This window comes from Streptomyces sp. CB01201, from assembly GCF_002803085.1.
Taxonomy (GTDB): Bacteria; Actinomycetota; Actinomycetes; order Streptomycetales; family Streptomycetaceae; genus Streptomyces; species Streptomyces hundungensis.
This window is the reverse complement of the sequence record NZ_NNBJ01000005.1, coordinates 293,369-351,039: the sequence shown is the minus strand read 5'-3', so window position 1 is coordinate 351,039 and position 57,671 is coordinate 293,369. Positions and strand designations below refer to the sequence as shown.

The 57,671-nt window shown below is 72.0% G+C and carries 48 protein-coding genes (2 of these 48 running past the window's edge); 20 read left to right on the top strand and 28 right to left on the bottom strand.

From position 1 onward, the window contains the following. On the bottom strand, nucleotides 1–522 hold the beginning of the coding sequence (locus tag CG740_RS13695; RefSeq protein WP_442802824.1) for a WD40/YVTN/BNR-like repeat-containing protein. Its footprint begins 609 nt before the window's first position; the window shows 522 of its 1,131 coding nt (coding positions 1–522); it begins with the start codon at nucleotides 520–522; the stop codon falls past the left edge of the window. Between the two features lie 414 nt (nucleotides 523–936). Here CG740_RS13695 and CG740_RS13690 point away from each other — a divergent pair, with 414 nt between their 5' ends. From CG740_RS13690 to CG740_RS13680, 3 genes are all read left to right on the top strand, one after another. Then, nucleotides 937–1,353, top strand: coding sequence for an SsgA family sporulation/cell division regulator (locus tag CG740_RS13690; RefSeq protein WP_100575347.1), 417 nt, complete (start codon nucleotides 937–939; stop codon nucleotides 1,351–1,353). A 471-nt stretch (nucleotides 1,354–1,824) separates the two neighbouring features. Then, nucleotides 1,825–3,465 carry an ABC-F family ATP-binding cassette domain-containing protein gene (locus CG740_RS13685; protein WP_199846430.1) on the top strand — a complete coding sequence of 547 codons (1,641 nt, stop codon included), beginning with the start codon at nucleotides 1,825–1,827 and terminating at the stop codon, nucleotides 3,463–3,465. A gap of 256 nt (nucleotides 3,466–3,721) precedes the next feature. After that, a complete protein-coding gene (locus CG740_RS13680) occupies nucleotides 3,722–4,690 on the top strand; it encodes an acyl-ACP desaturase (protein ID WP_100575346.1) in 969 nt (322 codons plus the stop codon). 55 nt (nucleotides 4,691–4,745) lie between these two features. On the opposite strand, the gene CG740_RS13675 is transcribed toward CG740_RS13680, so the two are convergent. The 3 genes from CG740_RS13675 to CG740_RS13665 form a co-directional block, all read right to left on the bottom strand. Further along, nucleotides 4,746–6,350 carry a GMC family oxidoreductase gene (locus tag CG740_RS13675; RefSeq protein WP_234376237.1) on the bottom strand — a complete coding sequence of 535 codons (1,605 nt, stop codon included), beginning with the start codon at nucleotides 6,348–6,350 and terminating at the stop codon, nucleotides 4,746–4,748. Between the two features lie 184 nt (nucleotides 6,351–6,534). Continuing rightward, a complete protein-coding gene (locus CG740_RS13670) occupies nucleotides 6,535–6,786 on the bottom strand; it encodes a WhiB family transcriptional regulator (protein WP_100575449.1) in 252 nt (83 codons plus the stop codon). 198 nt (nucleotides 6,787–6,984) lie between these two features. Beyond that, nucleotides 6,985–7,752: a GntR family transcriptional regulator gene (locus CG740_RS13665; protein WP_100575344.1), complete on the bottom strand. Its 768-nt coding sequence runs from the start codon at nucleotides 7,750–7,752 to the stop codon at nucleotides 6,985–6,987. A 242-nt stretch (nucleotides 7,753–7,994) separates the two neighbouring features. Between CG740_RS13665 and CG740_RS13660 the strand changes: the two genes are divergently transcribed. Both CG740_RS13660 and CG740_RS13655 read left to right on the top strand, forming a co-directional pair. Continuing rightward, nucleotides 7,995–9,338, top strand: a complete 1,344-nt coding sequence (locus tag CG740_RS13660) for a PTS transporter subunit EIIC (RefSeq protein WP_100575343.1) — start codon at nucleotides 7,995–7,997, stop codon at nucleotides 9,336–9,338. 73 nt (nucleotides 9,339–9,411) lie between these two features. Next, nucleotides 9,412–10,464, top strand: a complete 1,053-nt coding sequence (locus CG740_RS13655) for an SIS domain-containing protein (protein ID WP_100575342.1) — start codon at nucleotides 9,412–9,414, stop codon at nucleotides 10,462–10,464. 12 nt (nucleotides 10,465–10,476) lie between these two features. Here the strand turns inward: CG740_RS13655 and ligD are convergent, their stop codons facing one another. Continuing rightward, nucleotides 10,477–11,520 carry a non-homologous end-joining DNA ligase gene (ligD, locus tag CG740_RS13650; protein ID WP_100575341.1) on the bottom strand — a complete coding sequence of 348 codons (1,044 nt, stop codon included), beginning with the start codon at nucleotides 11,518–11,520 and terminating at the stop codon, nucleotides 10,477–10,479. 55 nt (nucleotides 11,521–11,575) lie between these two features. On the opposite strand from ligD, the gene CG740_RS13645 reads away from it, so the two are divergent. After that, the gene (locus CG740_RS13645; protein WP_100575340.1) at nucleotides 11,576–12,652 is read left to right on the top strand and encodes an ATP-dependent DNA ligase; all 1,077 of its coding nucleotides are present in this window, start codon (nucleotides 11,576–11,578) and stop codon (nucleotides 12,650–12,652) included. Between the two features lie 19 nt (nucleotides 12,653–12,671). Here the strand turns inward: CG740_RS13645 and CG740_RS13640 are convergent, their stop codons facing one another. The 14 genes from CG740_RS13640 to CG740_RS13575 all read right to left on the bottom strand — a co-directional run bounded on the left by CG740_RS13640 (nucleotide 12,672) and on the right by CG740_RS13575 (nucleotide 26,480). Beyond that, on the bottom strand, nucleotides 12,672–13,883 hold the full coding sequence (locus CG740_RS13640) for a lytic transglycosylase domain-containing protein (protein ID WP_107488365.1): 1,212 nt from the start codon (nucleotides 13,881–13,883) through the stop codon (nucleotides 12,672–12,674). A gap of 17 nt (nucleotides 13,884–13,900) precedes the next feature. Continuing rightward, complete coding sequence (locus CG740_RS13635; protein ID WP_100575339.1) at nucleotides 13,901–14,653, bottom strand: hypothetical protein; 753 nt, start codon at nucleotides 14,651–14,653, stop codon at nucleotides 13,901–13,903. 31 nt (nucleotides 14,654–14,684) lie between these two features. Beyond that, on the bottom strand, nucleotides 14,685–15,212 hold the full coding sequence (locus CG740_RS13630) for a hypothetical protein (RefSeq protein WP_100575338.1): 528 nt from the start codon (nucleotides 15,210–15,212) through the stop codon (nucleotides 14,685–14,687). Nucleotides 15,213–15,256: 44 nt separating this feature from the next. Next, a complete protein-coding gene (locus CG740_RS13625; RefSeq protein ID WP_234376236.1) occupies nucleotides 15,257–16,156 on the bottom strand; it encodes a hypothetical protein in 900 nt (299 codons plus the stop codon). A gap of 90 nt (nucleotides 16,157–16,246) precedes the next feature. Next, complete coding sequence (locus CG740_RS13620) at nucleotides 16,247–16,726, bottom strand: hypothetical protein (RefSeq protein ID WP_100575447.1); 480 nt, start codon at nucleotides 16,724–16,726, stop codon at nucleotides 16,247–16,249. A 29-nt stretch (nucleotides 16,727–16,755) separates the two neighbouring features. Beyond that, nucleotides 16,756–18,063 carry an MCE family protein gene (locus CG740_RS13615; protein WP_100575337.1) on the bottom strand — a complete coding sequence of 436 codons (1,308 nt, stop codon included), beginning with the start codon at nucleotides 18,061–18,063 and terminating at the stop codon, nucleotides 16,756–16,758. Next, nucleotides 18,063–19,301, bottom strand: a complete 1,239-nt coding sequence (locus tag CG740_RS13610) for an MlaD family protein (protein WP_100575336.1) — start codon at nucleotides 19,299–19,301, stop codon at nucleotides 18,063–18,065. Before CG740_RS13610 ends, CG740_RS13615 begins: the two co-directional genes overlap by 1 nt. Then, nucleotides 19,301–20,458 (bottom strand): MCE family protein, encoded by a 1,158-nt coding sequence (locus CG740_RS13605; protein WP_100575335.1) that lies wholly within the window; start codon nucleotides 20,456–20,458, stop codon nucleotides 19,301–19,303. The genes CG740_RS13610 and CG740_RS13605 overlap by 1 nt, the downstream gene beginning before the upstream one ends. Further along, a complete protein-coding gene (locus CG740_RS13600) occupies nucleotides 20,455–21,459 on the bottom strand; it encodes an MCE family protein (RefSeq protein WP_234376251.1) in 1,005 nt (334 codons plus the stop codon). The genes CG740_RS13605 and CG740_RS13600 overlap by 4 nt, the downstream gene beginning before the upstream one ends. Nucleotides 21,460–21,575: 116 nt before the next feature. After that, nucleotides 21,576–22,607, bottom strand: a complete 1,032-nt coding sequence (locus CG740_RS13595) for an MCE family protein (RefSeq protein ID WP_100575333.1) — start codon at nucleotides 22,605–22,607, stop codon at nucleotides 21,576–21,578. Beyond that, nucleotides 22,604–23,857, bottom strand: a complete 1,254-nt coding sequence (locus CG740_RS13590) for an MCE family protein (protein ID WP_100575332.1) — start codon at nucleotides 23,855–23,857, stop codon at nucleotides 22,604–22,606. The genes CG740_RS13595 and CG740_RS13590 overlap by 4 nt, the downstream gene beginning before the upstream one ends. After that, nucleotides 23,854–24,657: an MlaE family ABC transporter permease gene (locus tag CG740_RS13585; protein WP_100575331.1), complete on the bottom strand. Its 804-nt coding sequence runs from the start codon at nucleotides 24,655–24,657 to the stop codon at nucleotides 23,854–23,856. Before CG740_RS13585 ends, CG740_RS13590 begins: the two co-directional genes overlap by 4 nt. A 3-nt stretch (nucleotides 24,658–24,660) precedes the next feature. Beyond that, nucleotides 24,661–25,491 carry an MlaE family ABC transporter permease gene (locus tag CG740_RS13580; RefSeq protein WP_234376250.1) on the bottom strand — a complete coding sequence of 277 codons (831 nt, stop codon included), beginning with the start codon at nucleotides 25,489–25,491 and terminating at the stop codon, nucleotides 24,661–24,663. Between the two features lie 2 nt (nucleotides 25,492–25,493). Next, nucleotides 25,494–26,480: an ABC transporter ATP-binding protein gene (locus CG740_RS13575; RefSeq protein WP_100575330.1), complete on the bottom strand. Its 987-nt coding sequence runs from the start codon at nucleotides 26,478–26,480 to the stop codon at nucleotides 25,494–25,496. Between the two features lie 811 nt (nucleotides 26,481–27,291). On the opposite strand from CG740_RS13575, the gene CG740_RS13570 reads away from it, so the two are divergent. The 8 genes from CG740_RS13570 (at nucleotide 27,292) to CG740_RS13535 (ending at nucleotide 40,966) form a co-directional block, all read left to right on the top strand. Continuing rightward, on the top strand, nucleotides 27,292–27,894 hold the full coding sequence (locus tag CG740_RS13570; protein ID WP_324901097.1) for a hypothetical protein: 603 nt from the start codon (nucleotides 27,292–27,294) through the stop codon (nucleotides 27,892–27,894). Nucleotides 27,895–28,024: 130 nt separating this feature from the next. Next, a complete protein-coding gene (locus tag CG740_RS13565) occupies nucleotides 28,025–29,560 on the top strand; it encodes a DUF6801 domain-containing protein (RefSeq protein WP_199846429.1) in 1,536 nt (511 codons plus the stop codon). 148 nt (nucleotides 29,561–29,708) lie between these two features. Beyond that, nucleotides 29,709–30,656 carry a hypothetical protein gene (locus tag CG740_RS13560; protein WP_100575328.1) on the top strand — a complete coding sequence of 316 codons (948 nt, stop codon included), beginning with the start codon at nucleotides 29,709–29,711 and terminating at the stop codon, nucleotides 30,654–30,656. A gap of 224 nt (nucleotides 30,657–30,880) precedes the next feature. Next, nucleotides 30,881–32,089, top strand: coding sequence for a helix-turn-helix domain-containing protein (locus CG740_RS13555; protein WP_100575327.1), 1,209 nt, complete (start codon nucleotides 30,881–30,883; stop codon nucleotides 32,087–32,089). Between the two features lie 165 nt (nucleotides 32,090–32,254). Next, nucleotides 32,255–36,202, top strand: a complete 3,948-nt coding sequence (locus CG740_RS13550; RefSeq protein WP_100575326.1) for a Pls/PosA family non-ribosomal peptide synthetase — start codon at nucleotides 32,255–32,257, stop codon at nucleotides 36,200–36,202. Next, nucleotides 36,199–37,617, top strand: coding sequence for a M1 family metallopeptidase (locus CG740_RS13545; protein WP_100575325.1), 1,419 nt, complete (start codon nucleotides 36,199–36,201; stop codon nucleotides 37,615–37,617). Before CG740_RS13550 ends, CG740_RS13545 begins: the two co-directional genes overlap by 4 nt. A gap of 174 nt (nucleotides 37,618–37,791) precedes the next feature. After that, nucleotides 37,792–38,799 carry an urea transporter gene (locus CG740_RS13540; RefSeq protein ID WP_234376235.1) on the top strand — a complete coding sequence of 336 codons (1,008 nt, stop codon included), beginning with the start codon at nucleotides 37,792–37,794 and terminating at the stop codon, nucleotides 38,797–38,799. Nucleotides 38,800–38,893: 94 nt separating this feature from the next. Further along, complete coding sequence (locus CG740_RS13535; RefSeq protein ID WP_199846428.1) at nucleotides 38,894–40,966, top strand: MDR family MFS transporter; 2,073 nt, start codon at nucleotides 38,894–38,896, stop codon at nucleotides 40,964–40,966. On the opposite strand, the gene CG740_RS13530 is transcribed toward CG740_RS13535, so the two are convergent. Continuing rightward, nucleotides 40,956–41,375 carry a YchJ family protein gene (locus CG740_RS13530; RefSeq protein ID WP_100575323.1) on the bottom strand — a complete coding sequence of 140 codons (420 nt, stop codon included), beginning with the start codon at nucleotides 41,373–41,375 and terminating at the stop codon, nucleotides 40,956–40,958. The genes CG740_RS13535 and CG740_RS13530 overlap by 11 nt on opposite strands. Nucleotides 41,376–41,715: 340 nt before the next feature. Between CG740_RS13530 and CG740_RS13525 the strand changes: the two genes are divergently transcribed. The 3 genes from CG740_RS13525 to CG740_RS13515 all read left to right on the top strand — a co-directional run bounded on the left by CG740_RS13525 (nucleotide 41,716) and on the right by CG740_RS13515 (nucleotide 45,033). Next, nucleotides 41,716–42,327 (top strand): GOLPH3/VPS74 family protein, encoded by a 612-nt coding sequence (locus tag CG740_RS13525; protein ID WP_100575322.1) that lies wholly within the window; start codon nucleotides 41,716–41,718, stop codon nucleotides 42,325–42,327. 152 nt (nucleotides 42,328–42,479) lie between these two features. Continuing rightward, entirely contained in the window at nucleotides 42,480–43,139 is a 660-nt protein-coding gene (locus tag CG740_RS13520; RefSeq protein ID WP_100575321.1) for a hypothetical protein, read from the top strand. Nucleotides 43,140–43,239: 100 nt separating this feature from the next. Beyond that, nucleotides 43,240–45,033 (top strand): hydroxysqualene dehydroxylase, encoded by a 1,794-nt coding sequence (locus tag CG740_RS13515; protein ID WP_100575320.1) that lies wholly within the window; start codon nucleotides 43,240–43,242, stop codon nucleotides 45,031–45,033. A gap of 104 nt (nucleotides 45,034–45,137) precedes the next feature. On the opposite strand, the gene CG740_RS13510 is transcribed toward CG740_RS13515, so the two are convergent. The 3 genes from CG740_RS13510 to CG740_RS13500 form a co-directional block, all read right to left on the bottom strand. Then, nucleotides 45,138–45,944 (bottom strand): SAM-dependent methyltransferase, encoded by an 807-nt coding sequence (locus CG740_RS13510; protein ID WP_100575319.1) that lies wholly within the window; start codon nucleotides 45,942–45,944, stop codon nucleotides 45,138–45,140. Between the two features lie 135 nt (nucleotides 45,945–46,079). After that, the gene (locus CG740_RS13505) at nucleotides 46,080–46,346 is read right to left on the bottom strand and encodes a DUF397 domain-containing protein (RefSeq protein WP_100575318.1); all 267 of its coding nucleotides are present in this window, start codon (nucleotides 46,344–46,346) and stop codon (nucleotides 46,080–46,082) included. Next, complete coding sequence (locus CG740_RS13500) at nucleotides 46,347–47,207, bottom strand: helix-turn-helix domain-containing protein (protein ID WP_100575317.1); 861 nt, start codon at nucleotides 47,205–47,207, stop codon at nucleotides 46,347–46,349. Between the two features lie 206 nt (nucleotides 47,208–47,413). Here CG740_RS13500 and CG740_RS13495 point away from each other — a divergent pair, with 206 nt between their 5' ends. Further along, nucleotides 47,414–47,887 (top strand): ATP-binding protein, encoded by a 474-nt coding sequence (locus tag CG740_RS13495; protein WP_100575316.1) that lies wholly within the window; start codon nucleotides 47,414–47,416, stop codon nucleotides 47,885–47,887. A gap of 152 nt (nucleotides 47,888–48,039) precedes the next feature. Next, a complete protein-coding gene (locus CG740_RS13490; RefSeq protein WP_234376249.1) occupies nucleotides 48,040–48,363 on the top strand; it encodes a hypothetical protein in 324 nt (107 codons plus the stop codon). A gap of 37 nt (nucleotides 48,364–48,400) precedes the next feature. Here CG740_RS13490 and CG740_RS13485 read toward each other — a convergent pair whose 3' ends face one another. From CG740_RS13485 to tdh, 3 genes are all read right to left on the bottom strand, one after another. Beyond that, entirely contained in the window at nucleotides 48,401–49,315 is a 915-nt protein-coding gene (locus CG740_RS13485; protein WP_100575443.1) for a LysR family transcriptional regulator, read from the bottom strand. A 91-nt stretch (nucleotides 49,316–49,406) separates the two neighbouring features. After that, nucleotides 49,407–50,588 carry a glycine C-acetyltransferase gene (locus CG740_RS13480; RefSeq protein WP_100575315.1) on the bottom strand — a complete coding sequence of 394 codons (1,182 nt, stop codon included), beginning with the start codon at nucleotides 50,586–50,588 and terminating at the stop codon, nucleotides 49,407–49,409. Nucleotides 50,589–50,763: 175 nt separating this feature from the next. Further along, entirely contained in the window at nucleotides 50,764–51,792 is a 1,029-nt protein-coding gene (gene tdh, locus CG740_RS13475) for an L-threonine 3-dehydrogenase (protein WP_100575314.1), read from the bottom strand. 1,136 nt (nucleotides 51,793–52,928) lie between these two features. Here tdh and CG740_RS13465 point away from each other — a divergent pair. Then, a complete protein-coding gene (locus CG740_RS13465; RefSeq protein ID WP_234376234.1) occupies nucleotides 52,929–54,503 on the top strand; it encodes a hypothetical protein in 1,575 nt (524 codons plus the stop codon). A 136-nt stretch (nucleotides 54,504–54,639) separates the two neighbouring features. Here the strand turns inward: CG740_RS13465 and CG740_RS13460 are convergent, their stop codons facing one another. Then, on the bottom strand, nucleotides 54,640–56,796 hold the full coding sequence (locus CG740_RS13460) for a tetratricopeptide repeat protein (RefSeq protein WP_100575313.1): 2,157 nt from the start codon (nucleotides 56,794–56,796) through the stop codon (nucleotides 54,640–54,642). A 379-nt stretch (nucleotides 56,797–57,175) separates the two neighbouring features. Continuing rightward, nucleotides 57,176–57,671, bottom strand: partial view of an MmyB family transcriptional regulator gene (locus CG740_RS13455; protein WP_159030292.1) — the 3' portion only. It continues 272 nt past the right edge of the window; 496 of the gene's 768 nt are visible here — the last part of the coding sequence; its start codon lies off the right edge, out of view; the stop codon is at nucleotides 57,176–57,178.

Sequence of the window (57,671 nt, the reverse complement as noted above, 5' to 3'; positions counted from 1 at the left end):
CGCGGTGGACAGGATGCGGTACTTGCCGTCGACGGGGTCGCTCACCGCCAGGCCGTGCCGCGGGTCGAAGAAGGCCAGACAGTCGTAGAACGCCTTCGGGTCGGTGTTGCGGAACGATTCGCTCCAAGTGGCCCCGCCGTCCTCGGTGCGATAGACCCGGGACGCCTCGCCCTCGCCGATCGCGAGGACCACCGCGCGCCGCCCGTCGAAGGCCTCGACGTCCCGGAACTCCAGGCCCTCCGCGCCGGGCGGCGACACGTTCTTCCAGGTGCGGCCGCCGTCGGAGGTCTTCAGGACCGTCCCCTTGGTGCCCGCCACCCAGGCGGTCGACCGGCTCACCGCCGCGAGTCCCCGGAATCGGGCGTCGGTCCCGGTGTCCTTCACCTGCCACGCCACCGCGCCGTGCCCCTGCCCCTGCCCCTGCCGCTGTCCTTGCCCTTGCGCCTGGGCCGGCGCGGTCATCGCCGCCGCGAGCACCAACCCGCCCAGCCCCGCCGCCAGCACGCGTCTCGTCTTCCCCATGGACCTCATGGCGTCGGAAGCTAGCCCCAGCCCGCCCCGCCCGTCCAGGGTGCCTACGTCACGGGTTCCCGAGCGCCCGGCTCCGAGACGTAGGCGGGGCGCACCGCGCATCCGTCGCCGCGTACAGCACCGCTACCGAGTCGGGCCGAATCGGATGGAAGCCCTCGAACCCGCCCGGAGCGAGCCGAACCGACCCCCGGCGACCGAAAGAATCGAGCCGGAAGAGACGGACGTGCGGCCGTGTGGCTGCCGTGAGACCGGGAACCAGACCTGTTACGAGCAATCCGGATGGTGCGCCGAATCCGCCGCCCGGGCCGTGACACAGGTCACGTGAACCTCCGGTGCACGGAACGCTGAATTTCGACGTCTTTCCGGGCGGCAGGAGAGAACCCCCGAGGTTGAGGGAGCTGGGCTTTGTCCACCGTCATCGAGCAGCCCGTCCAGGTGCGCCTGATCGCGTCCGCGCCGCGCATGGAAACCGTGCCCGCGACGCTCCGCTACGACCCCGAGGATCCCTTCGCCGTGCACATGGCGTTCCCCGCGCCGGCCACCCTCGAAGGCACCGAGGTCTCCTGGGAGTTCGCCCGCGAGCTGCTCGAAGTGGGCGTCGAGGCGGCCGCCGGGGTGGGCGACGTCCGGGTGCGGCCGTACGGATACGACCGCACGGTGCTCGAATTCCACGCCCGCGAGGGCGTCGCCATGGTCCACATACGCACCTCCGAAGTGCGCCGCTTCCTCAAGCGCGCCCAGCACCTGGTCCCGACCGGCCGCGAACACCAGCACCTCGACCTGGACGGAGACCTCGCCGCGCTGCTGCGCGACGCCTGCTGAACCAACCCGGCCCCCTCACCGGTCCTCCCGCAAGAACCGGCTCCGCCGCCGCCCCTTCCGCACCGCCTCCGCTCCTGCCCGGTCGCGGCGGTGCGCCGCGCCACCTCGCCCGCACGGCAGCCGCGCCGTCCGTGGGCGGCGGCCCAAAGAGCCCCAGCGATTCCGCGCCCGCTCCCGCGCTCGTCCCCCACGCGGCCGTTGCACATCCGGGTCGCCCTTAAATGGTTTGCGCGACCGTTCGGCGGCGGCGTAGCTTCGTGCCTGGCCCTGTTGTCGTCGATCGGAGTAGGACGTTGCTCGTCTGAGGCCCCTGAGACACCGTTTCGCGCACTCTCTTCCGTGTCGCGCGTCCCGGTGTGACCTCTGCCTCCGAGCGATGTCCTCCCTTCACGACCAGGGCCGTTTTCCTGCCCTGAGCGGTGTCTCAGAACCCCCGTTGCCCCTTTCCTTCCCCGCAACCGGGAGACCCGTATGTCATCCTTCCCCCCTCAGATCGGCTCGGCCGCGCTGTCCTTCGCCTGGCCGGACGGCACCGAGGTGTTCGCGGACTTCCAGCTCGCCATCGGCCCCGGCCGTACCGGGCTCGTCGGCCTCAACGGATCCGGAAAGTCAACCCTGTTGAAGCTCATCGCCGGTGTCCTCACACCGAGCGAGGGCAGCATCAGGACCACCGGTGAAGTCGGCTACCTGCCGCAGAACCTGGTCCTGGACACCACCCTCCGGGTGGATCAGGCCCTCGGCATCGACGCGGTCCGCGCCGCGCTGCACGCCATCGAGGGCGGTGATGCGGACGAGCGGCACTTCGAGACGGTGGGCGACGACTGGGACGTCGAGGAGCGGGCCCGGGCCACGCTCGACCAGCTCGGCCTCGGCTCCATCGGCCTGGACCGCACGATCGGCGAGGTCTCGGGCGGCGAGTCGGTCATGCTGCGGCTCGCCGCGCTGCTGCTGCGCCGCCCTGACGTCCTGCTCCTCGACGAACCCACCAACAACCTTGACCTGTCCGCCCGTCAGCGCCTGTACGCGGCGGTCGACGCGTGGAGCGGAGTGCTCGTGGTGGTCAGCCACGACCGCGAACTGCTCGACCGGGTGGACCGCATCGCCGATCTGCGCGAGGGCCAACTCACCTGGTACGGCGGCAACTTCACCGCCTATGAAGAGGCCCTGCGGGCCGAGCAGGACGCGGCCGAGCGGATGGTCCGGGTGGCCGAGGCCGATGTGCAGCGCCAGAAGCGCGAACTGTCTGACGCCAACGTCAAGTTGGCTAGGCGTCAGCGGTACGGGCAGAAGAGCTACGACAACAAGGTGGTGCCGAGGATCGTCGCGAACAACCGCAGGCGCGAGGCGCAGGTCTCGGCCGGAAAGCACCGCATCCTGCAGAGCGAACGGCTCGACCAGGCGCGCGAACGGCTGGACCAGGCAGTGGAGGCGGTGCGCGACGACGACGAGATCCGCATCGAGCTGCCGTACACCAAGGTTCACCCGGGCCGCTCCGTGCTGACCCTGCGGGAGCTCCGACTCCCTTACGGGGCGCGGGTGGAGGGCGAGCTGGAGGTGCGCGGTCCGGAACGGATCGCGCTGGTCGGCCGCAACGGCGCGGGCAAGACCACACTGCTGCGCACGCTCGCCGGACAGCTGGAGCCGGTGGCGGGCGAGGCGGTGGCCCAGGTGCCGCTGCGGTTCCTGCCGCAGCGCCTCGACGTGCTGGACGACGCGCTGAGCGTGGTGGAGAACGTGGCCCGCTACGCGCCCGGCGCGACCGACAACGCCATCCGGGCCCGCCTTGCCCGCTTCCTGTTCAAGGGGGCCCGGGCCGTCCAGCCGGCCGGGACGCTGTCCGGCGGAGAGCGCTTCCGGGCGGCCCTCGCGGCGCTGCTCCTCGCGGAGCCCGCACCGCAGCTCCTGATGCTGGACGAGCCCACGAACAACCTGGACATGGCGAGTGTGCGCGCTCTCCAGGCCGCGCTCGACGCCTACGAGGGCGCGCTGATCGTGGCGAGCCACGACGTGCCGTTCCTGGAGTCGATCGGCGTCACCCGCTGGCTGCTGCTCGACGGTGAGCTCACCGACACCTCGGCGGAGGAGGTGCGGGGCGGCCCGCGCGGGCGCTGACCGGACCGCCGGGCAGGGCGGGGGGCCGGGCCGGATCCCGGCCCCCGCCCCCTGCCCTCCAGCGCCTCCAGCGCCTCCAGGAGGTGACTTGCCTCTCGTTCGGCGTCAGCGACCTGCGGATATAGCGGAACGTAGTCGGACGAAGGGGAAGCCGGGCTTGGCTGGGGCTTACGGCCGCCTTAACCTACGGTCTCGTAACCTACGTATGCGTAGGTAAGCCTGCCGTCCCCTGTTTCCGTCCCCCTGGAGCACCCCCGTGACGATCACTTCTCCCCACCTCGGCAGTTCGGACGCGTGGACCGACGCCCGGCTGCTGTTCGCGCTGGAAGAGGTAGTCGAAAACGAGCTCAACCGGCACCTCAAGGTCGCCAAGGACTGGATGCCGCACGATTACGTGCCGTGGTCGGACGCCCGCAACTTCCCCGGCTTCTTCGAGGACGGGGAGGCCTGGGACCCCCAGCAGTCCAAGGTCACCGACCTCGGGAAGATCGCCCTGGTGGTCAATCTGCTCACCGAGGACAACCTGCCCAGTTACCACCACGAGATCGCCTCGCTGTTCGGCCGCGACGGCGCCTGGGGCACCTGGGTGCACCGCTGGACCGCCGAGGAGGGCCGCCACGGCATCGTGATGCGGGACTACCTGCTGGCCTCGCGCGCGGTGGACCCGGACAAGCTGGAGCAGTTCCGCATGGCCCACATGAGCGAGGGCTTCGAGTCGGACAACCGGCACTCGATGCTGCACTCGGTGGCCTACGTCGCCTTCCAGGAGCTGGCGACCCGGGTCTCGCACCGCAATACCGGCCACCAGTCCGGCGACCCGGTCTGCGACCGGATGCTGGCGCGGATCGCCACCGACGAGAACCTGCACATGGTCTTCTACCGCAATCTGCTGGGCGCGGCCTTCGAGATCGCCCCGGACCTCACGATGCAGTCGGTGCGCGACGTCGTGGTGAACTTCCGGATGCCCGGGCACGGCATGCCGGGCTTCGAGCGGGCGGCGGCGCAGATGGCGATCGGCGAGATCTACAACATGCGGATCCACCACGACGACGTGCTCCAGCCGGTCCTGCGCTACCTCAAGGTCCTGGAGATCGACGGGCTCGGCCCCGAGGGCCTCAAGGCCCAGGAGGAGCTCGGCCTGTACATGGGCGGGCTCGACAGCGAGGCGGCCAAGTTCGACGAGAAGCTCGCCGCGCGCAAGGCGCGGATGGCCGCCCGCGCCTGACCCGCGGGCGACGGCGCCGGGCCGGTACGGGATCTCCCGTACCGGCCCGGCGCGTTCAGCGGGCGTCCTGGCGGATCATCTCGGCGGCCTGCTCGGCGATCGCCACGGTGGGCGCGTGGGTGTGCCCGCGGGTGATGCGCGGCATGACCGAGGCGTCCACGACGCGCAGCCCCGCCACTCCCCTGACCCGGAGCCGGGGGTCGGTGACCGAGCCCTCGTCGCCGCCCATGCGGCAGGTGCCGACCGGGTGGTAGAGCGTCTCGGCACTCTCCCGCACGCTCCGCGCGAGCCGCTCGTCGTCGACCGGTCCCGGATAGGGCGCCATCGGCCCCGAGACGTACGGGGCGAGGGCGGCGCCCGCGAACAGTTCCTCGGCCCTGCGGATCCCGGTCATCAGACGCGGCAGGTCCTCGGGAGCGGTGAGGTAGCCGGGGTCGATGCGGGGCGGGGTCGACACGTCGGTGCCCGCCAGGTCGACACGGCCCTCGCTCGCGGGCTGGAGCAGGACCACGCCGATGGTGAGCCCGTGCTCGCCGACGGGGGTCAGGCCGTGGTTGATGAACGGGCCCGGCGCGTAGACCAACTCGATGTCGGGGGCGGCGAGTCGGGGGTCGGTGCGCAGGAACGCGACGGCCTCGCCGACATTGGTGGTGAGCGGGCCCCGGCGGCGCAGCAGATAGCGGGCGAGGTTGGCGGGCGAGTCGGCACCGGTGAGGGTGACGGGGCGGGGGCAGCGCACGGTGACCCCGTACGACAGATGGTCCTGGAGGTGCCGCCCCACCTCGGGTGAGGCGGCCCGCACGGTGATGCCCGCGGCGCGCAGCCGCTCGGGGTCGCCGATGCCGGACAGCATGAGCAGCTGGGGCGAGCCGATGGCGCCGGCGCAGAGGATCACCTCGCGCCGGGCGGTGAGCGGTCCCGGCCGTTGCGCGGTGGTCACGCCGGTGACCCGGGAGCCCTCGAACCGCAACCCGCTCACCCGGACTCCGGTGAGGACGTCCAGGTTGGGCCGGCGGGCGGCGGGCGCGAGATAGCCGTCCGCGGCGCTCCAGCGGCGGCCGCGGTACTGGTTGACCGGGGTGCTCGCGCAGCCCGAGTGGTCCGGGGCGTTCAGCTCGGGCAGTTCGGGCAGGCCGGCCGCGCGGCAGGCGGCCAGGAACGCGGCGGTCGTCGGGTTGGGGTCGCGCTGGGGCGAGACGAACAGCGGCCCGTCCTGGCCGTGGACCGTGCCGGCCTCGGATGCGGGCCCCGTCCAGTGTTCGGCGCGCCGGAAATGGCGTACGAGCCGGTCGTAGGACCACTCGGGGCCGGCCGCCGCGCCCCAGGCGTCGTAGTCGTCGCGGTGGCCGCGCACCCACATCATGGCGTTGATCGAGGAGCAGCCGCCCAGGGTGTGGCCGCGCGGCCAGTACAGTTCGCGGCCGCCGAGCGCCTGCTGCTTCGCGGTGGTGAAGTGCCAGTCGTAGGACGTCTTGAAGAGCCTGGGGAAGGCTGCCGGAACCCTGATCTCGCGCCTGCGGTCGCGCGGCCCGGACTCGACGAGGGCCACCCGGACGGTGGGGTCCTGCGAGAGGCGCGCCGCGACGACGCACCCCGCCGATCCGGCGCCCACCACGATGTAGTCGTACCGCGCGCCGTCCGCTGCTTCCCGTGTGCTCAACTCGGCCCCGTTTCCGCGTGGTTGAAGGACGCGGGGAGGCATGTCCGGCCGAGGCCCCGCGGCGGGTGGTCGCGGGGCCAGCATGGACCGCGGGGGCGGCGCGACGCCAGGGGACCTCGCACGCTCCGGCTCGCACGCTCCGGCTCGCACGCGGCGGCGGAACCCGGGCGGCCGGGGCGGACCCTCAACGCTGCCGGGCGCGTTGCAGCGTCATCCGCTCCCGCTCGGACAGGCCGCCCCACACCCCGAATCGCTCGTCGTTGGCCAGGGCGTATTCGAGGCAGGCCTTGCGCTGTTCGCAGGCGCCGCAGAGCTGTTTGGCCTCCCGGGTCGAGCTGCCGGGGGCGGGGAAGAAGAACTCGGGCCCCGCCTGGGCGCACAACGCGGTCTCCTGCCAGCCGAGTTCCTGGCCTGTGGTCACGGTGTCGTTCAGCATGGCGTTCACGCTGCCGGGCACTGATCAACGTCCGGTCAACGAATGGTGAACGCCGGAGCCGATCACGTCCGGCCGGCCGTCGCGCGGGGCGCATCGTCCGGGTCCTCGGTCCGGGCCGTACGTCCCGCGCGGGCGCACCGGGGACGTTGGGCCCTCCGCTTCGCGCCCACCGGCGGCGCTCCGGGCCGCGCGGGCGTGTCAGCGTGGCTGGAGTGTGGTGCGCAGCCGGTAGCGGTCCCCGCTGTACTCCACGGTCGAGAGCAGCACGGGGCGCTGGTCCCGCGCGTAGATCGTCTGGTCCAGGGCGAGCACGGGCGAGCCCGGCTCGATCGCGAGGTGCTCGGCCAGTTCGCGGCCGGCTCCGCGCGCCTCGATGGTGGTCTCGGAGCGGTCCAACTCGACGCCCCTGGCGTGCAGTTCGGCGAAGAGCGAGGCCCCGGTGAAGTCGACCTCTTCCAGACCGGGCGCGAACGAGGCCACCAGCAGGGTCCGGTCGACCGCGATGCGTACGTCGTCGAGCAGCCGCACGCGCTCCAGGCGCAGCAGCGGCGCACCGGCCGGCACGTCGAGCCGGTCGGCGTCGTCCAGGGTGGCGGGGCGCAGCTCCTGGTGCAGGACGAGGGAGCTGGGTCGCATGTGCTTGCGGCGGGCCGTCGTGGTGAACGACTCCAGGTCGTTGGGCCACTCCCTGGGCGCCACCGGCGCCGCCACGAACCAGCCGCGCCCGTGCGAGGCCGTCACCAGGCCCTGGTCCACGAGGTGGGCGAGGGCCTTGCGCAGGGTGACCCGGGAGATGTCGAGCCGCTCGCCCAGCTCTCGCTCGGCCGGCAGCCGGGCGCCGGCGGCCAGGCCGCGCCGCTCGATCTCGTCCTGGATCAGCCGGGCGGTCTGGGCCCACAGGGGGGCCGGTCCGCTGCCCCGCTCGGGGAAGGGGGCGGGGCGGGCGGGGGTGGCGTCGGCGCTCATCGGGAACCTCCAGCGGGATCCCCGGAGCATACCACCGCATACCACTGGCTCCGCCGCAGCGCACGGGCCCAGCGTCCCGGGTCTTAGGTCATCGCGAAAAAATCTGAGCAGACCACTATTGACCACTCGAATACCACTGCATACCTTTGGGCTGCGGCACCCGGCGAGACCCGGCGGCCGACCGGCTCGACGGCCACGCCCCTGGATGGCCACGGGACCGCTTGCACGATGGAGGAACACGGATGAGTACGGCTCAAGGGAAGGCAGCCGGCAAGAAGCGCGGCGGCGCCGGCGTCATGGCGGTCCTGCAACGCATCGGGCGCAGCCTGATGCTTCCGGTGGCCACCCTCCCCGCGGCGGCGCTCCTGGTCCGCCTGGGCGGTCCGGACCTGCTCGGCCGCGAGAACTTCCCCGAACTGATCCGCAAGCTCGGCATCGTCCTCGCCGCCGGCGGACAGACCGTCTTCGACTATCTGCCGCTGCTCTTCGCCATCGGCGTGGCCATCGGCTTCGCCAAGAAGGCGGACGGCTCCACCGCGCTCGCCGCCGCGGTCGGCTACCTCGTCTTCAAGGCGGTCCTCGCCAGCGAGGCGTTCCCCAAGGGCGTGGACGGCAAGCCGCTGGACGCCAAGGTGTTCGGCGGCATCGTCATGGGACTCATCGCGGCCCTGCTCTACCAGCGCTTCAGCCGCACCAAGCTCCCCGAATGGCTGGGCTTCTTCGGCGGCCGCAGGCTGGTGCCGATCCTCTGCGCCTTCGCGGGCGTCGCCGTGGGCATCGTGTTCGGTGTCATCTGGCCGACCGTGGGCGGCTGGTTCTACCACTTCGGCGAGTGGCTGGTGGGCACCGGCGCCTGGGGCGCGGGCATCTTCGGCCTGGTGGTCCGGGCGCTGATCCCGATCGGGATGCACCACTTCTTCAGCGTCTTCCCCTGGTTCGACGCCGGCACCTACGTCAATCCGCAGACCGGCGCCGAGGTCCACGGCGACATCGCGCGCTTCCTGGCCGGCGACCCGACCGCGGGCCAGTTCATGACCGGCGGCTTCCCGATCTACATGTTCGCGCTGCCGGCCGCCGCCCTCGCGATCGCGCACACCGCACGGCCCGAGAACCGCACCATGGTCAAGGGCATGATGATCTCGGTCGCGCTGACCTCCTTCGTCACCGGCGTCACCGAGCCCATCGAGTTCAGCTTCATGTTCGTGGCCCCGCTCCTGTACGCCATCCACGCCTTGCTGTTCGGCGTCTCCATGGCGGTCTGTTACGCGCTGGGCATCCGGGACGGCTTCGGCTTCTCCTCCGGCGCGATCGACTACGTCGTCAACTACGGCATCGCCACCAAGCCCTGGCTCCTGATCCCCATCGGGCTCGCGTTCGCCGCGCTCTACTACGTGATCTTCCGGTTCGCGATCGTGCGGTTCAATCTGCCGACGCCGGGCCGCGAACCCGTCGAGGACGAAGCCGCCGAGGCCGGCGGCATATCCGGCGGCATATCCACCGACGCACCTGCGGACACTCCCGTGCGCTCCCCCGACGCCATTCCCTCGCGCGCCGCCGTGGAGGACGATCCGGCCTCCAAGGCCTGATCGCACCACCCGCTCGCACTCGTTCAGCGCCCCCGCCGTCCGCACCCGGCGGGGCCCACGAAAGGATTCCTCCATGTCCGGATCGCGTATCACCTTCCTCGACGGCCAAAGTGGCCAGCCGCAGGCTCTGGAGCGCGTGATCGACCATGTGCGCCGGCAGCTCGACGGGCCGGCCCTGGAAACGCTGCGCGCGGCCCGGCGCCCGCTGCTTGCCGGGATCGGCGCCTCCTACGCGGCGCTCGCCGTCCCGGTCGAGGTGCTCCGCGGCCACGGCGTACCGGCCCAGCGGGTGCTTGCCAGCGAGATCGAGGACGGGCTGCGCGGCTTCGACACCGACCTCCTGATCGGGGTCTCGCAGGGCGGCCGCAGCTCGGAGACGATCGCCGCGTTCAAGGCGGCCGAGGGCGTGCCGACGCTCGCCGTCCTCAACGTCACGCCGTCGCCGCTGGGCGAACTCGCCGGCCTGACCGTCGACATGGGCAATGAGCCGGACTCGTACGCCTCGACCATCGGCTTCACCGCCACGGTCGTGGCCCTCGACCTGATCGCCGGGGCGATAGCGGGCCGGGCGGACGACCCGTGGGACGGCATCGCCCCCCACATGGCGGGCGTCCGGGCCCGCGCGGCCGAGGTGGTCGCCGCGCTGCGCGACCGCGCGGCCCGCTGCGTCGCGGCCGACTGCGTGGCCTCCGGCGCCTCCCGGGTCAGCGCCGAGGAGGCGGCTCTGCTGCTGCGCGAAGTGCCCCGGATGCCGGCCGCGGCCTCGGTCACGCGCAACTACCTGCACGGCGAGATGGAGTCGGCGGGCAACACCCTGCACCTCGTGTTCGGTGACGGCCGCGAAGTGGAGCTGGCCCGCTCGCTCTCCTCGGCCGGCCATCTCACCCTCCTGGTCACCACCCAGGACGTCGACCCGGCCGACAGCCTCGGCGTCGTACGCCTGCCGCGTACCTCGCCCAGCGTCCGGGTCGTCCTGGAGACGGTCGTGGTGCAGGAGCTGGTGGCCGCGCTCAGCGACGAACGGGGCGTCCCCATCGAGTCGTTCGTGTTCGCCAACGACGACACCAAGGAGGGCGGCGTCGACGCCGCCGACTTCGAGCTGGCCTCGCCGGTCGCGGCCGCCTGAACCAGGCCCGCGCTACTTGTCGTCGGCTGGACCGGCGCCGCGCTCCTTGTCCTTGGCACGGCTCGGCTGTACCCGCTTGGGCTCCCCCGGCATCTTGGGGTAGTCCGGCGGGTACGGCAGGTCGCCGAGCGCGTGGTCGCGCTCGTCCCGCTCGGCGAGTTCCAGGAGCGGTTCGATCCCGAAGGCGTGGTCGTCCATGCCGGCGTGCAGATCGCCGAGTTCGGCGTAGCGCGCGGGCATGGTGCGCAGGGTGAAGTCCTGGGGGTGGACGTCGTCGAGCTCGTCCCAGCGCAGCGGCGCGGACACCGGGGCCTGCGGCTTGGGGCGTACCGAGTAGGCGGAGGCGATGGTGCGGTCGCGGGCGGTCTGGTTGTAGTCCACGAAGATCCGCTCGCCGCGCTCCTCCTTCCACCAGGCGGTGGTGACCCGCCCCGCCATCCGGCGCTCCAGCTCCCGGCCGATCGCGATGGCACAGCGTCGCACCTCGGTGAACGTCCAGCGCGGTTCGATCGGCACGAAGACGTGGATGCCCCGCCCGCCCGATGTCTTGGGATAGCCCGTGATCCCCAACTCGCCCAGCAGGGCGCGTAGTTCATGGGCGACCGGGACCGCGTCGTCGAAGTCGGTACCGGGCTGCGGGTCGAGGTCGATCCGCAGTTCGTCGGGGTGGTCGGTCGCCTCGCGGCGTACCGGCCAGGGGTGGAAGGTGAGACAGCCGAGCTGGGCGGCCCACAGTACGGCGGCGGGCTCGGTGGGGCAGATCTCGTCGGCGTGCCGGCCGCTGGGGAAGGAGATGCGGGCGGTCGGGATCCAGTCGGGAAGGTTCTTGGGCGCCCGCTTCTGGAAGAACGACTCCCCGTCGACGCCGTCGGGGTAGCGCTCCAGGGTGGTGGGCCGGTCGCGCAGGGCGCGCGTGATGCCGTCGGCGACCGCCAGGTAGTAGCGCGCCACGTCCAGCTTGGTGTAGCCGGGCTCCGGGAAATAGACCTTGTCCGGATTGGACAGCCGCACGGTCCGCCCGCCGGCCTCCAGCTCGATCGCCTCGCCCTTGCCCATGCAGGCCACGGTAGGCGGCGGGCACCGATGCCGCATATCGGTGAGAATCGGTTGTATGGATCTCCCGGTGATGCCACCTGTGAAGCCGATGCTCGCCAAGTCCGTGGCGAAGATCCCGCCCGGGATGAGTTACGAGGCCAAGTGGGACGGATTCCGGGCGATCGTGCACCGCGACGGGCCCGAGATCGTCATCGGCAGCCGCAACGGCAAGCCCCTGACCCGGTACTTTCCGGAGCTTGCGGCAGCCCTGGAGGAGCGGCTGCCCGAGCGCTGTGTGATGGACGGCGAGATCGTCGTCGCGCACGGCGGCCGCCTCGACTTCGACCGGCTCAGCGAACGCATCCACCCCGCCGCGTCCCGGGTGAAGCTGCTGGCCGAACAGACGCCGGCCAGTTTCATCGCCTTCGACCTGCTCGCCCTCGGCGACACCTCACTGCTCGACACCCCGCTGGCCGAGCGGCGCGCACTGCTCACCGAGGCGCTGAAGGGCATCACCGCGCCGGTCCATCTCGCGCCCGCGACCACCGACATCGAGGTCGCCCGGCGGTGGTTCGAGCAGTACGAGGGCGCCGGGCTCGACGGGGTCGTCGCCAAGCCCCTCGATCTCCCTTACCGGCCCGACGCCCGGCTCATGTACAAGATCAAGCACGAGCGCACGGCGGACGTGGTGGTGGCCGGCTACCGCCACCACAAGAGCGGCCCCGTGGTCGGCTCGCTCCTGCTCGGCCTGTACGACGACGGGGGCGCGCTCCAGCACGTCGGGGTGTGCGCGGCCTTCCCGATGAAACGGCGGGCGGAACTGATCGAGGAGCTGGCCCCGCTGCTCATGGCCGACCCGGTCGCCGAGCGGCACCCCTGGGCCTCCTGGGCCGAGGAGGCCGCACACGAGGGCGCCCGCCTGCCGGGCGCGCCCAGCCGCTGGAGCGGCAAGAAGGACCTGTCGTGGGTGGCCGTGCGCCCGGAGCGGGTGGTGGAGGTGGCGTACGACCACATGGAGGGCGACCGGTTCCGGCACACCGCGCAGTTCCGCCGCTGGCGCCCGGACCGCTCCCCCGGCAGCTGCACCTACGCCCAGCTGGAGGAGCCGGTCCGCTACGACCTCGCGGAGGTCCTTTCGTCAGGGGGTGCGTGAGTCGTCAGGGGGTGATCCGTCAGGGGGTGGGTGAGGGGCAGCTCGGGCCGGTGGGTGTTCCGGTGGGCTGCGGGGTCGGCGAGGCGGCGGGCGATCCGGTGGCGCAGCCCGGCAGGCCCGGACTGCCCGAAGGCGAGGGGCCCGGGCCCGTACTCCCCGACGGCGACGGGCCGGGACTGCCGGACGGGGGCGCGGACGGGGAGGGCGAGGCCGTGGGCGGCGGCGACTTCGGGGGCTGCGAGGCCGACGGGCTGCCTCCGGGGCGCGTGGGGACGGACGGTGTGGGCCGGCCGCTCGGCTGCGGCCCGATCACGATGCCGCCGCCCTGCTTGTGGCCCCGGTCCTCACCGATCTGCTGGGCACTGCCCGCGCCGGGCGTGCTCGGCAGCACTCCTTTGCCGTCGGGCACGGCGTGGGTGCCCCTGCGGTAGAACTCCAGCCACGACAGGACCGTGCGCAGATAGTCGGCCGAGTGGTTGTAGCCGAGCACCGCACGGTCCAGATCCGCCGGGACGGCCAGGTCGCGCCCGTCCGCACACAGGTACGTCCCGGCGGCGAGCGCCGCGTCGAAGACGTTGTTGGGATCCTTGCGCCCGTCCCCGTTGCCGTCCTGACCCCATGTCGCCCACGTGGACGGGATGAACTGCATCGGGCCCACGGCACGGTCATGCCGGGTGTCGCCGTCCAGGACGCCGTGGTCGGTGTCGGCGATGTTCGCGAAGCCCGCGCCGTCGAGCACCGGTCCGAGGATCGGGCTGAGCGTGGTGCCCTGCGCGTCGACCCGGCCGCCGCCCGCGTGCCCCGACTCGACCTTGCCGAGCGCCGCGAGCAGTTGCCAGGGCAGATGGCAGCGCGGCTCGGTCCCGCGCAGCCGGGTCTCCGCCCGCTGGTACGCGGCGAGCACCGTGGCCGGTATGCCCTCCTGGGTCCACACCGGGTCGACAGCCCCCACGACGGGCGGGGCACCCGCCGGGTGCGGCGTGGCCACCAGCGGCGGGAGATCGGTGTGGTACGAACCGTCGGCCGGCGGCTCCGCCTGGACGGCGGCGGCCGGTCCCGCGGCCGGTCCCGCGGCAGCGGGCTCGGCCGGGTGCGGCGGCGCGGGACGCAGCAGCCCCGGGGCCTGGGACGCGCTGAGCGCGGCCACCGCGACGGCGACGACCGCGGTGCCCGTGACCCCGCGCCGCAACCGCTTTCGGCCCGCGAGAAGCGAGAGGCGCCGTAGGTGGATGAGGTGCGTCGAGGGTTTCACGATCCCTGCCCGAAGGTGTCGATGCCGGAGATCTGCCAGGTGCCGCCGCTCCCGCGCGCCACGTCGACGGCGAACATCGCGGCGGCATACGTCGTTTCGGGCTTCTTGCCCGCGGTGCGCGTGCTGCTCTGGTCGGCGTAGACCAGGACCCGGGCGCGGGAGCCGTCGATCATCTCCACACCGCTCTCGGTCACCGTGGTCGTCAGCACCAGCTTCTGGTCCTTGCCCTGCGCCCGCACCGCCGCCAGCATGTCGCGATGCTGCTGAACCGCCTTGCCGGTGAGCAGAGTTGAGGCCGCCTTGTCCGCCGGCCCGGAATCGGCGTAGTTGTACGAGAACAGCGCGGCGACGGCCTTCTCGGTCTGCCCCTTGACCTCGCTGGTACGGGCCGGATCGGTGAGCGCCGCGTTCCGGACGGCCGGGTCGGAGCCCAGCGAGTCGGCCCGGGCGGCGGCGAACGCGGCGAATCCGCCGAGCAGGACGACCAGGACGCACAGGACGGCCGGGGCGCGCACGGACAGCACACGGCGCAACCTGGCCCGAGCGGCTGTCCCGGTCCCGGGAAGGCGGCGCCGGCGGGACGGCTCCACGGCCTCCTGCGGCGGCTCCTCGGCCCGCGGACTCGGCTTCCTCCGCGCTGGGTCGAGGGTGCTCGCCCTCTCCTGCGGCACGGCCTCGGTGGCAACGCGGGCGGCGCCAGCGCTGGCCAGTCGGCGCTGACGGTTGACCAGGTGACGGGTCGTCGACATGTGCGGCTCCTGTCCGGGTTGGGGTGGGTGGTCAGTTGGCCGCGCTGTTGCCGACCGGCGCCTGGCCGAGGGCGCTCAGCTTCCAGCCGCTCGCGGTACGGGTGAGTTCGCCGAGCATCCTGCTGTCCTTGGCCGCGGGCTTCTCCTTGGGCGCCTGCACGGTGATGCGCAGCGCCACCATCACCCGGGCCTTGCCCGCCCGGTCGTCGAGCTCGGTGACCGCGCCGTCCAGGACCTTGGCCGTGGTGACCGTCTGCGCCTGCTGCACCTGCTTCTCGAACTCGCTCCGCCCGTCGGCCAGTTGCTGGTGCAGATCGCCGGTGGTGGAGTCCTGCCACATGTCGAGTCCATGCGCGAGGTCGTTGTGGTCGAGGGTGGAGAGGTTCTGCACGGCCTGCTCGCCGGCCGCGAGCGCCTTGTCCCGGGAGGCGGCGTAGGCGGCCGAGTCGTCGTGCGCCGCGCCGTACCAGGACCAGCCGGCCCACACCGCGAAGCCGCCCGCGAGCAGGGTGAGGGCCATCGCGGCGATGAGCAGGGGCTGGGTCGTCATGCGTGCCATGTTCTTCGTGCTCCCTCTCGCGGGGCCCGGCGGCGGGCCGGGTCCTAGCGGGCTCGGATGTCGGTGATCTGCCAGTGCCCGGCGTCGAGTTGGGCGGTGACGGACAGCTGGGCGGCGGCCGTGGTGGGGGCGCTTGAGTCCCGCTGGGCCCGCTGGTCGAGAAAGACGAGCAGCTCCGCCCGGTCGCGCGTGAGCCGGGTGACACCGGCCCGCACGACATGGGTGGTCAGGCTGAGCTTCTGCTCTGCGGCCCGCTGCCTCAACTGGCCGAAGAGCGCGGCGTATTGACTGGCGGCCCGCCCGCTGAGCAACTCCTTCGACGCCTGCTCGGTGGCACTGGTGTCCTGGGCGGCGTACGAGAAGACCTTGCCGAGCGTGTTGCTGACGTCTCCGATGACTTGGGTGGTCTCGGAGGCGTCGGTGAGCGCCCGGTTCGCCGTGGCGGGGGTCGTGGTCAACTGCCGCGCCTGGAACAGCAGTCCGGCCCCGGCCAGGAGGAGAACGACCACACATCCGAGGCTGAGCACGCGGCGCAGGCGAGGGGCCGGGGCGGCTGTTGCCCCGTCGGCGGGTTCGGCGCTCTCGTCGCGGGGGGCGGTGGCTTCGTCGCGGGGGACGGTGGCTTCGTCGGCGGGTTCGGTGGCTTCGTCGGCGGGTTCGGCGCCCTCGCCGCGGGGGGCGGTGGCTTCGTCGGCGGGTTCGGCGCCCTCGTCGCGGGGGGCGGTGGCTTCGTCGGCGGGTTCGGCGGCCTCGTCGAGGGGGGCGGGGATCTCGACGGGGGGTCCGGCGGGCGGCGCGGCGGGTTCGCCGCGGGGGGCTCCTTCAGGAGCCCGGCCCGCTTCGGGGCCCGCTTCGTCCGGGGGCGCCCCCCCGGCCGGGCCCGCGTCCGGGCTCGCCCCGTCCGGATCCGGGCCGGTGGCCGACTTCAGCTCTGCTGTGCTCACGCCGTCTCTCCCTCGTCTCTCCCTCTCGGCTCCCGCCCGGGCCGACCGCCCCGCCCCGCCCCGCCCCGGGCAGGGCCCCTCGGCCCGGGCTCAGGACGCGGCGACCGGAACCGCACTGAGCGCCTTCAACTTCCAGCCCCCACCGGTGCGTTCGAGCGCCGCTTCGAGCCGCTTGCGGTCGGTGGTGACCGCGCCGCCCGCCGGGGTCACCCGGACCTGCACGGTCGCGATGACCTTCGCCGTGCCCGAGCGGTCGTCGAGTTCGGTGACGGCCGCGTCGGTCACCTCGCCACGCGCCGAGGCCGTCGGCTTCCCGGCACCGGTGCGGCGCAACTCGTCCTGGAGCGGGCCCGTCGAGGCGTCGAGCCAGGCGCGCAACGCGGCGTCGGGGTGGGCCGCGTCCAGCGTGGAGAGCGCGGCGATCTGTGTACGGCCGGCCTTGAGCGCGGCATCCCGCGAGGTGGCGTACGCGATCGAGTCGTCGTTGCGCGCCTGGAGGTAGGTCCAGCCCGCGAACGCGGCGAAGGCGACCGACACGGTGAGCGCGGCCACGACGAGGCCGCGGCGCAGCCGGGGCCGGGGCCCGGCGGGGAGCGTGATCACGGGCGTCCGCCCTTTCCTCCGGTGCCGGACGTGAGTCCGAGCAGTCCGGCCAGGTCCGAGGGGCCGCCGCCGGGCAGCGCGGGCAGCGCCAGGGCGCCGGGGAGCGCGGCCGGCTGTGCGGCGGGCGGCGCGACCGGGTTGGGCGCGCCCGGGGTCGGAGGCAGCGCGCCCGGCTGGGCCGCAGCGCCGAGCGGGGCGCCGGCCGGGGCGTGCGCCGAGCCCCGGACGTCCTTGCCGCTGCTCGCCGGCGCGGCGCACCGCGCCTTGGTGTTGAGGTTCGGCGTGTCGACGGTTTCGAGGCCGTTGCGGTAGACCGTGCCGCCGTAGCCCTCGGTGCACGGCAGCGGCGCGAAGAAGGTGACCGCCATGCCCAGATTGGCTCCCTTGGTGTCGATCGCGGTGGCTCCGGCCGCCACCAACGGCGGTACTTTCACCAGGAGTTCCTCGATCCCGCGCTGCCGGGTGACAGCCACGTCCGCGGTCGTGAGGAGGTTCGCGAGCACCACGCTGACCGCCGGATCGAGGTCCCTGAGCAGACCACTGATCTGGCCCGCCGCGTCGGGTGCGGCGGCGATCAGCCGGCGCAGATCGGTGTCCGAGCCCTTGAGGGTCGCGGCCAACTCCTTGGCTCCCGAGGCGAAGGTCTTGATGGCCTGGCCCTCCTCCGCCTGGGTGGTCAGGACGGTCTGGCCGTCCGCCAGCAGCGTGGTGGTGCTCGGCAGCGCCCTGTCGGCGGCCCGCACGAAGTCGCTGCCGTTGTCGAGGAGGACCTGGAGGTCGTCGCCGCGCCCCTCGAAGGCCTTCCCGAACTCGTCGACGACGGTCCGCAGCGAGTCCAACGGCACCGACGCGGCGAGCCCGTTGACGCTGGAGAGCACGGTGGTGACGGGGGCCGGCGTGCTGGTCTCGTACTGTTCGATCACGCCGCCGTCACCGAGGTAGGGCCCGTCGTCGGTGGTGGGCCGCAGGTCGATGTACTCCTCGCCGACGGCCGACAGGTTGGCCACCACGGCGTTGAGGGCGGTGGGGATGGGCGGCGCCGAGTTGTCGATGCGCAGCTCGGCCACGACCCCGTCGTCGGTGAGCCCGATGGGTCCGACACGGCCCACCGACACGCCCCGGTAGGTCACGTTGGAGTGGGTGAACAGGCCGCCGGTCTGGGCGAGATGGACCTTGACGGTGTAGTAGTCGCGGATGCCGACGTAGTGCCCGACGTCCGCGTACCGGAACCCGGTGTAACCGAGCACGAGCACCCCGATGACGAGGAACGCCACGTTCTTGAGCCTGGTCGCGAGGGTCAGCATCAGCCTCTCCCCCCTGAGCCGGGCCCCGAGCCGGAGCCGGAGCCGGATGAGCCGGTGACGGGCGGCAGTCCGAGCGGCGCCTTCTGCGGGCCCGTGCCCGCTGTCGACGAGGACGACGGCGACGGCGACGGCGTCGTGAGCGGCGGGATGAGCTGGGTACCGGGCGCGGCCGTCACCGAGAGGTAGACATTGAGGTAGTCGCCCTTGACGCCGCGCAGCACCTCGTCGCTGAACGGATAGGTGAGGAGCACCTGGAGCGAGTCCGGCAGGTCCTTGCCGGAGTCCGCGAGGGCCTGGAGCGTCGGCGCGATCGCCTTCAGGTCGGCCACCATGTCGTCCTTGCTCTTGTTGATCGTGGAGACGGCCACCGTGGAGAGGGTGTCGAGGGACTTCAGCATCGTCATGAGGGAACCCCGTTGGTCCTCAAGGACCTTGAGGCCCGGCGACAGACCGGTGAGCACCGTGCCGACCTGCTCCTTGCGGGTGGCGAGCGTCGCGGAGAGCCGGTTGACGCCGTCCAGCGCGTCGGTGATGTCACCGCGGTGCCCGTCCAGGTCGGTGACCAGGGTGTTGACCCGCTGGAGCATGGAGCGGACCTCGGGTTCACGGCCGCCGATCGCCTTGTTGAGTTCGGTCGTGATGGTCTTCAGCTGGCTGACGCCGCCCCCGTTGAGCAGCATCGAGAGCGCTCCCAGGACTTCCTCGACCTCCGGGTTGCGGTTGGTCCGCGAGAGCGGAATCGCGGCGCCGGGCCCGAGCCGCCCCTGGGGCGCCTCCGGGGCCGTCTCCCGGGCTGTCCCGGCCGTCCCCCCAGCCGTCGCTTGAGTCGTCCTCCCGGCCGCCGCGGCCGGCGCGGAGAGCTGGACGAACTTCTCGCCGAGGAGGCTGGACTGTTCGAGCTGGGCATAGGCGTTGGCGGGCAGTTGCACGTCTCCCCTGATCCGCATGGTGACCATGGCGGACCAGCCGTCGGCGGCCAGGGACACCTTGGTGACCCGGCCCACGGGCACATCGTTGACCTTGACCGCGGCCTGGGGAACCAGGCTCAGGACATCGGCGAAGTCGGCGGTGATGTCGTACGGGTGACTGCCGAGGTCGGCCCCGCCGGGCAGCGGGAGCTGGTCGATCCCAGAGAACGAGGGTGCCGAACAGCTCCCCAGGGTGAGCGTCAGGGCCACGACGACCGCTGCTCCGGCGCCGAGCGCGGCACCGGTCCGCCGAGTGAGGCGCGCCGCCATCACCGGCCCCCCTTCCGGCCCGCCGGTCCGGCGGCCGGGCCGCCGGTGGAGCCGTTCGCCGCATCGTCGGAGGACCCGTACACGGTGCCGACCGCGGGCAGGGGCAGCGCCGGGAGCGCTTTCAGCCGGTTCTGCGGGACCGGCAGGAGCCCGGCGCTGCCCGCCACCGCGGGGTTGGCGGGAAACACGATGTCGCCGCCCATGCTGACCTCGTTGATGTTGCCCCGGCCGTCGAGGGTGCGGTGGACCGGGTCGTAGGCGTTGAGAGCGTTTCCGGCGGCCAGCGGCGCGGTGTCCAGGGCTTCGGCGAGCGAGGCCCGCTGCTGGACGAGGATCTGGGTGAGCGGGGCGAGCTTGTCGACCTCGGCCTTGAGGCTGCCCCGGTTGTCCTGGATGAACGTCTTGACGTTGCCGAGGGCGGTGCCGAGTTCCTTGAGCGCCCCCGCGAGGTTGTCCTTGTTGTCGGCGAAGAACGAGGTCACGTCGGCGAGTTGGTTCTGCGCGTCGCGCACCGCGCCGTCCTTGTTCTTCAGCATGGTGGTGAACGTCTGGAGGTAGGACAGCGTGGCGAAGAGGTGCTCGCTGCTGCCGTCGAGGGTCTTGGCGGCCTTGCCGAACTGCTCGATGGAGTCCCCGATCGCGGCGCCGTTGCCGTTCAGGTTCTTGGCCCCGGTGTCGAGCAGCCCCGAGAGCGCTCCCGAGGAGTTCGCTCCGTCGGGGCCGAGCGCCTTGCTGAGGCCGGTGATGGAGGCGTACAGCTGGTCGACCTCGACGGGGGTGGCGTTGCGGCTCGCCGGAAGCTCCGCCCGGTCGGCGATCTCGGGGCCCCCGGTGTAGGCGGGAGCCAGCTGGACGTATCGGTCGGCGACGACACTGGGCGAGACGATGGCGGCCCGGGCGTCCTTCGGCACCCGTACGCCGCGGTCCAGGGAGACCACCACTTTGACCTGCTGGCCCTGCGGGGTGACCGAGTCGACCTCGCCCACCTTGACACCGAGGATCCGCAGGTCGGACCCGGGATAGACGCCGACCGCATGGTCGAAGTAGGCGGTGATCCGCTTGCCGCCGGGGCCGGCGAACACGCGCAGCCCGCCGATCACGGTGACGGCGATCACCGCGAGGGCCACGAGGATCGTGAGAGCGCGTCGCCGGCTCATGGGTAGCCTCCGTTCTTCGGCGGCATGCAGCCGGTGGTCGGGAGCGACTTCGCCGGGAGGTAGTTCCTGGGGACGAGCCCGCAGATGTAGGTGTCGAACCAGCGGCCGCTGCCGACGGTGTTGCCGACGAGCCGGTAGTAGGGGCCGGCCAGGGCGAGCGTGCGGTCCAGGCCCTGCTGGTTCTTGACGAGGACGTCGGTGACGCGCCCCAACGCCTTGAGTGTGGGCGCAAGTTGGGCCTGGTTGTCCTTGACGAGGCCGGTGAGCTGGGTGCCCAGGCCCCGGGTTCCGCTGAGGAGCGCCTGGATGGCGTCGCGGCGCTGCTTGAGCTCGCCGAGCAGCAGCCCGCCGTCGTCGATGAGGGTCTCGAAGCTGCTCTTCCTGCCGGCGAGCGTCTTGGTCAACTGCTCGCTCCCCTTGAGGAGTTGGGCGAGCTGGGTGTCGCGCTGCGAGACGGTCTTCGACAGCGCCGAGAGTCCGGAGACGGCGGTGCGCACATCGGGTGGCGAGTCCTTGAAGGTGTCGGAGATCGTCTCGAAGCTCTTGGCGAGCTGCGCGGTGTCGATCTCGCCGATCGTGTTGCTGAGCCCCTCGAAGGCCTGGGTGACGTCGTACGGGGAGGTCGTGCGGCTCAGCGGGATGCGGTCGCCGGGGTTCTGCTCGGCGCTGCCGAGCGGATCGATCGCCAGGTACTTCTCGCCGAGCAGGGTCTTGATGGCGATGGCCGCGGTCGAGGCGTCCCCGATCCAGACGTCCTTCACCTTGAAGGCGACCTTCACCTTCGCCCCGTCCAGGGACACCCCGCTGACCTGACCGACCTTCACCCCGGCGATCCGCACCTCGTCGCCGTCGCGCAGCCCGGCGGACTCGGAGAAGTCCGCGGTGTAGGTGGTGCCGCCGCCGATGAGCGGCAGCGAGTCCGCGTTGTAGGCGGCGAGGCCGATCAGGGCCAGGACGAGCAGGCCCACCAGGCTGACCGCGACGGGGTTGCGCTCCTTCATGGGCTTCAGGCGGGGGCGCCGCGGTGCCCGGCGGCCCACGGGGGGTTCGGCGGCGGCCTGCTCGGCGGCGGGGCGCGACCGGCGCAGGGCTGCGGGCCACCGCGGTGCGGGGAGTCTCATCCCTGGCACCTCGATTCGCTGACCGGGATCCCGGTGGGCGGCGGGCTGCCGTCCTCGTTCTTGACGCCGGACACCTTCGCCTCGCAGAGGTAGAGGTTGAGCCAGGATCCGTATGACGCGATCCGGGTGACGGCCCGCATCTTCTCCGGGGTCTTCTGGAGGAAGTTCTCGATCTGGGGAGCGCTCTCGGCGAGGTTCGAGGACAGCCGGCCGAGCTGCTTGATGTCCTCCTTCAGCGGGGCCCGGCCGTCCTGGAAGAGTCCCGCGGTGACGGTGGTGAGGTCCCCCATGGCGGACAGCGCCTCGCCGAGCGGCTTGCGGTCGCCGGCGAATCCGGAGACCAGCTGCTGGAGGGTGACCACGAGGTCGTTGAAGCCCGCTTCGCGGTCGTTGACGGTGGTCAGAACGGTGTTGAGGTTGGCGATGACCTCACCGATGACCTTGTCCTTCGCGGCGACGGTCGTGGTCAGCGAGCCGATGTGCTTCAACAGGCTGTCCACGGTGCCGCCCTCCCCCTGGAGGACCTGCACGATCGAGCCCGCCAGGTCGTTCATGTCCTTCGGCGAGAGCCCTTCGAACAGGGGCTGGAAACCGTTGAACAGCTGGGTGAGGTCGAGGGCGGGGGTGGTGCGCTGCACCGGGATGGTCGCGCCCGGCGCGAGCGCGGAGCCGACCGCGCCGGTGCCGCGGCCCAGTTCGACGTAGCGCTGGCCGACCATGTTGAGGTACTTGATCGCGGCCGTGGCCGTGCCCGGCAGGCTCCGGCCGCGCTGCACGGAGAACGTGACCTGCGCGAGCCGCCGGTCGACCACCTCCACCTTGTCGACCTGGCCGACCTTCACCCCGGCGATGCGGACGCTGTCGCCCTCGATCAGACCGGTGGTGTCGGTGAAGCGGGCCCGGTAGGTGGTGGTGTCGCCCACCCCGGTGTTGGCGATGGACAGCGCGAGCACGGTGGTGGCGAGCACGGTCACCAGGACGAACACGAGGGACTTCACGAGCGGGCCCGCGATGCTGCGGCGCTTCACTTGATGGTCACCTCCGCCCCTCTCAGAGCGGGGCCGAGGAGCAGGCTGCTCCAGTCCGGCAGGGACTGCGGGGCCTGCCGGAGAGCGGGCGCGAGCAGTTCGTTCACCAGCTGGTTCTCCTGGGGCGAGTTCGGCAGGCCGAGCCCGGCACTGGAGGGGGCGGCGGTCTTGGTGAGAGCGCTCTGGGCGGGGAGCGGGGAGCCGAGGTACGGCACCGGATAGCAGTGCGGTCCGTCGCCGCCGCGGTAGACGGGGGTGTCCTGGCCCGGCACGTACTTGCCGAGCGAGGGCACGACGTGGACGGTGACGTGCAGGCCTGGCTTGTCGGTGCCCTTGCCCAGCGCCTTGTCCATGGCGGGCACGAACCCGGCCAGGGTCCGCAGGGTGCAGGGGAAGGCCGACGAGTACCTCGCGAGGACGTCCAGGGTGGGCCGGCTGACGTCGCTGAGCCGGATGATGTTGTCCTTGTTCTGCTGGAGGAATCCGGTCAGGTCCTGGGCCGTCTTCGTGGTCTGGCCGTAGACGCCCAGGAGCTGGGTCTGCTGGTCGACGAGCGTGCCGGTCGTGGTGGTGGCATCGGTGAGCGCTCTCAGGATGTCCGGGGCGGCGTCGCTGTATGTCTGCGAGACCTTGACGAGCTGCACCAGATCCGCGTTGAGGGTGGGCAGGTTCGGGTTGAACTTCTTCAGGTGGGCGTCCAATGTGACGACGGTGTCGCCGAGTTGTGAGCCCCGGCCGCGCAGCGCCTGAGCGACGGCGGAGAGCGTGGACGACAGTTTGTCGGGCTTCACCGCGGTCAGCATCGGCAGCACGTTGTCGAGCACCTGCTCCAGCTCGATGGCGTTGCTCGACCGGTCCTGCGGGATGGTCGCGTCGGCCGGGAGCGCTCTCCTGGACGGGTTCGGCGGGGGGACGAGGGCGACGAACCGCTCTCCGAAGAGCGTGGTCGGCAGCATCTGGGCGCGTACGTCGGACGGGATGTGGCCGCGCTTGTCCGGCTGGAGGGCGAGGGTGAGCTTCGCCCCGGTGCCGTTCGCGCTGATGGTGCGGACCTCGCCGACCACGACGCCGCGCAGCTTCACCTCGGCGCCCGGGTGCATCTCGTTGCCGACGCTGCTCGTCTCGACGGTCACCGTGTCGGAGTGGGTGAACTGCTTGTCGTAGACGGCGATCGAGAGCCACACGAGCAGGGCCGGAACCAGCAGGAAGACGACCCCGGCGGCGCGGCGCCGGACGGTGAGCGCGTTCATCCGGCCACCTTCACGGTGGTGGTGGCGCCCCACAGGGCGAGCGAGAGGAAGAAGTCGGTGACGGCGATCAGCACAATGGCGTTGCGGACCGAGCGGCCCACCGCGACCCCCACGCCGGCCGGTCCGCCGGTGGCGCGGAAGCCGTAGTAGCAGTGGGCCAGGATCACCATCACGCTGAAGATGAGCACTTTGAGCACGGAGAGCAGCACATCGGTGGGCGAGAGGAACAGGTTGAAGTAGTGGTCGAAGGTGCCGCGCGACTGGCCCTTGAAGACGACCGTGGTCAGCCGGGACGCGAAGTAGGAGCTGAGCAGCCCGATCGCGTACAGCGGGATGATCGCGACGACTCCGGCGATGATCCGGGTGGTGACGAGGTAGGGCAGGCTGCGGATGCCCATGCCTTCCAGGGCGTCGATCTCCTCGTTGATGCGCATCGCGCCGAGCTGGGCGGTGAAGCCGGCGCCCACCGTGGCGGACAGCGCAAGCCCGGCGACCAGGGGAGCGATCTCACGGGTGTTGAAGTAGGCGGAGACGAAGCCGGTGAAGGCCGCGGTGCCGATCTGGTTCAGGGCGGCGTACCCCTGGAGGCCGACCACCGTGCCGGTGAACAGGGTCATGGCGATCATCACGCCGATGGTGCCGCCGATGACGCCGAGCCCGCCGCTGCCGAACGCGACCTCGGCGAGGAGTCGCTGCACCTCCCTGAGATAGCGGCGCAGGGTGCGCGGAATCCAGAGCAACGCCCGCACATAGAAGGTGAGTTGGTCGCCCGAGCGGTCCAGGATGCTGAAGAGGGCCATCGGTCAGCCGCCCTTCGGGGGGACGATCTGAAGGTAGATCGCGGTGAGCACCATGTTCACGAAGAACAGCAGCAGGAACGTGATGACGACGGACTGGTTGACCGCGTCGCCCACGCCTTTGGGGCCGCCGCGCGGGTTGAGCCCGCGGTAGGCGGCGACGATCCCCGCGATGAACCCGAAGATCAGCGCCTTGATCTCACTCACGTACAGGTCGGGCAGCTGGGCGAGGGCGGAGAAGCTGGAGAGGTAGGCACCCGGGGTGCCGCCCTGGAGGATGACGTTGAAGAAGTAGCCGCCGAGGGTGCCGACGACGGACACCATCCCGTTGAGCAGGACCGCGACGAACATGGTCGCCAACACCCTTGGCACCACGAGGCGTTGGACGGGTGAGACGCCCATGACCTCCATGGCGTCCAGCTCCTCGCGGATGGTGCGCGACCCCAGGTCGGCACAGATCGCGGAGCCGCCGGCGCCCGCGATGAGCAGCGCCACGATGAGCGGGCTGGCCTGCTGGATGACGGCGAGGACGCTGGCGCCGCCGGTGAAGGACTGGGCGCCGAGCTGCTGGGTGAGCGAGCCGACCTGGAGGGCGATGACGGCACCGAACGGAATGGAGACGAGGGCGGCGGGCAGGATGGTGACGCTGGCGATGAACCAGAACTGTTCGATGAACTCCCGCAGCTGGAAAGGCCGTTTGAAGACGGCCCGGACGACGGCCGCGGCCAGCGCGAAGAGCCGGCCGGTCTGGCGGAACGCGCCGAGGCCGGGGACGGGGCGGCGCGGCGGTCTGTCCGGGCGGGGCGGCGCGGGCGCCGGATTCCTCTCGGCCTCCATGGTCACGGCGTCGCCTCCTGGGCCGGGGCCATGCCGTTCTCGACGGCACGGCGGGCGGCCGGCGGCAGCTCGTCGAGCATGCCCATCACCCGCAGCTTGCGGCGCAGCACCGCCTGGCGGGCGGGCAGACCCGGCGAGGGCTCCAGCTGCGGCACGATGCGTCGGGGCGGTGAAATACCGCCCCCCGGAGGGGAGTTCAGCTGTTCCTTGGCGAGGGTCGCGGCGTCCTTTTCCTCGGACATGCCGATGGGGCCCTCGCGGCGCCCGCTGAGGAACTGGGCGACGACCGGCTCCTCGCTGGTCAGGAGCACCTCGCGGGGGCCGAACGTGACGAGGTTGCGGCGGAAGAGCATGCCCATGTTGTCGGGCACGGTCGCCGCGATGTCGAGGTTGTGGGTGACGATGAGCATCGTCGCGTCGATCTGTGCGTTCAGGTCGATCAGGAGCTGGGAGATGAAGGCGGTGCGCACGGGGTCCAGGCCCGAGTCCGGCTCGTCGCAGAGGATGATCTGCGGGTCCAGGACCAGGGCGCGGGCGAGCCCGGCGCGCTTACGCATGCCACCGGAGATCTCCCCGGGCAGCTTCTCCTCGGCGCCGAGCAGTCCGACCATGTCGACCCGCTCCATGACGATGCGGCGGATCTCCGACTCCTTCTTGCGGGTGTGCTCGCGCAGCGGGAACGCGATGTTGTCGAAGAGGGACATCGAGCCGAAGAGCGCGCCGTCCTGGAACATGAGGCCGAAGAGTTTCCGGGTCTCGTAGATGTCCCGTTCGGGGCTGTTCACCATGTCGACGCCATTGATGAGGACCCGGCCGCGCTCCGGTTTGAGCAGCCCGATGAGCGATTTGAGGAAGACCGTCTTTCCGGTTCCGGAGGGGCCGAGCATGACGCTGACTTCACCTGCGGGCAAGGTGAGGGTGACGTCCTGCCAGATGTTCTGCTTGCCGAAGGACTTGGTCAGACCTTCGACCACGACTTCAATTCCCATCCCACCTCCAGCAGGCACGTACGACGTGACACAAGGGCACCGAGGGGCGCACGGTAAGTTGCCCGGCGGCGCCGAAACAAGATCCCGGACGGCCACATCGGTGAATTCCCTTTTCGTTGTCACTCGTTGACAAGTTCCGAAGCCGGCCGGGCGGACGACTGCGCAGAAATGGAGCAGTAACGCGGTGGTGCATGCGGAACAGGCGTGCCGCGGCCGGGGGGAGCGAAGCCGCGGCACCCCCGCCCCGGGGAGCGCCCGGGCCCGGCGACAGGAGCGGGCCGGGCACTTCGCCCCTGCGGCTCCCGGCCTTCGGGGGCGCGGCCGGAAGCGTGGACGCGAACGCTTCGGACGGCATCTGAGCTGCCCGGACCGATCGCACACCGGACGCTACGGCCGGGTAACCTTGCTCTGCAATACCAGTTCCAGAAGTTTCCGCGAGCCCGCACCCGGCCGTCGCCAACTTGTCATCGGAGCAGTACTCCGTTCCCGGAACTTGTCATCAGTTGATGGGTTTCACCTGTCACCGGGCGACAGGGCACCGCTTATGGGGAGAGAACCGGGAACTTCGGCACGAATGACCTGTCAATGGCACCGCCATTGCGCACCAATCGACAAGAAAAACCGGCCGGTTGCTCATCACGGGCACAAGGTAGACCCTTGCCCGACACAATCTTGCACGGCAGGATTGTGCGCCCATGTTTCTCGCAAGTAACGTCCGCCTCGTCACGGATCGTACGTGGCCGAATCCGTCCCCGTAGCTGGTGAAATCGGAGGCATTACTGTGCGAAACCCCCTCGGAAAGCTTGCGCTGGTGTCCGGCGCCGCGGCAGCGGCGTTCGCCATGGCCACCGCCCCCGCGATGGCCCTCGCTCCCACCAACTGGGTCGTCGGCCCCAGCTCGCCGGAGAACTTCACCGCCAAGTCGACCAACGTGGTCCTTTCCATCAACGGCATCGACATGACGTGCACGTACTCCGACGCCGCCGGCTCCCTCAAGAGCGCGACCGGCAACCCGGCCGCCGTCGGCACCATCAACCCGGTGCACTTCGGCAAGACCGGCGAGCCGTGCACCAGCTTCCTGGGCACCGTGAACACGGTCGCGAACACCCCGTGGACGCTGAACGTGACCAACTACACCGCGGCCACCGGCGTCTCGCAGGGCTACATCTCCGGCGTCAACGCCCGTGTCAGCGTGGCGACTTGCGCCTTCACGGTGACCGGTACCGCGCACGGCACCTACACCAACTCCACCGGTGACCTGAAGGTCGCCGCCACCCCCACCGAGCTGACGGTCTCCGCGCCGACGGCCGGGTGCTCGGGCGTGGTCGCCACCGGCGACCACCCGTCGTTCAACGGCGACTACTACGCGGTGGTCACCGGCACCACCACCAAGCCCACCATCGTCGGCTCGTAGCAGCGGCATGACACCTCGCTACGCCCCCGGGCCGTCCGGCCCGACGCACATCAGGCCGGACGGTCCCCCAACGGCGGCGCACCTGCCGCCGGCCCTCCCCAGGAGTTGAGCCAGTGGAGCTGAACGCGACGTGACCAGAACCCCGGTACCGGCCGGCCGGTGGCGGAGCGTGCGCAGCCGGGGTGCGGTGGCGGCGGCCACCGTGGTCCTGGCCGCGATCGTGCCTGGCGCCGACGTGGCCCTCGGCGACCAGCGCACCAGCGCCGAACTCGGCTACACCTGTGCGTTTCCGGCCGGGCCGCATCCGGTGAAGGTACAGGTGGCGGCCAGGTTCCCGGCCCGGGCCGCGACGGGCGCCGCGATCCTGCCCGCCGAGGTGACGACGTCGGTGACGCTGCCCGACGCCGCCGTCGCCGAGCTCACCAAACTCCGTGCCGCCACGACCGGCGCCACCACCCGGCTCACCACCGAGGTGGCCCAGAACGGCGCCGCGGCCCGGGCCCTCTGGCTGGGCACCGCGCCCTCCGTGCCGCTCACCTCGCCGGGCGGTGCCGTGTTCCGGTCGACCGGAGACGTACCCACCATCACCGCCAACAGCCCCGGCGACCTCACCGTCACCGCGGCCGGACTCACCCTCGAATTCCGCCCGGTCACCACCGAGGGCGGCGCCACCGACCCGGCCACCCTCTCCGTGCCCTGCACTCCGGCGCCCGGCGCGAAGGCGCTGCTCGCCACCGTGCCGATCGGCGCGGCATCGTCCTCGCCGCCCCCGTCCCCGACCCCCGGCACCTCCGCCACCGGCTCCGCGGCCCCGGGGGCCTCGCACAGCACGCCCGAGAGCGCTCCCAGGATCGCCCCGCCCAAGGCGCAGGCCGCCCCGGCCGCCACCGCGCCCAAGTGCCAGGGCGACACCGCCAACCCGCTCGCACTGGCGGCCTACACCACCGGATACTCCAACGTCACCAAGATGGGCGGCGCCTCGCTCATCCCCGTCTTCTGCGCCAAGGTCGTCCAAGGACCCAATCAGCTCAAGCGCATCGAGGTCAGACCGGGGGTCTTCGAGCTGCACCTGCTCCAGAACTCGGTGGGCCGGCTCGACTACCGGGGCCGCGCCCAGACCCCGCCGGGCCCGGCCACGTTCCTCACCTTCGGCTTCATGCCGACCACGGCCACGATGACCCTGGAGGCGAAAGAACCGCTCTCCATCGAATCGGACCTCAACAACACCGCGGGGCACGGCGAGACGTACATCAGGGCCTCCCTCGTGCTCCGCATCTCCGACGTCAGGGTCAACGGGACCCCGCTGGACGTCGGCCCCAACTGCCGCACCACGGGGCCGGTCTACTCCACCGATCCCGACCCGGCGCGCAACACCAAGGACCACATGGTCCTGCTCGGAGAGCTCAAGAAGGGCGCGGACACCGTCTGGCGCGGCTACTCGCTCTCCCGCGGCGGGCCGCTCGACGGCTCGGTGACCATTCCGCCGTTCACCGGCTGCGGGGTGGGTGAGGACCTCAGCCCGCTGTTCACCGCGTCGGTGTCCGGACCCGCCAACACGGTCAAACAGAACCAGGGGGCGCCGTGCGCCTCCGGCATCGAGGACGACCCGGCGCAGCTGTGCACCGCCGACAAGCAGCCGACGACCATCCCGACACCGCTGCGCTGAGCGCCGCCGCGACCCCGCGCTCCATCGCGGCCCCACGCACCACCGCGTTGAATTTCGGCCAACTCACGTACCAGACACCGCTGTTGCCGCTCCCGCCCGCCTATGTACAGGACGTCGTGCGTCGAGACGTCCGAAAGGGGACGACCCGATGAGACCCGCATCCACCCGCCTGCGCGCCGGACTGCTTGCCACCTGCACGGCCCTGGGCGCATTCGCGACGATCGGCCCGGCCTCCGCCGACGCCTCGTCCGCCACTCAACTGGCCGGGGACTGGGCCCCGTTCAGCCGCTGCCCGGTGGACGACCCGGCCATGCTCGCGGCCGACGGACGCACCGACATCGTGCAGTGCATCGCCTCCCACTCGGCGAGCGGAACCATCAAGCTCGGCAACACCAACGTCGTCACCGGCGCCAGCGATCTCCAGGTCGGCGTGGTACAGCACACCGGCGGCACGAACAGCCTGGTCGCGCCGGCCGGCGGCGCGCTGATCGCCGACTCCGCCGACATCCCCGGCGGGCTGCTCGGCCTGATGTGCCCGAGCAACATCCCGGTGATCGGCGACATCTGCCGGCAGATCACCAACGGCACGCTCAACCGCGTCACCGCGACCGTCGAATCGGCCGGGACGCCCACCGACTTCAACCTCACCGCAGGCGCCACCTCGGGACAGCCGATCATCGCGATCCCGATCCGCATCCACCTCCAGAACCCGTTCCTCGGCAACTCCTGCTACATCGGCTCCGCCGCCCACCCGATCGTGCTGCGCCCGCAGAACGTCACGGCGCCCACCCTCGGCATCCAGCGCTTCGACGGAAACGGAACACCCGACACCGCGGGCGACATGAACCGGCTCAGCCTCGTCAACGCCAGCCAGACGGACACCACTTTCGCGGTGCCCGGTGCAAGCGGTTGCGGCCTTGCCGGGCTGCTCGACTGGGCGGTGAACCTGAAGACCGGGCTGCCCTCGGCGGCGGGCAGGAACAGCGTCGTGCTCAACAGCGCCTCGACCTATCTGGCCGGTCTGCACGCCCCCGGCACGGTCGTCCCGGACAACGGCAAACTGCTCTCCCAGTACTGGCACTCGGCGGTGCAGTAGCCATCACGCCCCGCCGTCCGACGGCCCGCCCTCGCCCGGGGCGGGCCGTACCGGATTCGGCCGACAACCGATGCCCCCTGAATCGAACGCCGCCTCAAGTGTTGTCCAAGACCTGAGAGTTGTTCTAGGTTCAGCAGTCCGCGAAAGGTACGCACCTGTCGGCCGGTGGGAGCGCTTTCTCCATCGGCTCTCCCCACCGGGCGCCGTAGTGCAAGGGGAGTGAGATGCCCACAGCCGCGCAATCACCGGACACCCAGGAGCCGCTGGGACCGCTCCCACAGGAGTTCGCCGCGATCATGCGGCCCGAACTCCCGGGTCTGCTCAAGGAGATAGGGGCGGAGGTCACCCGCGCCTATCCCGAGTACGCCCGGCTGCTCGAAGGCCCCTACGGCGAGGCGATCCGCGTCGGAGTGGAGCAGAACCTCACCGTCTTCGTCGACCAGGTGGCGTCCCCCAGCGCCCCCTCCGCGCTCCGCGACGAGATGTGCCGGCGCTTCGGCCGGTTCGAGGCGTACGAGGGCCGGAGCCTGGACACCCTGCAAGGTGCCTACCGGCTCGGCGCCCGGGTGGCGCTGCGCCGGGCCAAGAAGATCGGCCGGCGCTACAACCTCTCCCCCGCGCTGATGCTCAGCTTCGCCGACGCGCTGTTCACCTATGTGGAGGAGCTGGAAGCGCTCTCACGCGAGGGCTACCTGGAAGTCACCTCGTTCTCCGGGGAGCGCTCGGACGCGCTGCGAAGACGGTTACTGCATCTGATCCTGGCCGGATCCCCGGTGCCGCGCGCCGCGATCGCGGAGCTCGCGGACCGGGCCCACTGGCCGCTGCCCGAGCGCGTCACCCTGGTCGCGCTGCGCTCCGGTACGGGGCTGACCCGCGCGGCCCTGGACAACGATGTCCTGGCCGACCCCGGCGAGCCGCTTCCGCACCTGCTGATACCGGGCCCCGTCGACGAGGTACGAAGACGGATGCTGGACGCGGCCCTGCACGGCTCCTGGGCCGCGGTCGGGCTCGAAGTCCCCATCGGCGATGCGTCCGATTCCCTGCGCTGGGCCCGCCAGGTACTCGAACTCGCCGCGTCCGGGGTCATCGACAGCGACTCCGGAACCCTGTACTGCGAGGACCATCTGGTCACCCTCTGGCTGCGCTCCGATCCGGCCCTCCTCGAACACCTCGGCCGCCGCGAGCTCGCCCCGCTCGACGCCCTGACGCCCGGTCGGCGCGACCGGCTCATCGAAACCCTGCGGACCTGGCTGGCGACCCGGGGCACCGCCGCCCACATGGGCGAAATCCTCGCTGTGCACCCGCAGACCGTGCGCTACCGGATGCGGACCCTGGAGTCCATCTTCGGCGACCGGCTGACCGATCCCGAACACCGGTTCGCCACCGAACTAGTGCTACGCGCAAGGGACCTCGGCCACCGGGAACAGCCCTGAACTTGCCCCGATCGGCGCCATAATCATCCGAATCACTTCGAAAACAACGGATAAATATCGTCAAGTCCCAAGGCCGGAGCGAACCCGCCGCTGGATATGCCCGTCTGAGTGGGCGGATGTCCGAAGGATGTCCGTACCACCCGCACTACGCCAGAGGCATGCCGTATGTCTTCGCATCTGCCGGCCGTCTTCCGCGGCGCCGCCGCTCCGCACCCCCGCACTCTGCTCGACGTACTGGACGCGACGGCGGCCGCCCATCCGGGCGCACCCGCACTCGACGCGGGCGGCGAGCGGCTCACCTATCAGGACCTGTGCGACCGGATCACCGAACGCGCCGTACGGCTCACCCGCCACGGCATCGGCCCGGGCGACCGGGTCGGCGTCCGGATCCCGTCCGGCACCTGTGACCTGTACCTCGCCATCCTGTCGGTGCTGCTGAGCGGCGCCGCCTATGTGCCGGTGGACGCGGACGATCCCGAGGAGCGCGCGGCGACGGTCTTCCGCGAGGCGGGGGTGTGCGCCGTGATCGAGGCGGACGAGCGGATACTGCCGGGGCCCGCGGCGCCCCTGAGGGCCCGCTGGCGACCCGCGCTGCCCGAGGACGACGCCTGGATCATCTTCACGTCCGGCTCGACCGGACTGCCCAAGGGTGTCGCCGTGACCCACCGGTCGGCGGCCGCCTTCGTGGACGCGGAGGCCCGACTCTTCCTCGCGGAGCAGCCGTTGGGCCCAGGCGACCGGGTGCTCGCGGGGCTCTCGGTCGCCTTCGACGCCTCGTGTGAGGAGATGTGGCTGGCCTGGCGGCACGGCGGCTGCCTGGTTCCGGCACCCCGCTCCCTGGTGCGGGCCGGCCATGAGCTGGGGCCGTGGCTGGTCGAGCGCGGCATCACGGTGGTCTCCACGGTGCCCACGCTCGCGGCGCTCTGGCCGGACGAGGCCCTCGAAGAGGTCCGGCTGCTGATCGTCGGCGGCGAGGCCTGCCCGGGAGCGCTCGCCGACCGGTTCGCGGTCAAGGGCCGCGAGATGTGGAACACCTACGGCCCCACCGAGACGACGGTGGTGGCGACCGCCGCGCGCATGCTGCCCGGCGAACCGGTACGCATCGGACTCCCGCTCGCGGGCTGGGAGTTGGCGGTCCTGGACGCTTGCGGCGAGCCCGTCCCGTACGGCGGCGAGGGCGAGCTGGTCATCGCGGGAGCCGGCACCGCGCGGTATCTCGACGCCGCCAAGGACGCCGAGCGGTTCGCGCCGCTCGCCCTGCTCGACACCCCCCGCGCCTACCGCACCGGCGACCTCGTCCGCGCGGATGCGGCCGGGCTCGTCCACCTCGGGCGCGCCGACGACCAGGTCAAGGTGGGCGGTCGGCGCATCGAACTCGGCGAGATCGACGCCATGCTGAGAGCGCTCCCCGGTGTACGCGCGGCAGCCGGCGCGGTACGCGGCACCCCGGCCGGCGGCCAGATCCTGGTCGGCTATGTGGTGCCCGAGCAGGGGAGCTTCGAGGCCGGGCAGGCCCGCGGCTTCCTCTCGGAACGCCTGCCGGCGGCCCTGGTCCCGCTGATCGTCGAGGTCACCGAGCTGCCCACGCGCACCTCGGGCAAGGTCGACCGGGACGCCCTGCCCTGGCCGCTGCCCTCCCAGCGCGGCCCGGTCGGCGACGACGACCCGGCCGACGACGGCTCCACCTCCGCGCGCCTGGCCGGGGCGTGGGAGCGGATGCTGGGCGTGCACCCCGAGCCGGACAGCGACTTCTTCGCGCTCGGCGGCTCCAGCCTGAGCGCGGCCCGGCTCGCCTCCGAACTGCGCGCCCACTACCCCGGGGTGTCCGTCGCCGACCTCTACCGGCGCCCGGTCCTGCGGGACATGGCCCAGCACCTCGAATCCCTCGCGGGGCCGGCCGCCGAGGCGCGGACCGTACAGCCGGTGCCACGCGGAGCCGGCGTGGTCCAACTCCTCGTCACCACGGCCCTGTTCGGGGTCGCGGGGCTGCGCGGCCTGATCGGTCTGGCGACGCTCGACAACATTCTGGGATGGCTCGCGCCGCAGGCCTGGGCACCCCACACCTCCTGGTGGTTCGTGCTGATCGGCACGGTCGTCCTGATGAGCGCACCGGCCCGGTTCGCGATCGGCGGCGGGGCCGCGCGGCTGCTGACCCGTGGCATGCGGCCGGGTGCGTATCCGCGCGGCGGCCGGGTCCATCTGCGGCTGTGGACGGCCGAGCGCGTGGTGGCCGCGTTCGGCGTGCCGTCGCTGCTCGGCACGCCCTGGGCCCGGTTGTACGCGCTCTCACTGGGGTGCCGGGTCGGGCGGGGCGTCACCCTGCACGCCATGCCGCCGGTAACCGGGCTCGCCACGATCGGCCGGGGCGCCGCCGTGGAGCCGGAGGCCGACATCAGCGGCTGGTGGCTGGACGGGGCGACGCTGCACATCGGCGCGGTCAGCGTCGGCGAGGGTGCCCGCGTCGGCCACCGCAGCACCCTGATGCCCGGCGCGGTCCTCGGCGCGGGCGCCGAACTGGACCCGGGTGCCTGCCTGGACGGGGAGATCCCGGCGGGCCGGCGCTGGCTGGGCTCGCCGGCCCGCCCGGCCGAGGCGTACGACCGAGTCGCCGGTAACGGCTGGCCCGCGCCGCGCCCGGAGCGCTCCCGCCGCTGGGCCGCCGCGTACGCGCTCTCCCTGCTCGGTCTGCCGCTGCTGACCCTGCTGTCCACCGCGCCCGCGCTCATCGGCGTCTACTACCTGGTGCGGTCCTGCGACACGCTCTCGGCGGTCGCCGTCCGGCTGCTGCTCGCCGCGCCGGCCGTCACCGTGGTCACCACCCTGTTCTCACTCCTGACGCTCGCCGCCCTGGTCCGGATCCTCGGCCGCGGCATCAAGCCCGGCTTCCACCCCGTGTGCGGCGGGGTGGCCTGGCGCGCCTGGCTGGTGACCCGGCTGCTGGGCGGCGCGCGCGGCAGCTTCTTCCCGGTGTACGCGAGCCTGGCGACCCCCGTGTGGCTGCGGTTGCTGGGCGCCAGGGTCGGGCGGCGCGCCGAGATCTCCACGGTGCTGCCGCTGCCCTCGCTCCTGACGGTCGAGGACGGGGCGTTCCTTGCCGACGACACCCTGGTGGCCCCGTTCGAAGTCCGCGGCGGCTGGCTGCGGTTGGGGACGGCGAGCGTCGGCCGCAAGGCCTTCGTCGGCAACTCGGGCATCGTCGGACCCGGCCGCCGCGTGCCCGACGGCGCCCTGGTCGGGGTGCTGTGCGACGCGCCCGCGCACAGCGAGCCGGGCAGTTCCTGGCTCGGCCGGCCGGCCCTGCCACTGCCCCGGGTGGCCACCGCGGCCGACCCGGGCCGCACCTTCGATCCGCCGCGCCGCCTCGTGCTCGCCCGGACCGCGGTCGAGCTGTGCCGGGTGGTGCCGCTGATGTGCTCGGTGCTGCTCGCGGAGGCCGTACTGATCGGCGAGCAGAGCGCTCTCAACCAAGGCGGCCTCCCGCTCGCGGCGCTGGCCGGGGTCGTGCTGCTCCTCGTGGCCGCGGCGGTCGCGGGGCTGACCGCGACCGCCGCGAAGTGGGTCCTGGTCGGCCGGTTCGAGGCGGGCGAGCATCCGCTGTGGTCGTCCTTCGTGTGGCGCAACGAGCTGTACGACACCTTCGTCGAGTCCCTTGCCGTGCCGTGGATGGCAAGCTCCTTCACCGGCACCCCGGTCCTCAACTGGTGGCTGCGCGGCCTCGGTGCGCACATCGGACGCGGGGTGTGGCTGGAGACGTACTGGCTGCCGGAGACCGATCTGATCACGCTCGGGGACGGCGCGAGCGTGAACCGCGGGTGCGTATTGCAGACCCATCTCTTCCACGACCGGATCATGCGTCTGGACACGGTTCGGCTCGCGGAGGGAGCGTCGCTCGGCCCGCACAGCATCGCGCTGCCCGGCACCGATGTCGGAGCCCGGGCCTCGGTGGGAGCCGCGTCCCTGGTGATGCGCGGGGAGAGCGTGCCGCCGGACACCCGCTGGGCGGGCAACCCCATCGCGGGCGAGAAGGCACCTCTCACCGGCAGCCAACCCGCTGCGGAACAGGCACGGTTGACGTTCCGTCAGGGCTCCTCGCGGGAAGGCAGCGCGGCATGACGCGCTGCACCCGGCGCTCGCTGGTCCGGGTGGCCGCGCTGTCCGCCCTCGGCACGATGGCCGTGGCGGACGACGAGGCCACCGGCCGCGGGGACCGCTACTTCCCGCAGCACGGCTCGTACGGACACGACACGCTCGCCTACGACCTGCGGATCGCCTACGACTCGGCCAGCGGCCAGCTCGCCGGAACGGCGCTCATCCAGGCCGTCGCGCTGCGCCCCCTCGACCGGATCGAGCTGGACCTGTCCAGGCTCAGCGCGCACACGGCGCATGTCGACGGCCAGGCCGCCCGGGTCCGCCAGCGCCAGGGCAAGCTGTATGTGACGCCCGGTCAACCCCTGCCACGCGGCGCCGTGTTCACCACCAAGGTGCGGTACGGGGGGCGCCCGGGGCCGATCCGCTCGCCGTTCGGAAGCATCGGCTGGGACCGTACGGGCGACAGCCACGACGGCACCCTGGTCGCCTCGCAGCCGTTGGGGGCGCCGTCCTGGTTCCCCTGCAACGACCGGCCCGACGACAAGGCGGCGTACACGTTCCGGGTCACGGTGCCGCGGGACCGGCAGGCGCTCGCCAACGGGACGCTCACCGAGTGCCGCAGCGAGGGCGCCACCGATGTGTGGACGTACCACCACCCCGGCCCCATGGCCACGTACCTGGCCGCGCTCTACACCGGCCGCTTCCAGCACGACAGCGTGCTCGCGCCCGGGCCGCCGGGCGGCAGGGCCGTCCCGGTGCACAACGCCTACCCCTCCCGCATCGCCGAGGCGGCCCGGCACGACCTGGGCCGCCAGCCCGACATGCTGCGGCATTTCTCCGAACTGTTCGGGCCCTATCCCTTCGAGGCGTACGGGGCCGTGGTGGTGGACGCCGACCTCGGCGCGCCCGTCGAGAACCAGACGCGCTCGGTGTTCGGGCGCAACCACATCGACGGGCGCCGGGGCTGGGAGACGCTGGTGGCGCACGAGTTGGCGCACCAGTGGTTCGGCAACAGTGTGGGCATCCGCGAGTGGCGGCACATCTGGCTCAACGAGGGCTTCGCCACGTATGCCGAATGGCTGTGGTCGGAACACATCGGCGAGGACAGCGCCGACGAGATCGCCCGCCGCGAGTGGCGCAATCTGGCCCGGCGCAGCCAGAACCTGCGGCTCGCCGAGCCCGGCCCGCGCCGCATCTTCGACGACCGGCTCTACAACCGGGGCGCCTGCACCCTGCACGCGCTGCGGCTGACCCTGGGCGACGAGCGTTTCTTCGGGGTGCTGCGCGGCTGGCACGCGGCGCGGCGGGGCCGGATCGGCGACACCGGCTCCTTCATCGCGCATGCCGAGGCCGCTTCGGGAGAGTCGCTGCGTCCGCTCCTCCAGACCTGGCTCTACGACAAGAAGCTGCCGGACTTACCGACGAAGATCGCGGACTGACGTCGGGCGCCGTATACAAAACCTGCGCCGATGCGACCCCATAAGCGGCTTTCGGCAACTTTTGTGACCCTGTCCGACCCTTGCTAACCACCCGGTGCAACCCCTTACTGTGCGCTTGGCCGTTACGGGCCGATTTCATGCGTCGTGCTGATTTCACGCGTCTAGGGGGGCCACGTGCGGATAGCGCGTACGGGACGATGCGGCCGGTTCGCCGTGCACGTGCTGCGCGGCCAGGCGCAGGTGCAGTTCATGCCGAGCGCGATCACCGGGGTGATCTTCGCGGTCGCACTGTTCGCCGCCGGCTGGCAGTACGGCCTCTACGGCCTGTTCGGCACGGCGCTGGGAACCGCCACCGCGCAGTTGCTCGGCGTGGACCGGAGCAGGGTGTCGGCCGGGCTCGAAGGGTTCAATGCCTGTCTCGTCGCGGTCGCCTTCGCCGTGTTCCTCGGCCCCGGCCATCCCTCCACGATGATCCTCGCGGCGGGCGGCTGTGTGGTGGTCACCGTGGTCACGGGCGCGACCGCGACGCTGCTTCGCGGCTGGGGGCTGCCCACTCTCACCCTGCCGTTCTGTCTCACGGCGAGCGCGATGACGATCGCCGCGCCGGGCTTCGAGCGGGTGTGGCACGGCGGTCGGGCGCCGGCCGAGCTCAGCCGGGCGGCCGAGGGTTCCCTGGACCTCGGCGTCGACGACATCGGGCGGGCCTTCTTCGCGAACCTCGCGCAGGTCTTCCTGATGCCGCAGTGGTACGTCGGCCTGATCCTCCTCGTCGGCATCTTCGCCGCGAGCCGGACGGCGGGAGCCATGGCGTGCACCGGCAGCGCCGTCGGGGTGGTGACCGCGTGGGCGCTCGGCGCCCCGGCGGCCCGGATCGTGGACGGCACCATGGGCTACAACGCCGTGCTCGTCGCCATGGCGCTGTGCGGGGTGCTGCTCGCGGCCGACCGGTGGAGCCTCGGCTTCGCGGTGGTGGGAGCGGCCACGGCCACCGTGCTGGGACCCACTCTGAACGCGCTCTCCAGACCGGTCGGCGGGCATTCCTTCACCTGGCCGTTCGTTCTCACCACCCTGGTGTTCCTCGCCTCCGTGCCGGCGCTCCCCCGGCTCCGGCGGACAGCGCCGCCGCCGGCCCTGCCGCTCACCGAGCAGCCGGTCGGCTCCGGCGCGGCGCTCGGCGCCTGAGCCTTCGCCACCGGGCGCCGAGCAGGGCTCCGGTACATCACTCGCCCGGCCGACACGGCATGCGCGCCACCTGGGGCGGTGTGAGGGTGCCAGTGTGACCACCGCCAGCGATACAGCACCCGTGTCCGCACCGCCCGTGCTCGACGTCCGGCAGCGGAACATCGTGTTCGGCACGATCATGCTCGGCATGCTGCTGGCGGCCCTCGACCAGACGATCGTGGGCACCGCGCTCCCCACGATCGTCTCGGACCTCGGCGGCGCCGCCCACATGTCCTGGGTGGTGACCTCCTATCTGCTCGCGGAGACCGTCGCGACCGCGCTGGTCGGCAAGTTCGGCGACCTGTTCGGCCGCAAGGTCGTCTTCCAGGTGTCGGCGATCATCTTCATCACCGGTTCGTTCCTGTGCGGCCTCTCCACCAACATGACGCTGCTCATCGCCTGGCGGGCACTCCAGGGCATCGGCGCGGGCGGCCTGATGGTGACGGCGATGGCGCTGATCGCCGATGTGATCCCGCTGCGCGAGCGGGGCAAGTACCAGGGTGCGATCGGCGCCGTGTTCGGCGTGTCGACGGTCATCGGGCCCCTGCTCGGCGGCCTGTTCACCGACCATCTGAGCTGGCGCTGGGCCTTCTATGTGAACGTGCCCATCGCCATTCTCGTGGTGATCGCGGCCGCCCGTAACATCCCCTCGGTCCGCTCGGTCGCCAAGCCCGTCATCGACTACCTCGGCATCGGCCTGGTAGCCGTCGGGGCCAGCGCCCTGATCCTGGCGACGAGTTGGGGCGGCAACGAGTACGCCTGGGGCTCGGGGACGATCATCGGCCTGTTCGCCGGCGGTCTGATCGCGCTCGCCCTGTTCTGCTGGGTGGAGACCCGGGCCGCCGAACCGATGCTGCCGATGCGGCTGTTCCGCAACCCGGTCTTCACGGTGTGCTCGGTGCTCAGCTTCATCGTGGGCTTCGCGATGCTCGGTGCGATGACGTTCCTGCCCACGTATCTCCAGTACGTCGACGGCGACTCGGCGACGATCTCCGGCGTGCGCACCCTGCCGATGGTCATCGGGCTGCTCATCGCGTCCGTCTTCAGCGGCAACGTGGTGAGCAAGACGGGCCAGTACCGGATCTTCCCCATCGTCGGCGCCCTCGTCATGGGGGTGGGCCTCTATCTGCTGTCGCTGATGGGGCCGGACGTCAGTGCCTGGCTGGAATCGCTCTACATGTTCGTGCTCGGCCTCGGCATCGGCCTGTGCATGCAGGTGCTCACCATCGCCGTGCAGAACACCGTCGACTACGCGGACCTGGGCACCGCCACCTCCGGCGTCACCTTCTTCCGTACGCTCGGCAGCTCGTTCGGCACCGCCGTCTTCGGCACCATCTACGCCAACACCCTGGGGCCCAACCTCCGGGACGGGGTGGCCGCGGCCGCGCGGACCGGGGGCGCGAGCCCGGCGCAGCTCGCGCAGGCCGCGCAGTCCCCGGACGGCCTGCACCGGCTGCCCCCGGCGACGGCGGCACCCATCGTGCAGGCGTACTCCGACAGCCTGCACACCGTCTTCCTGTGGACGGTGCCGGTGGCCGCCGTGGGTTTCGTCGTCGCGCTGTTCCTCAAGCAGGTCAAGCTGCGCGACAGCGCCCGGTCCGCGTCCACGGACATGGGTGAGGGCTTCGCGCAGCCGAGCAGCGGCGACTCCCAGAAGGTGCTCGAACTGGCCATCGGCAAGATCGTGCGCAGCGCGGACGTGACCACCGCACGGCGGATCGTGGCGGCCTCCGACACCCGGCTCGACGTGGCCGGCGCCTGGGCCGTCATGCAGGTCGAGCAGCACACGCGCATGGTCGGGTACGCGAGCCTCGGCCTGATCGCGTCCCGCCGCCATGTGCCGCCGGAGGTGCTCGTGCCGGTGTTCCAGCGGATGGTCGAGGAAGGCTTCCTCAGCCGCGAGGGCAGCTATTTCTCGCAGACCCCGGCCGGGGACCGCGAAGTCGAGGCGATCACGCACTCCTGGTCGGCCTGGCTCAACGAGCAGTTGGAGAAGGACCGCGGGCGCCCGCGCAGCGCGGAGCTGCGGGCCGCCGCGGACAACATCGCCAAGCGTCTGATGGCCGAGGACCTGTCGAACGGCCTGCCCGCGGTGCGCGCCGAAGCGGGCGCGTCCGTCAGTCGGTGAACACCGCGTCGAGGTAGACCCAGGCGCCCTCGACGCGCGAGAACCGGCTCTGCTCGTGCAGCGATCCGACCTCGCCGCCGTGGGTGTAGTGCGCGCGGAACGTGACCGTGCCGGTGGTGTGGAAAGCGCTCCCGTCCGTGGTGTCCAGGATCTCCAGACGGGTCCACCGCATGCCGGGGTCGAGACCGAGGTCCCGGGGCCGCGTGTCAGGGTGCCAGGTGCGGAGCAGATACGGCCCGTCCTGGACCGCGAAGGCGCTGAACCGCGAGCGCATCAGCGCCTCGGCGGTCGGGGCCGCGGCAGCCCCCGAGTGGTAGCGGCCACAGCACTCGGCATAGGGGGCGGGCAGCCCACAGGGGCAGGCGGTGGGGACGGAGGGACGTGCGGGGCGCTTGGTACGACGGGACATGCCCTCATCTGATCACAGACGCTCACGCGTGTGCGCGGGGCTGGGCGGGCCGCCTCCGCGCACACGTCGAGTCGAAGGGGGCGGGGGGCGGGCGCGGCCCGCTGGGGCACGCGTCGACGAGGGCGCCGACGCAGGGGCATCGACGGGGGCCATCGGCGGAGAGCGCCGACGGAGGGGCATCGACGGGGGCCATCGGCGGAGAGCGTCGCTGGAGGGCGTCGCCCGGCCCGTACCCGGCCGTCCTCGGAGCGCCCCCTGCCGCGAGCCCCCCGATCTCCTTAGGATGCGCGCATGCCATGCGCCCCGTGCGTGCCGCCGACGCTGTGACAGGGAATCCCACATGACCACTGCACGGGACCTGCTGATCGTCAGCATGGACGTCAGCCCCGCCGACCACCCCGTCGAGCAGGGCGACCTCTCACTCGCCCTCGCCGGGGCCGAACTCCTCGATCTCGCCGACCACTTCGCCCTCGCCCTGGACGGCGATCGCATCGTCCCCGGCCCGTCACCCCGCGGATTGACGGATCGTCAGCTCACGGAAGCGGCGGCGGCCCTCACCCGGCAGAGTCCGTACGAGTCGGTGGAGGACTGGCTGTGGCGCCGGGGCCGGGGCCTGTACGCGGCCTATCTCGCCGCCCTGGAGACGGACGGCGGGGTGACCCGCGAGCACCACCGCTGGCTTCCGCTGCGCACCGGGCGCGCGGCGGTGGCCGATTCGCCGGACCGGCGCGCGGCGATGGAGCGCTGGACCTCGGGCGAGCCCGTGCTGGCGGGTCTCGCGGTCGCCGCCCGGCTGCGCGAGGAGGCACCCGAGGACCTCGCGGAGCGCGCGGGCGACACGGTGGTGACCGTGGTGACCGCCGTCGACGACGCGGTGACCGAACTGGCCGCCGTGCGCCAGCGGCGCAGCATCGAGGACGCGGCCTTCGACAACATCTGGCGCGGCCAGTAACCCGCGCGGCCCCCGGCGGCGGGTGCCGCATGCCGGGCATCCGATATCGGCCATACGTGGAGTTACCGAGGTTAACTCTGCGCCACGCCCCCTACGGTGATCCCGATGCGCTCCGGCGCAGCAAATCGAGCCATCGAGCGGGGAGTTGAGGCATGAAGCAAAGGTTGCGCGTCCTGATCGCGGCCGGGGCCCTGACCCTGGGGGCGGCGGGCGCCGGCACCGCGAGGGCCGCCGAGGCGGCACACGGCTGCCCCTCCGGAGAGATCTACGCGACGAACAACACCGCGATCATCACCGATCCGGCCGACCCGCGCCTCAGGACCAGGCTCGACCGGTTCGACCGCGAGGTGCGCGGGATCATCCACGCCAACGGGGCCCGGCCCGGCGCCTCCAAGCTGCTCAACGGGGTTTTCTGGTCGGGCGAGTTGAAGCGGGCCACCTACGAGCGCTCGCGCGAGTTCGATGTCACCCGGGTCGGCCGGGACGGGCTGCACCACATCGCCGGGGTCATCGCCAAGCAGTACCAACAGGAGTCGGTGCTGACCTTTCGCTGCCTGGCGCGCACCTCGCCGGAGACGGACTCCGTCGAGATCCAGGCTCCCGGCGTCTCGGCGACCCGGCTGCACGACGCCCTCGTCGACAACCCCGAGGCGCGGGACGAGCTCGGCGGCGGTTCGGTCACCCTCGACGGACGGCTCGTTCTCATCGCCCCGCTCGCCGATCTGCCGCTGGCGAGGAAGTTCACCGCGTCCCTGGGCGTGGACTGGAACAAGGCCCAAGTCCGTTACGGGGATGAGGAATTCGTCTCGTAATCGCCCTGCGTCTCACACTCGATCCGTCTTCCGGGATGGACGGGGCGACCGTATGCTCCTGCGCCGGACGTGACCGTTACCACCGGTAATAGGGAGCACTGTGACGCGCACGGGCAGCACGAGACGGACTTTTGTCGCGGGCACGGCGGCGGCGGGCGCGGCCGCCGCCCTGGGAGCGGAGGCCCCCACCGCCTCCGCCGCCTCCCGCACGGCGGCAGGCGCGACGTCGGGCGCGGCGGGCGGACAGAGCGTGGCCGTGCTCGGCGGCGGGGTCGCCGGACTGACGGCGGCTCATGAGCTCGCCGAGCGGGGGTTCCGGGTGACCCTCTTCGAGCGCCGGGCGCTCGGCGGCAAGGCCCGCTCCATGGACGTCCCCGACAGCGCCAGGGGCGACCGCAGGCCGCTCCCCGCCGAACACGGCTTCCGCTTCATCCCCGGCATCTACCACAACCTGCCGGACACGATGCGGCGGATCCCGTACCCCGGCAACGCCCACGGGGTATGGGACAACCTGGTGGCGCCCAAGGAAATGATGTTCGCGCGGACCGGCCAGGAGGACCTGCGCCTGCCGATGCCGGGCGCCGGCACACCCCAGCCCCTCACCCTCGACGACATCCGCCGCGCCCTGGCCGGCGTGCTCGGCACCTTCCAGCGGCTGCCCGCCCGCGAGATCGCCTACTTCGTGGACCGGCTCGCGGTGTTCCTCACCAGCTGCCAGGAGCGCCGCGACAACCAGTGGGAGACCGTTCCGTGGTGGACGTTCACCCGGGCCGCGCAGATGAGTTACGACTACCAGCGCATCCTCGCCGTCGGCGTGACCCGCAACATCGTGGCGACCAAGGCGGAGGAGGCCAGCACCCGCACGGTGGGCAGTCTCCTGGAGGCCTTCGTGTTCAACGCGCTCGGCCGGGGCGCGGACGGTCCGCTCGACCGCATCCTCAACGCCCCCACCAACGAGGCGTGGATCGACCCCTGGGTCACCCGGCTCCGCGCCCTGGGCGTCGAGTTCAAGGTGGGCTGGACGGTGCGCGAAGTCACGTACGGGGGCGGCAGGGTGACGGGTGTTCAGGTCGAGGACGAGAGCGGCGCCGTACGGACCGTGACCGCCGACCACTACGTCTCGGCGCTCCCCGTCGAGCATGCGCGGCCCACGTGGAGTGCGGCGATGCGCGCCGCCGACCCCCAGCTGGCGCGCTGCGACCTGCTGCGCACCGACTGGATGACGGGCATTCAGTTCTATCTGAGCGAGCGGCCCGACATCGTGCACGGGCACGTCGACTGCATCGACTCGCAGTGGTCGCTGACCGCCATCGCGCAGGCCGAGCACTGGCCGCAGCACCCCTTCGCCGCCGCATACGGCGACGGCTCGGTGGCCGACTGCCTCTCGGTGGACATATCCGAATGGGACAAGCCCGGGATCCTCTACGGCAAGACGGCCAAGCAGTGCACCCGGGAGGAGGTGGCACGCGAGGTGTGGGCACAGCTGAAGGCCGCGCTCAACGACACCGGCAAAACGGTGCTGAGCGACTCCAAGCTGCACTCGTGGTTCCTGGACCCGGGCGTCTCGGGCATCGGGACGCCCGATCCGCGCAACGAGGACGAGCTGCTGATCCACCCGACGGGAACGTTCCACAACCGCCCCTCGGCGGCCACGAAGATCCCCAACTTCTATCTCGCGGGCGACTACGTGGCCGTCCCCATCGACCTGGCGACGATGGAGGGCGCGAACACCTCGGGGCGCCTGGCCGCCAACGCCCTTCTGGACCGGGTGGGTTCGAGCGCGGCGCGCTGCACGGTGACCCCGCTCTACAGTGCGCCGGAGCTGGACCTCCTCAAGAACACCGACCGGTGGCGCTACCGGCTCGGCCTGCCGAACGCCTTCGACCTGGGGTGAGCGGGGCGGGCGCGGTCCGGCCGGGGCCGCGCCCGGCACCTACTCCCCGGTGGCCACGCCCCGTACCTACTCCCCGGTGGCCACGCCCGCGCACACCCGGTGCCTCACGCCTTGCGGGCCACGCCCGCGTACACCGGGATGGTGTGGTCGCCCTCGGCCGCGCTCTCACCCAGCTCCGGGTGCCATTCGGCGGCCAGGCCGACGCCCGGCTGGGCCAGTTCGCGGCCGTGGAAGAACCGGGTGACCTCGGACTTCGTGCGGGGGCGCAGGGTGACGCCGCCCTCCTTGTAGAGCTCGACCGCGCGGGCCGCGCTCTCCGGGTCGAAGTCGCCGGTGATCTGCGACAGGACCAGATAGCTGCCGGGCGCGAGGACGCCCAGGAGGCGGTCGACGATCCCGTACACATCGTCGTCGTCCCCGATGAAGTGGGTCAGGGCGATCAGCGAGAGCGCGACCGGGCGGTCGAAGTCGAGGGTGCCGTGGGCGAGTTCAAGGATGCGCTCGGGCTCGCGGACGTCGGCCTGGATGTACTCGGTGACACCGTCGGGGGTGGAGCGCAGCAGGGCCTCCGCGTGCCGCAGCACGATCGGGTCGTTGTCCGCGTAGACGATGCGGGCGTCGGAGGCGGTGCGCTGGGCGACCTGGTGGAGGTTCGGCTCGGTGGGGATGCCGGTGCCGATGTCCAGGAACTGGCGCACGCCCTGCTCGGCGAGCCAGCGGGTGGCGCGGTGCATGAAGGCCCGGTTGACCCGCGCGATGTCCCGGCCGCGCGAGTCGAGCGCGAGCAGCTGCTCGGCGAGCGCCTCGTCCACCGGGTAGTTGTCCTTGCCGCCGAGGAACCAGTCGTACACCCGGGCCGGGTGGGGCTTGCTGGTGTCGATCGTGACGGCACTGCGGTCTTGCCCGGTCATGTGCGCTCCATGGGGATGAAGTTCAGTGAACAGGTGGGGGAATCAAGGGAGTTGAGGGGGGGAGAAACGGGGGGGGCCGAGGGGTGAGGGCTGAGCCAGGGGGAGCATCTGGTGGCGGGGCAGGAGCCCCGGGGATCACGTCAGGAGGAAGTCGGCCTGGCCGGACTTGGCGCCCTGGATGAACGCGGCGATCTCGCCGGGGGTGTAGATCAGCGCGGGGCCCTCGGGATCGGCCGACTGGCGCACCGCGACCCGGCCGTCGGCCAGCTTCATCGCCTCGAAGCAGTTGCCGCCGTTGCCGCCGCTCCACGGCTTGTGCCAGCCCTCGGCGCCGAGCTGGGCCGCGGGCATGCCGTTGTAGATGTGCCCGCCGGCCGGCCCGCCGTCGTATATGTGATCCATTCACAGCTCCTTGCGGAGATCCCTGAGGATCTCCTTCGTGCGTTGTGCAGTCGCGGCCTGAGCCGCCATGCGGTCCATGACCTCCAGGTGGGTGGCCACCTCGGGGCGCGCGTCCAGATAGACGGCGCCGGTCAGGTACTCGCTGTAGACCATGTCCGGCAGTTCCGGCACGGCGAAGCGGAAGAGCACGAAGGGCCCGTACGTCCCCGGATGGTGCCCGGAGGCGAACTCGGCGAGCTGCACGGTGACGTTCGGCAGCGTCGAGGCCTCCAGGAGGCGGTCGATCTGCTCCCGCATCACCTGCGCCGAGCCGACCGGGCGGCGCAGCACCGTCTCGTCCATGATCACCCACAGGCGCGGGGCGTCCTCGCGGGTCAGCAGCGACTGGCGCTCCATGCGCAGCGCCACGTGCCGGTCTATGTCCGCGTGGCTGGTCGCGCCGAGCGCGCCGCTGCGCATCACCTGGCGGGCGTACTCCTCGGTCTGCAACAGGCCCGGCACGAAGTGCGGCTCGTACGACCTGATCAGCGAGGCCGCGCCCTCCAGGCTCACGTACATGCTGAACCAGTCGGGCAGGATGTCGTGGAAGCGCTGCCACCAGCCGGGCTTGTTGGCCTCCTCGGCCAGGGCGACGAAACCTTCCGCCTCGCTGTCGGCGATCCCGTAGGCCTGGAGCAGCAGCACCACGTAGGGAATCTTGAGGGAGACCTCGGCCATCTCCATGCGCCGGATCGTGGCCGGGGCCACCCGCAGCACCTTGGCCGCTTCCTCGCGCCGGAGACCGGCCCGCTCGCGCAGGTCCTGAAGGCGTCTGCCCAGCACGACCTGGCCCACGGTCGGGGCGGACCGGGGTTCACTCACGACAGACCTCCCCATGTGCTGTTGCGAGCAGTGTGCCACGTCGTTGCAGATAGGAGAACGGCACTCTGCAAATTTCAGAGTGCCTCTTGCCAAGTGTCCGCCGCGGGTACAAGGTAGGTCGGTGAACCAGTTCACACGCGGCGAAGGTGCGCGGCCTCGGGGGAGGCGGCGTCCCGAGCCGCCTCCCCACTGTGAGGATTCCGGTCGTGGCCCCTGGTAACGCGCTCGTCCCCCAGCTCACAGGCGCCTGCTCCGGGACCGCTGTGCGGCGGTACGCCTTCGATGTGCCGGCCCGTACCGAATCGGTCTCCCTCGCACGCCGGCGCAGCAGGGACATGCTGACCGGCTGGGGGCACCACGAGGAGCTCCACGAGACCGTCTCCCTGGTCATCTCGGAACTCGTCACCAACGCCGTCGTGCACACCGCCGGCGACCACATACTGTGCGAACTCACCGATCTCCAGCGGGCGTTGCGGATAGCGGTACGGGACCTGGGCTGCGGCTCGGCCGGGCCCCGCCTGTGCTATTCGGACGACGAGGAGGAGCGCGGACGCGGGCTGCTGCTCGTCGACGCGGTGAGCAGCGCCTGGGGTTCGCACGACGCCCCGTACGGGCCCGGCCGGATCGTCTGGGCCGAGCTCGCGCACGGCGGGCCGGGTCAGGCGGCCCGCCCGTGCTGAGAGAGAAGCTTCCTTGGGGACCCCGGTCCGGGCGGCAGGGCCCGCGAACCGATGGGTCCGGAACCGCCGGGCCCCGAGGCCCCGTGCGCAGTGGGGGTGCGCACGGTGTGCCCGGGCCCGGCGGCTCCGCCGCTCGATCCGGCGGCGGAGTACTGCTGCCGCAGGTCAGGCCTGCGGCCCTCGGCCGGGACGCGGTGGGGGTACCCGCCGCGCACGGCTTCCGGCTGCTGTCCCGCCTTCCCCGGTCGGGCTGCGTGTTCGCCTCCGCCGACTGGTGGTGGTGGATCGTCCCGGCCGGCTCCGACCACGAGCTGCCCTGGCCCCGGCCGGTGCGCTACGCACCCGGCGCCGTGGTCCCGGACGCCGACCGCCCCCGTCTGATCAACTTCCCCGAGGGCGCGACGCCCTACACCCCGCCGATCCCGCTGTACCTGGTGGTCTGCCAGCTGACCGGCACCGCTCCGGCCTGGGCCTGAGCACAGGGCCGCGGGCCGGTTCCCCCGGGCCGTGCCGCTAGTCGGTGGGCAGGCCGCGCGCCGCCTCGGCCAGCGCCTTGAGGACCGGGTGGAACAGCGGGTGCCGTTCCGCTCCCCTGCGTACCGCCGCGAACACCCGCCGGGTCGCCGCAGGACCGTCCACCGGGCGGACCACGGTGTCCTTCTGCGCCATGCCGCGCAGCGCGGAGCGCGGCACGAGCGCCACGCCCGCCCCGGCGCCCGCGAGGGCCACGACGGCCCGGAAATCGTCCGAGGAGTGCACCAACTTGGGCTGGAATCCCGCGAGTTCACACGCCAGCAGCATCACGTCGTGGCAGGGGTTGCCCGGGTAGGGCCCGATCCAGTCGTCGTCGGCGAGTGCCGACAACGGCACGTTCGGGCCCTGGGCGAGGGGGTGCCCGGCGGGCAGCACGGCGTCGAAGGGCTCGGCGTACAGCGGGACGCGCGAGAGCCGGCTGTCGTCCTCGCGGGGCGCGCCCCGGTACTCGACGGCCAGTGCCAGATCGGCCTCCCCGTCCAGGACGAGGGGCAGCGCCTCGTCCCCCTCCGCGTCGCGCACCCGCACCCGGATCGAGGGGTGGGTGTCGCGCAGGCGCGTGATGGCGGGCGCGAGCACCTCCGCGATGCCGGTCGCGAAGGCCGCCACGGTGACCTCTCCGGCCGCGCCGCCCGCGTAGGCGGCCAGCTCCGCCTCGGCCCGCTCCAGCTGGGCCAGGACCGCGTTGGCGTGCTCCAGGAGGATGGCGCCGGCGGCGGTGAGCCGTACGCCCTTGCCGCTGCGGGTGAGCAGGGTGTGCCCGGTCTCCTGCTCAAGGGCGGCGAGCTGCTGGGAGACGGCGGAGGGGGTCAGATACAGCGCTGCTGCCGCGGCGGTCACCGTACGGTGGTCCGCCGCGGCACGCAGGATGCGGAGCCGGCGGGGGTCGATCACCCAGCCATTGTCGCCCGAGCGCCGGGCCCGCACCGACGCCCGGGGCTCCGGGCGGGCGGGCAGGCGCCGGGCCCGACCGGCCTGCCGCGGGTCAGGCCTTCATGGCCGCGCGGGCGTCGACGAAGGCGGCCACCGTCTTCTCGATGTCCTCGGTCGAGTGGGCCGCGGAGAGCTGGACGCGGATGCGGGCCGCACCCATCGGCACCACCGGGTAGGAGAAGCCGATCACGTACACGCCGCGCTCCAGGAGCAGCTCGGCCATCCGGGCCGCCTCGGCCGCGTCGCCGATCATGACGGGCGCGATGGGGTGCTCGCCCGGCAGGATCTCGAAGCCCTCCTCGCCCATCCGGGTCCGGAAGAGCGTGGTGTTCGCGGCGAGCTTCTCGCGCAGGTCACCGGCCGACTCCAGGAGGTCGAGGACCTTGAGCGACGCGGCCGCGATGACGGGGGCGAGCGAGTTCGAGAACAGGTACGGACGGGAGCGCTGGCGCAGCAGGGCGACGATCTCAGCACGGGCGGCCACGTAACCGCCGGAGGCGCCGCCGAGGGCCTTGCCGAGGGTGCCGGTGATGATGTCCACGCGGTCGCTCACGCCGTGCAGGGCGGGGGTGCCGGCGCCGCCGGGGCCGGTGAAGCCGACGGCGTGCGAGTCGTCGACCATGACCATGGCGTCGTAGCGGTCGGCGAGGTCGCAGATCTCCTGGAGCGGGGCGATGTAGCCGTCCATGGAGAACACGCCGTCGGTGACGATCAGACGGCGGCGTGCGCCCGACGCCTCCTTGAGCTTGGCCTCCAGGTCCGCCATGTCGCGGTTGGCGTAGCGGAAGCGGGCCGCCTTGGAGAGCCGGATGCCGTCGATGATCGAGGCGTGGTTCAGGGCGTCGGAGATCACCGCGTCCTCGGCGTCGAGCAGGGTCTCGAAGACACCGCCGTTGGCGTCGAAGCAGGAGGAGTAGAGGATCGTGTCCTCCTGGCCGAGGAACGCCGACAGGCGGCCCTCCAGCTCCTTGTGCACGTCCTGGGTGCCGCAGATGAAGCGGACCGACGCCATGCCGTAGCCCCAGCGGTCCAGGGCGTCCTTGGCGGCGGCGACCACCTCGGGGTGGTCGGCGAGGCCGAGGTAGTTGTTGGCGCAGAAGTTCAGGACGTCGCCCGAGGGCACCGAGACGGAGGCGCTCTGCGGGGTGGAGATCACGCGCTCGGGCTTGAAGAGACCGGCTTCCTTGATCTCGTCGAGGGTCTTCTGGATGTCGTCGCGGACGTTCGCGTACATGCGGGGTGCTCCTAGGACGGGCGGGAGGCGGGACGTGCTTGCGGGCCGGGCGGACCCTCGGGGCCGGGTTCGTCCTTGCGGGCCGGGCGGACCCTTACGGGTTCGGCCTTGCGGCCGGGCGGGCCGTGGGGACGGCGGACCCGTGGGAACGGGCGGGGCCTGCGGGAGGGGGCGGCTAGACGGTCCAGTCGAGGATGATCTTGCCGCTGCGGGCGGTGGCGGCCTCGTCGAAGGCCGCGTCGAAGTCCTGGTACCCGTACTTGCCGGTGATCACCGGACTGAGGTCGAGCCCGCCTTCGAGCAGCACGGTCATGGCGTACCAGGTCTCGAACATCTCACGCCCGTAGATGCCCTTGATGGTGATCATCGAGGTGACGATCTTCGCCCAGTCGACGGCGAACTCCTGCGCCGGCAGGCCCAGCATCGCGATGCGACCGCCGTGCGTCATGTTCGCGACCATGTCGCGCATGGCCTCGGGGCGGCCCGACATCTCCAGGCCGATGTCGAAGCCCTCCTTGAGGCCGAGCTGCTTCTGCGCGTGGGCGATGTCGTGCTCGGCGACGTTGAGCGCGAGCGTGGCCCCGGCCTTGCGCGCGATGTCCAGCCGGGACTCGCTGACGTCGGTGATCACGACGCTGCGGGCGCCGGCGTGCTGGGCGACGGCCGCGGCCATGATGCCGATCGGGCCCGCGCCGGTGATCAGCACGTCCTCGCCGACCAGCGGGAACGAGAGGGCGGTGTGTACGGCGTTGCCGAAAGGGTCGAAGATGGCGGCGATGTCCAGGTCGACCTTGGTGCGGTGCACCCACACGTTGGACGCGGGCAGCGCCACGTACTCGGCGAACGCGCCGTCGCGTCCGACACCGAGACCGATGGTGGAGCGGCACAGGTGCCGGCGCCCGGCCAGGCAGTTGCGGCACTTCCCGCAGACCAGGTGACCCTCGCCGCTGACCAGGTCGCCGACCGCGATGTCCTGGACGTCCGCTCCGATCGCGGCGACCTCTCCGACGAACTCGTGGCCGAGGACCAGCGGCGTCCTGACGGCGCCCTGCGCCCAGCCGTCCCAGGAGCGGATGTGCAGATCCGTACCGCAGATGCCGGTGCGAAGGACCTTGATCAGCACGTCCCCGGGCCCGGCCTCCGGCTCCGGTACGTCCATGAGCCAGAGTCCGGGTCGGGCGTGCTGCTTGACAAGTGCCTTCATGGGCGGTGCTCCCGGCGTACGGAGAGGGGCGGCCGGCCTCGGATCGGGGCCGGGCATGCGCGGTGGAGGGTGGTGAAGGTGGGGGGTGGTGAAGGTGGCGGGTGGTGAAGGTGGCGGGTGGTGAAGGTGGGGTGGTGAAGGTGGCGCTGTTGCTGATCACCAATCTGCCGAGAGCCGGGCGCCGAGTCCATCGAGGATTTCTTAAGCGGGCCAACAGCCAAGCTTCACGCGCGCCCCTCACGCCCCACACGCTCTCCCCTTGGACGGCGTTGGCCTCCAGGGCGCAGAACGCCCCGCACATCCGCGACGAGCCCAGGGAGTCGCCCGCGCCCGGCGCGCGCCCCGGCGGCGGTCAGGAGCAGCCGGATGGAGCAACGAGGGGCCGGGCGGGCGGGACTGGACTGCACCGGCGTCGCCCGCATCGGCGACCCAGCAACCTGCCCAGCAACCTGGCGAGCGCCCCTTGGCTATCGTGACCCACCACGAAGACGGGGTGGACCGGACGTGAAATGCGGGGGGGGGCGGCGGCACGTGACGGTGACGGTGATGGCGCGGGCGTCACGTGGGGGGCGGCGAGCGACACGGTGACGGGGAGGGCGGGGTGGCGGGGATGATCGGGTCGACGGGCACGGGCTCGGGCATGGGTACGGGCGGTCGGTACATACGGGTGCCGGTCGGGGACGAGGCTGCCCGCTGGGCGGCTCGCGGCCGGTGCAAGCGGGTGCTGTTCGTGGTGCACAACGTCACCTCGGCCACCCGGCTGCTCGACGTGCTGCCGCTGTTCCATGACGACCTGGGGATTCAGCTGCTGGCCACCTGCACGGGTTCCTCGGCGTTCGAAGGCGGCGTGGACGCGCTGCTCGCCGAAACCGGGGTGCCGGTACTCCCCTGGGAGCAGGCCCTCGAAACGAAGGTGGATCTGGCGATCACGGCCAGCCTGGGCGGCCAACTGCACCGCGTTTCAGGGAAGTTGACCCTGCTCTCGCACGGGGTCGGCTACAATAAAACGCTCGCCACACCGGACACCGGACACCGGACACCGGACACCGGACACCGGACACCTTTCGCCCGAAGGTCGGGCGTCTGCGTTCGATTCGCCCTCGGGCGCGAACTCGGCCGTGGAGCCGACGGCGGACATGGACACGGTCGCAGAGCCGGACAGGGACGCACAGAACGCAGAGAACGCAGACGTGGATGCGGAAGCGGATACGAATGCGGACGGGGCCCCGGCCCCAAAAGCCGAGAGCGCTCCCACCTTCGCATCCAACGCGCCCCCCGCATCCGCCACCTGCCCTTCCCTCCGCAACGACCCCGCCCCCGGCCCCGCCCCTGTCTTCGGCCTCTCCCCGGACTGGCTGCTCCACAAGGGCATCCCGATCGCGGACGCGATGGTCCTCTCCCACCCCGAGCAGCTGGACCGACTCCGTACCGCGTGCCCCGAAGCCGCCACGACCGCGGTCCTCGCGGGTGACCCCTGCTTCGACCGGATGCTGGCCGCACGCCCCTACCGAGAGCGCTTCCGAAAGGCGTTCGGGGTACGCCGGGGCCAGCGCCTGGTGGTGCTGAACTCGACCTGGAACCCCGAGTCGCTGTTCGGCGACGGCGGCGGGGCCGACGTGTTCCCCTCCCTGCTGCCCCGGCTCACCGCGGAGCTGCCCGCCGACGAGTACCGGGTCGCAGCCGTGCTGCACCCCAACATCTGGCACGGGCACGGCCCCGGGCAGATCCGGGCCTGGCTGGACCGGGCCCTGCGTGCCGGACTCGTACTCGTCGACCCCCTGCACGACTGGCGTCAGGCGCTGCTCGCCGCGGACGCGGTGATCGGCGACCACGGTTCGGTCAGTTACTACGCCGCGGCCCTCGGCCTACCCGTCCTGCTCGGCGCGGCTCCAGCCGGCGGGGGCCTCGACCCGCAGTCCCCGGTGGCCCAATTCGTAGGCGCGGCTCCCCGGTTCGACCCGCACGCGCCGCTCGCCGCCCACCTGGACGACCTGATGGCGAACCACAGCCCGCTGCCGGGGCCGGCCCACCTCACGACCTCCGCGCCCGGTGCATCGGCGGCACTGTTGCGGGCCCTGTTCTACCGCCTGCTGGACACCCCGGAACCCGAACGCCCCGCACTCCTGGAGCCGCTGAGGCTGCCGCCGCACCAACGGCCTTTTGCGACGGCCCCGTTGAGGGTTCTCACCCGGGTGACGACGGACCCGTATGTGGTCCACCTGGCCCGCCACGCGGATCCCTGGTACGAGCCCGCGGGTGAGGGCCACGTCCACATGGCCACCCCTGAGGACACCCGCGATCCCGGCCAACTCCCCCTCACCGACGTGCTGTTGCGAGAGGCGGCGGCGGATGATCTGCGTTTCGGCTCGCCCGAGCAGTGGACGGCCGAGGTACTCGCGCGACATCCCCACAGCTCGCTGGCCGCCTACATCACCGGCCCCCACGCGTGCACGGTACGGACCCGTACCGGTCGGCTCCTGCGGCTCACCGGCGATCCGGACGGGCTCGACCCGGGAGCCTCGGCCTCGGCCCTGCACGCCTGGCTGACGGCCGGCCGGACCATCGAAGAGGCGCTGGAGACGGGACTGACCGTTCGCACCGGCCACACCACACACCGCGTCAGGGTCACGATCCCGACCACGGGCGCAGGCGCGGACATGGGCGCAGGCTCGGAGACGGGGCCAGGAACGGGCGCGGAGAGCACGACCTGAGCCGGTCCCTGGTCATGCCCCAGCAGCCGCAGCCCTTCCTGACCGATCGGAGGTCACCAGGAGAGGCCACCCGCCCCCGTCCGGCCATCGGATGCCACCGGGCGCCATCGGATGCCACCGGGCGCCACCGGGTGGTTCAGGCTCCGGCACGCTCGTCCACGCAGCGCCGGCGGAGCGCTCTCAGGTGGATCAGGGGATAGTGGGCCTGTTCGTCGGCCAGTGCCGCGATGGCCTCGTCGATCAGCGGGAGCGCGTCCACCGGCCGGCCGCTCGCCTCAAAGGTCTCGGCGAGGTCCGTCAGCGTACGGGCCGTGTTGTAGGCCTCAGCGGTCTCCCGGAAGAACGCCAGAGCGCTCTCCAGCCGGGCCTGGGCCCGGGACCACTGGCCGAGGCCGCGCAGAGCCCGGCCGCGGTGGCGTTCCAGCAGAGCGCGGGCGCGTGGCAGATCGCGGGCCCCCTCACCGTCGGCGGACACACCGTCGAGAGCGCGGTCCGCCGACTCGAAGCAGTCGTACGCCTCCTGGAAGCGCCACTCGCGCAGCCGCAGCAGCCCGAGTGACTCGATCGCGGTGGCCTGGCCCCGGAAGTGGCCCGCCGCCCGTTCGGCGCGGGCGGCCGCTGTGAAAGCGCTCTCGGCCTCGGGCCATCGCCCGAGTTCCGTGAGGTTCAGTCCGAGCAGGGTGTGCATCCGGGCGGCCTCGCGCGAAGCGGGGTCACGGGCCTCGGTGGCCCGGACACCCGCGCGCAGGGCGGGGAGCAGTTCGTCGTGGCAGCCCATCTTCAGCTGCACCGGCCACAGCGCCTGATTCAACCGGAAGACCGCGTCCGTATCCCCCAACTCCTCTGCTGCGCCCACCGCTTGGAGGAGGTTGCCCAGTTCGTCGCGGAGCGCGGTCAGTGCTCCACCCGCGTCCGTGTAGCGCGTGCCGTCCGACGCCGGCCGATCCGCTTCGCCCAGCCGCCAGCCCTGACTGAGGGCCGCTCGACTCGCCGGTTCCGCGAAGTCGACGCACCAGCGGACGGCGTCCCGTACCGCCTGCTCGGCCGCGGCCAGGCCGTCCTCGCGCAGGGCTTCGGTGGCGGCGTACTCCCGGATCAGCGGTCTGATCCAGTAGGTGCCCCCGTGACCGCTCGTGCCGCTGGGAGCGCTCTCCATCAAATGGGCGGCGGCCAGTTCGGCCAGGACGCGTTCGGCGGAGGTCTCGTCGAGGCCGAGCGTCGCGGCGGCCAGGGGCGCTCCGACGGCGGGCCAGTCGCGCTGGGCGAGCAGCCGCAGAGCCCGTGCCGCGTCCGGCGCGAGCGCGTGGATGGCGTCGGCCACCGCGGTACGGGCCGCGTCGGCAGCGGGCCGGCCCTCCTGCCGCCAGTGCTGTGCGGTGAGGCGGGCCGCGGCCGCGCGCAGCGCGAAGGGGGAGCCCGCGCAGCGGGCGAGTACGGCGGGCAGGGCCGCCCGGTCGAGCGGCACGTTCCCGGCCCTTGCGACCTCGGCGAGCAGCCGTCGGGCATCCTTGTCGGCGAGCGGCCCCACCGGGATCCCCACCGCGTCGAGGCCGGGCAGCGGGTGCCGGGCCGCCACGACGACGAACACGCCGGGGGTGGAGGTGAGTACGGGGAGGATCTGCGCGGCGGACCTGGCGTGGTCGAGGACGATCAGCATCCGGCGCTCCGCCGTGCAGGCGCGCAGAAGTGCCTGGCGGTCGTCGTGGCCCGGCGGGATCTCCGCGGCCGGTATCCCCAACTGCTGGAGCAGCAGTCGCAGTACGGTCGACGGGTCCGTCCCGCCGACGCCTCCGGCGTCGGTGCCGGTACCGCGCAGGTCGGCGTAGAGCTGTCCGTCGGGGAAGCGGCGTGCCTCCGCGCAGCCCCAGTGGATGGCGAGGGCGCTGGTGCCGATGCCCTGGGGGCCGTGCAGCACGGCGATGCGTGGCCGGCCGTCCGCCTTGCGGGAGGCCTCCCGGCTCAGCGCCTTGCGCTCGCCGTCGCGGTCGGTGAAGAAGCGGGTGGAGGCGCCCAGCGCGGGCACCCGGCCCGGCCTGCCGGGGCTCGGGGCGCTGCGGGCGAATGCCGTCCAGGCGCGGGCGAGGGCCGGGTCGTGGCGTACCGCGTCGTGGACCTGCTGGGCGATGCCGTCCAGCTCGGCGTGGCCCCGAGGGGCTCGCACCTCGCGGCCGACGATGCGGCGGACCAGGCCGCCCGCGCTCTCCCAGGCCGCCTTGCCCGCCTCGTTGGCGAGGCCCGAGCCGACCGCGCCGAGCACGGCGGCGATGGCCGCCGTCGATGTGGGATCCAGCATGTCCGCCCCCGATGCCCCGATTGACCGTGATACGGCCCGCGGCACCGCAGCCGAGGCCCTCCGGGCCGGGCCCGGGGCGGGACCGTCCGGGAGCACCGCCGGACCGACCCTAGCAACATCCTTTATGGCGAGCCGAGTTCGTCCGAGGTTGGCCGAAATCGTGCGGTGCATGCCCCCCTGTCGGGCGCTGGACCGATGCCGATCGGGCGATGTGCGGGGGCCCGTCCCCCTGAGGCGACCGCTCGAAGCGCTCTCGGGTTCACTCGGAACAGTGCGGGGGCGGTCGGGCACCGGCAGGGGAAACCGGGCGCTGAACCACACCCCGGGGAACAGGTCCACCCAACCACCGGGCGTTCCGGCTGCCGCGCCGCTGGAAGCGCTACCGGGCCGGCACCACGCTGAGGTGGGCGCGGCCCCGGCGGGCCGCGGGGGGTTCGGTCTCGCGCAGCACCAGGGTCAGTCGCCGCAGGCCGAACTGCCGCAGCGTCCGCGGGGATTCGCTGATCAGGCGACAGCTGGTGCGGCCGCGCTCCGGATCGGGGTGGCGCACATGGCGTACCGCGCCGTCGTGGTGGACCGCGGCGTCACCGACGGCCTCGATCCAGTGCGGAAGGCCCAGGCGGAAGGCGGCGTCCATGATCGGGTCATCGGCGATCTCACGCCGGATGTCCTGGAGCCCGGGAGCGCTCTCGTCATCGGCGTACGCCTCGGCGAACTGGGCGAGCAGGGGCAGGCACCAGGTCGTTTCGTGCTCGGCCAGCACGCTCGCCGCGTCCGGGTGGAACAGCACGAAGCGCAGGAAGTTGTCGTCGGGCATGGCGGTGGGGTGCGGCCCGACACCCCCGAAGAGCGCGTCGTACGCCGGGTTCGAGTGG

Coding starts and splice junctions, on each gene's coding strand:
- CG740_RS13600 (WP_234376251.1), bottom strand. CDS start 21,459: ATGAAGGAGCGCAACCCCGTCGCGGTCAGCCTGGTGGGCCTGCTCGTC.
- CG740_RS13685 (WP_199846430.1), top strand. CDS start 1,825: ATGTCATCCTTCCCCCCTCAGATCGGCTCGGCCGCGCTGTCCTTCGCC.
- CG740_RS13520 (WP_100575321.1), top strand. CDS start 42,480: ATGAAGCAAAGGTTGCGCGTCCTGATCGCGGCCGGGGCCCTGACCCTG.
- CG740_RS13665 (WP_100575344.1), bottom strand. CDS start 7,752: ATGAGCGCCGACGCCACCCCCGCCCGCCCCGCCCCCTTCCCCGAGCGG.
- CG740_RS13660 (WP_100575343.1), top strand. CDS start 7,995: ATGAGTACGGCTCAAGGGAAGGCAGCCGGCAAGAAGCGCGGCGGCGCC.
- CG740_RS13505 (WP_100575318.1), bottom strand. CDS start 46,346: ATGGATCACATATACGACGGCGGGCCGGCCGGCGGGCACATCTACAAC.
- CG740_RS13480 (WP_100575315.1), bottom strand. CDS start 50,588: ATGTACGCGAACGTCCGCGACGACATCCAGAAGACCCTCGACGAGATC.
- CG740_RS13580 (WP_234376250.1), bottom strand. CDS start 25,491: ATGGAGGCCGAGAGGAATCCGGCGCCCGCGCCGCCCCGCCCGGACAGA.
- CG740_RS13545 (WP_100575325.1), top strand. CDS start 36,199: ATGACGCGCTGCACCCGGCGCTCGCTGGTCCGGGTGGCCGCGCTGTCC.
- CG740_RS13550 (WP_100575326.1), top strand. CDS start 32,255: ATGTCTTCGCATCTGCCGGCCGTCTTCCGCGGCGCCGCCGCTCCGCAC.
- CG740_RS13510 (WP_100575319.1), bottom strand. CDS start 45,944: ATGACCGGGCAAGACCGCAGTGCCGTCACGATCGACACCAGCAAGCCC.
- ligD (WP_100575341.1), bottom strand. CDS start 11,520: ATGGGCAAGGGCGAGGCGATCGAGCTGGAGGCCGGCGGGCGGACCGTG.
- CG740_RS13655 (WP_100575342.1), top strand. CDS start 9,412: ATGTCCGGATCGCGTATCACCTTCCTCGACGGCCAAAGTGGCCAGCCG.
- CG740_RS13465 (WP_234376234.1), top strand. CDS start 52,929: ATGGACACGGTCGCAGAGCCGGACAGGGACGCACAGAACGCAGAGAAC.
- CG740_RS13635 (WP_100575339.1), bottom strand. CDS start 14,653: ATGTCGACGACCCGTCACCTGGTCAACCGTCAGCGCCGACTGGCCAGC.
- CG740_RS13610 (WP_100575336.1), bottom strand. CDS start 19,301: ATGGCGGCGCGCCTCACTCGGCGGACCGGTGCCGCGCTCGGCGCCGGA.
- CG740_RS13630 (WP_100575338.1), bottom strand. CDS start 15,212: ATGGCACGCATGACGACCCAGCCCCTGCTCATCGCCGCGATGGCCCTC.
- CG740_RS13460 (WP_100575313.1), bottom strand. CDS start 56,796: ATGCTGGATCCCACATCGACGGCGGCCATCGCCGCCGTGCTCGGCGCG.
- CG740_RS13560 (WP_100575328.1), top strand. CDS start 29,709: ATGAGACCCGCATCCACCCGCCTGCGCGCCGGACTGCTTGCCACCTGC.
- CG740_RS13525 (WP_100575322.1), top strand. CDS start 41,716: ATGACCACTGCACGGGACCTGCTGATCGTCAGCATGGACGTCAGCCCC.
- CG740_RS13555 (WP_100575327.1), top strand. CDS start 30,881: ATGCCCACAGCCGCGCAATCACCGGACACCCAGGAGCCGCTGGGACCG.
- CG740_RS13645 (WP_100575340.1), top strand. CDS start 11,576: ATGGATCTCCCGGTGATGCCACCTGTGAAGCCGATGCTCGCCAAGTCC.
- CG740_RS13590 (WP_100575332.1), bottom strand. CDS start 23,857: ATGAACGCGCTCACCGTCCGGCGCCGCGCCGCCGGGGTCGTCTTCCTG.
- CG740_RS13615 (WP_100575337.1), bottom strand. CDS start 18,063: ATGCTGACCCTCGCGACCAGGCTCAAGAACGTGGCGTTCCTCGTCATC.
- CG740_RS13530 (WP_100575323.1), bottom strand. CDS start 41,375: ATGTCCCGTCGTACCAAGCGCCCCGCACGTCCCTCCGTCCCCACCGCC.
- tdh (WP_100575314.1), bottom strand. CDS start 51,792: ATGAAGGCACTTGTCAAGCAGCACGCCCGACCCGGACTCTGGCTCATG.
- CG740_RS13605 (WP_100575335.1), bottom strand. CDS start 20,458: ATGAGCCGGCGACGCGCTCTCACGATCCTCGTGGCCCTCGCGGTGATC.
- CG740_RS13585 (WP_100575331.1), bottom strand. CDS start 24,657: ATGGCCCTCTTCAGCATCCTGGACCGCTCGGGCGACCAACTCACCTTC.
- CG740_RS13575 (WP_100575330.1), bottom strand. CDS start 26,480: ATGGGAATTGAAGTCGTGGTCGAAGGTCTGACCAAGTCCTTCGGCAAG.
- CG740_RS13670 (WP_100575449.1), bottom strand. CDS start 6,786: ATGCTGAACGACACCGTGACCACAGGCCAGGAACTCGGCTGGCAGGAG.